This window comes from Oceanobacter sp. 1_MG-2023 (assembly GCF_030689025.1).
Lineage (GTDB): Bacteria > Pseudomonadota > Gammaproteobacteria > Pseudomonadales > Oceanobacteraceae > Oceanobacter.
In genome coordinates this window covers 1-57,401 of sequence record NZ_JAUYWA010000024.1, presented here as the reverse complement: position 1 = coordinate 57,401, position 57,401 = coordinate 1, and the positions used below count along the sequence as shown (strand labels likewise).

Below are 57,401 nucleotides of genomic sequence, written 5' to 3'. Positions count from 1 at the left end.
CTTCGACTTGCAGACCGTTTGGGCAATAATCCCGAATGTGGCGGTTTTGCAACAATTGGTTCAGATACGTCAGCAGTTGCTGGCGTTCAATTGCGCCATCGAACATGATGCACCTCTCTTATTTCTGTTAAATTTGTTAGCCAGCAATAATAGCGCTGATTGTTTGAACCTGCGGCTTGCTCGCAACCCCGTGGAGACTTGCTTACATGCCTCGATATTCTTTTGTCCACACCATGCTGGTGCCATCACTGGTCGGCCTGTGTGTTGCCCTGATGATTCTGCTTTGGGCCCCACAATGGGTAACCAGTACAGCGCGTGAGTCAGGACAACCAGCCGCCGCCATTCAACACAGTGCCCAATCATCCACCGGCATGGTCACCAGTTATGCCGATGCCGTGGAGCGAGCAGCCCCCGCTGTCGTCAACATTTACACCAGCAAGGTAGTCAAACGCAAACAGCACCCTTTGTTTGATGATCCGCTGTTCCAGCGTTTTTTTAATACGACGCCGGAACCTGACGAACGCTTGCAGTCCAGCCTGGGTTCTGGCGTGATCATGACCACCGAGGGTCATATTCTCACCAATAATCATGTTATCAAGGACGCCGACCAGATTGTGGTCGCCCTGCACGATGGCCGCGAAGCCAGTGCCACCCTGATCGGCTCTGATCCAGAAGCCGATCTGGCGATTCTGAAAATCGACATGCCAGATTTACCGATTATCCCGGTCGCTCATGATGAACACCTGCGGGTCGGCGATGTGGTGCTCGCCATTGGTAATCCGTTTGGTGTCGGCCAGACCGTGACACTGGGCATTGTCTCGGCAACCGGTCGTAACCAGCTGGGGCTGAATACCTACGAAAACTATATCCAAACCGATGCCGCCATCAACCCGGGTAACTCCGGCGGTGCACTGATCAATGCCAAAGGTGAGCTGGTCGGTATCAATACCGCGATTTATTCCCAAAGCGGTGGCAGCGAAGGCATTGGTTTTGCAATCCCTGTTGCCGTTGCCCAGCGAGCACTGACGGATATCTCGCAGCACGGTATCGCGATTCGGGGCTGGCTCGGTATCGAAGTCCAGGAAGCAACACCGAAGCTGCTGGATGCCCTGGCATTACCGGAGGCGTTGGAAGGCTTGATAGTGACGGGGATCTATCAGGATGGCCCGGCGGATCTTTCCGGGCTGACGGTCGGCGATATCATCGTCAAGATCAACCAGATGGATACCAAGGACGCCCGCAAGGCGATGAACCAGATTGCCATTCTGCACCCTGGGGACAAAATCCTGCTGGACTTTATTCGTGATGGCAAACTGGCTCAAACCGAAGCGATTGCCGGTCAGCGCGGTACCCAGAACAGCGACGCCATACCGGCTGCTGACTGAGTACCGACCACTGCAACGGCATCAATCCTTGATGCGGTATTCCGCTGAGCGGGCATGGGCAGTAAGAAACTCCCCACGCGCCAGGGTAGAAGCCACTTGACCCAATTCTGAAGCGCCATCAGCTGAGCACATGATCAGCGAAGAGCGCTTCTGGAAGTCGTACACACCCAGTGGGGATGAAAAGCGCGCCGTGCCCGAAGTCGGCAAGACGTGGTTTGGCCCTGCGCAATAATCCCCCAACGCTTCTGCGGTGTAACGACCCATAAAGATAGCCCCCGCATGCCGAACTGACGGCAGCCAGGCTTCCGGGTCAGCCACCGACAATTCCAGATGCTCTGGTGCAATGCGGTTGATAATGGCCACGGCATCGTCTTCGGAGCTGGCATGAATCAGTGCGCCACGGTTGGTCAGAGAGGTACGGATAATATCGGCCCGCTCCATGGTCGGCAGCAACGTGTTGATGCTGGCAGTCACCTGATCAAGGAAATCGCTATCGGTAGATACCAGAATCGACTGGGCATCTTCGTCGTGCTCTGCCTGCGAGAACAGATCCATGGCAATCCAGTCCGGATTGGTTCCACCATCACAGACCACCAGGATTTCTGACGGCCCGGCAATCATGTCGATACCGACCTGACCAAACACCATACGTTTGGCGGTGGCGACATAAATATTGCCCGGCCCAACAATCTTGTCCACTCCGGGGACGGTCTCAGTGCCATAGGCCAACGCAGCGACAGCCTGGGCGCCACCAATGGTAAAGACACGGGATACACCCGCCGCCGCCGCCGCCGCCAGCACCAGCTGGTTCAGTTCACCGTCGGGAGTTGGTACCACCATGATGATTTCCTGCACTTCCGCCACGTGGGCCGGAATCGCATTCATCAACACCGAGGACGGATAGGCTGCCTTGCCGCCGGGAACGTAGATACCAACACGATCCATCGGAGTGATTTTCTGACCCAGTACCGTGCCGTCGGTTTCGCTGTAACGCCAGGAATCCTGCTTCTGGTGTTCGTGGTAAGCCCGGACACGTTCCGCGGCGGCCAACAAGGCGCTGCGCTGGTCGTCGGGCAGGCCGTCCAGAGCGGTTTGCAACTGCTCCTGGCTCAATTCCAGATCGGCCATGGCGGTAACGTCCATGCGATCAAACTTGTTGGTGTATTCAATGACGGCGGCATCACCACGACGACGCACATCGTTAACGATGTCGGTAACAGCCTGCTGGACGCCGGTATCGGATACCGATTCCCACGACAACAGCGCATCCATCTGGCTGGCAAAATCGTCCTGCGCAGAGCTGAATCGACGAATAGATAAGGTCATGCGGTTCTCCCCGGTTATTTGGCTTGCTGCTGTTGACGCTCAACCGCTGCGCCAATCAAATCGATAATGGGTTGAATCTGGGCATGTTTTACTTTCATCGCCGCACGGCTGGCAACCAGTCGTGAACTGACCGGTGCAATCAGATCACGTGCTTCCAGACCATTGGCCTTGAGGGTGTTACCCGTATCAACAATATCCACAATCAGATCGGCCAGCCCCATAATCGGAGCCAGCTCCATACCACCATACAGCTTGATAATATCGACCTGGCGCCCTTGCTCAGCAAAATAACGCTTGGTGACATTAACAAATTTGGTCGCTACCTTGAGTCGCCCTTCGGGTAGCTCGGTTCCCTTGATGGCGGCGGTCATCAAGCGACAAGTCGCAATATTCAAATCCAGCGGCTCACACAGATTGTCGCTGTTGTATTCCATCAGCACATCCTTGCCGGAGACACCCAGATCCGCGGCACCGTATTCCACATAAGTCGGCACGTCCGTCGCACGAATAACCACCAGCTTGATATGCGGATGATTGGTATCAAAGATCAGCTTGCGGCTTTTTTGAATATCTTCCGCCGGATGAATACCTGCCTCGGCCAGCAATGGCAGAGTGTCATCCAGAATGCGTCCCTTGGAGAGTGCAATGGTAAGCGGTTGGGTCATGATGTCCTCAATCTAGTGTGATGTGCCTGTCAGCCGGAAATTCGACGGATATGGGCACCCAGCTGCTGAAATTTTTCTTCGATGCATTCGTAACCACGGTCGATGTGGTAAATGCTGTTGACGTCGGTGGTGCCGTGAGCGACCAGTGCCGCCAGTACCAGCGAGGCCGACGCCCGCAAGTCGGTGGCCATCACCGGAGCACCACTCAGGGTTTCACGACCGGTAATCGTTGCGGTATTGCCTTCGACATGAATGTCCGCCCCCATGCGCACCAGCTCCTGGGCATGCATAAAGCGGTTTTCAAAGACAGTTTCAACAACAGTGCCGACCCCTTCGGCCACGGCATTCAAAACCACAAACTGGGCTTGCATATCGGTGGGGAAAGCCGGGTGTGGTGCGGTACGGATATTCACCGCCTTGGGGCGACGGCCAGTCATATCCAGTTGGATCCAGTCCTCACCCGTAGTGATCTCGGCACCGGCTTCCTGCAGTTTCAGCAGCACCGCATCCAGTAATAACGGATCGGTATGGTGAGTTCTGACACAACCACCAGTAACCGCTGCCGCGACCAGATAGGTGCCGGTTTCGATACGGTCTGGCAAGACATCGAAGCTGCAGCCATGCAAGGTTTCTACACCATCGACAATCAATGTCTCACTGCCTGCACCCTGAATCCTGGCCCCCATGGCAATCAGGCAGTTGGCCAGATCCACCACTTCCGGTTCCCGGGCCGCGTTTGTAATGACGGAGCGCCCGTCCGCCAACACTGCCGCCATCAGGATGTTTTCTGTACCGGTAACGGTCGGCATATCCAGAAAAATATTCGCTCCGTGCAAGCGGCCACAGGGCACGTGGGCCTTGATGTAACCATCCATCACGTCCACGTGGGCGCCCATTGCTTCCATACCGCGCAAATGCAGGTCGACCGGGCGGCTGCCAATCGCACAGCCTCCGGGTAATGACACCTCGGCTTCCCCATAACGGGCCAACAATGGCCCAAGTACCAGAATCGATGCTCGCATGGTACGCACCAGGTCGTAGGGAGCGACGCAGCTTTTGATATTGCGACAGTTGGTTTCTACCGACATGTCTTCGTTGATTGCGACCTCGACGCCCATGCAGCCCAATAGCTCCAGCATGGTCGTGATGTCGTGCAGATGAGGCAGGTTGCCAACCCGCATGACGCCTTCGGCTAACAGGGTAGCCGCCAGAATCGGCAGTGCGGAGTTCTTGGCTCCGGAAATCCGGACATCGCCAGACAGCCGATTACCGCCAACAATTTGCAATTTTTCCATGTATTTTCCAAAAATCAGCGCGCAGCATACTCAGCGCTGGTGAAAGTACGGATGGTCACTGCGTGCAGTGAGCCAGCGGCGATCAGAGGGTTCAACACCTGGTAAACCACTTGTTGGCGTTTGACTGCGTTAAGGCCTTCAAAATGATCACCGACTCCTTCAACCAGATATTGATAGCCATCGCCATCAACATGCCATTGAATATCGGGCAATTGGGTATTCAACAAGGTCAGAATCTCGGATATTGCAGACGGCGCCATAACACTCCACCAGTCAGGGAATTGGAAAGCGGGGAATGATAGCGGATTTAGAGGGCCAGAATAAGTGGAAGGGGGAACCTCCAGCGATATTCGGCCATAGTTAGTGTGCCGTGTTCACTATTTCTGGCGGACTTTGTAACCCAGCCCACCACTCCAGACACGTTCACCAGGATGCCGTCGTTATGCTTCGGCCACCAGAATCTCAGCAAACAGCCCTTCGAGATCACTGATTCGCAGAATCGGCAGTAAACGTTCCGGTACCGCACGGACAGTCATGCTGACATCCGCCTGCTGTGCCGTTCTCATCCAATCGAGCAATAACGCCACCGCGGCACTGGAAACCCGATCGACATCGGCCATATCCAGACACCACTCACCACCGCTACGGCGGATCATGTCACGCCCTGGCTCCATCAGCTCGACCACGGTGGAGGCTAGCAAGTCTCCACCAATACAGGCCAGGCTGGCTGATACTGCGTCAAGTCGGGTCATGATTGCGTACCATTTATCACGGCGCGTTTACGCAGCTCGCGGCCCTGTTCTTGTAAATCATCAATCCACTGTTCAATCGCGGCACCGATATTGCCGTTTTTATCGTCAACCAACTGGGTGAACTGCTCATTGAATAACTGGCCGATATTAATGCCATTCACAATCACGTTTTGCGCTTTCCAGGAGTAGGCGGAAAGGTCGTAATACATGCTTTGGGTAATCGGGAATATCCGACCACTGGGAGTGATTACTTCAAGATCGACCAGGGTGTTGGAAGAAGTATGTTCAAAATCCTTGCGCGGAGGCAACATACGCACTTCATAATCGGTAAATTCAATCAGCCCCGTCGCATAAGAACTCAGCAAACTGCGCTTGAAGGCACGGGCAAAACGCTGACGCTGCGCCTTGCTGGCATCGAAGTAATGCCGTCCCATAATCTTGCGAGTCAACCGACGAAAATCCACCATTGGACCCAGTACGTCTTCCAATTCCCAGTAGAACCTGGCGTTGTCACTTTCGTACAAGTCGCGATTGGTGTTGATATTTTCCATAACCCGGGTTGTTACTCTGCGTACCACTTCATGCGCGTGTTCACCCAGTGCTTCCGATTCCAGAGCCTGTACTCCAGACACAGGGGACAGCAAAACCATAGCCATTAATAGCCACCGAATCATGATATTTCCCTCTCTTCATGTAGTGCCAGTTTATTGTTATGTCATGACCTGAAAATGACAGCGACCATCAGATCAAAGCATTTGTCAGCCTTCTTCCGCCTTGCTGAACAGGAAACGTCCGATCAGCTCTTCAAGTACCAGAGCTGACTGGGTATCTTCTATCCAATCGTTTTCTTGCAGATAATCGTCTTCAGCCCCAACAGTCAGGCCAATATACTTCTCGCCCAGCAAACCCGCGGTCAAAATGGCTGCGGAGGTGTCGCTGGTCAGGGTACTCATATCCTTGGTGATTTCCATTTCAACCACTGCAGAGTACCATTCCTTATCCAGATAAACCCGGGTAACCCGGCCAATGGTCACACCGGCCATGGATACCTTGGCTCGCTCATTCAGCCCGCCCAGATTTTCAAAACGGGCCTTGATGGTATAGGTATCTCCGGCATCGCTCATCGACAAGCCACTGACGCGGAGAGCCATCAGTACCAGCGCCAGAATACCAATCACCACAAAAGCCCCAACGGTGAGTTCTATAGAACGCTTTTGCATAATTAAACGCCTCCAAACATGACTGCTGTCAGTACAAAATCCAGTCCCAATACCGCCAGCGAGGAAATCACCACCGTCTGGGTTGTTGCCTTACCAATACCTTCAGACGTCGGCATTGATGCGTAGCCTTGATAGACTGCAATCCAGGTCACCACCCAGCCAAACGCAATTGACTTGATCACTCCCTTGATCACATCGTTATAAAATTCAACCGATGCCTGCATATTGCCCCAATAGGCACCTTCATCAATGCCCAGCATATCGATTGCGACAAACGCCCCGCCCCAGATGCCGACGGTGCTGAAAATCACCGCCAACAATGGCATAGAGATAATACCGGCCCACAAACGCGGTGTGATCACGCGTTTCAGCGGGTCAACCCCCATCATTTCCATCGCCGACAGCTGCTCGGTGGCTTTCATCAAGCCGATTTCCGCCGTCAGGGCAGAACCTGCTCGCCCGGCAAACAACAGAGCGGTCACTACCGGTCCCAGCTCGCGCAACAGGGTCAGCGATACCATCGTCCCCAGTGCGGCTTCGGAGCCGAAATCAACCAGAATGGTGTAACCCTGTAGCCCCAGCACCATGCCGACAAAAAAACCGGCCACGGCGATAATGCTCAGCGAGCGTACACCAACAGCAAAAAGCTGACGTATAAGATCGGAAAAATTAGCACTGCCCGGCCCACCCCAGGACAGGGAGTGCCATAACAGCAGCGAAGCGGAACCGAGGGCTTCAATTGAAGACAAGCCTTTGCGGCCCAGCAACTGCAATCGCTCAAGCATGCTCAGTTACCTCCTGCCAAAATATCCTCACGATAATCATTTGCCGGATAATGAAACGGCACAGGCCCATCCGGGTCGCCGCTGAGAAACTGCCGAACTTCATCGGAGCCTTCATGTAACAGCTCATTTGGTGAACCGAAGCCAATTACTTTGCCTCCGGATACCAGGCAGAGGTAATCGGCAATGCCACAGCATTCCTCTACATCGTGGGAGACCAGCAAGCTGGTCAAGCCAAGGGCTTTGTTCAGTCCCCTGATCAATTTGACAATCATACCCATCGAAATAGGATCGAGCCCGGTAAAAGGCTCATCGTACATGATCAGTTCCGGATCCATGGCGATGGAACGGGCCAATGCCACACGACGCGCCATACCACCGGACAATTCAGCAGGATTCAAATTACGGGCACCGCGTAAACCAACAGCTTCCAATTTCATCAGTACCAGATCCCGAATCATGGATTCCGGCAAATCAGTGTGAACACGCAAAGGAAATGCGACGTTGTCGAAAACGTTCAGGTCGGTAAACAGGGCACCGGTCTGGAACAACATCCCCATCTTCTGTTTGCGTAATTCGAACAATTGCGGGCGCTTGAGCGTGGTGATTTCCTCCCCCGCCAGCACGATCGAGCCCTGGTCTGGGGTCAATTGTCCACCGATCAAACGTAACAGGGTTGTTTTCCCGGTACCGCTCGGGCCCATAATAGCCGTCACCTTGCCACGGGGGAAATCAACAGACAGGCCGTCATAGATCAGCCGGTCGCCGCGTGTAAAGACCAGATCACGCACCGAAATGTAGGGTTGCTCAACCACCATGAAAGCGTCCTTTCCCGGGCCGGAAATACGGGATTTAAAGTGAGCGCTAGCATAGCGGATTGATCCTTCAGAACCAACGCCGCTTTTGTGATGTCCTTCACCTGCAACAAAACGCATTGTTCCAATTGCGCCTCTGCGCCCCTCCGGTACAATGCGGCCTCTTCTATCATCAAGTACGTCTGAGCAGAGTCTGTCTGCAGGAGCATCATGATCACAGCACTGGTTGCCGTCTTAATCGGCTTGGTTGTCCTGGTATGGAGTGCCGACAAATTTGTCCTTGGAGCTGCAGCAACAGCTCGCCGCCTTGGCATGTCACCGCTAATGGTGGGGTTGACGATTGTTTCCATTGGCACATCCGCTCCTGAATTGTTTGTCTCTGCCGTCGCAACCCTGGATGGTGTTGGCAACCTGGCTGTGGGTAATGCCCTCGGCTCCAACATCACCAACATTGGCCTGGTACTGGGGATTACGGCGCTGGTCAGCCCGATTCCGCTGAAAAAGAAATTACTGCGCAAAGAACTGCCACTGTTGTTGCTGGTCAGCATTCTGGCGGGCTTGACACTGGCCGACCTGGAATTGAGTTATGTTGATTCCCTCCTTCTGCTGGCCGGTCTGGTCGCCACCATGTACATCCTGTTCCAGGAGTCCGATGAGAGTGGTGAACCCATTGTCGACGAAGATGAAGCCGCAGAAATTGAATCGCTGCCCACCAAAATGGCTGTTTTCTGGCTCGTCTCCGGACTGGTCTGCCTGATGGCCAGCTCCAAGGCTCTGGTCTGGGGCGCAACCATCATTGCTCATAACTTTGGGGTCAGTGACCTGGTGATTGGTCTGACCATCGTCGCCATTGGCACCAGCCTGCCAGAACTGGCGGCCTCTGTTGCCAGCGCATTGAAAGGACATCACGACATTGCCATCGGTAACGTGATTGGCTCCAACATTTTCAACCTGCTCGCGGTAATGCCAGTGCCTGGCCTGATCGCTACCGTAGCGGTCGAGCCGATGGCTCTGCATCGCGATCTGCCTGTTATGCTGTCATTGACGCTGGCATTGCTGGTGCTGTTTGTACTCAATCGCCGCAGTGGCGTGATGGGACGATTCAGTGGCAGCCTGTTAGGACTGAGTTACCTTGGCTACCTGGCCACTCTGTTTGTAATGACAAGTAATGGATAACAATGAACACTGAATTTGATTTCCTGTCGTCGGCGCTACGTACCATAGAACTGGAACAACGTGCGATTCACAACCTGTCCGCCATGCTGGACAACAATTTCAAAACTGCTTGTCAGCTAATGCTGTCCTGCAAAGGCCGGGTTGTTGTGTCAGGCATGGGCAAATCCGGCCATATTGGTCGCAAAATTGCGGCTACACTGGCCAGTACAGGAACCCCGGCATTTTTTGTCCACCCTGGCGAAGCCAGCCATGGGGATATGGGGATGATCACATCCGTCGATGTGGTGATTGCCCTGAGTAACTCCGGCGAAACCGCCGAAGTAACCAGCTTGTTGCCTCTGTTGAAACGTCTGGCAGTGCCCCTGATCAGTATCACCGGTAACCCGCAATCCACCCTGGGCCTTGCCTCGGCTGCTCACCTGAACGCCAGTGTGGATTCTGAAGCCTGCCCGCTGGGCCTGGCGCCTACCTCATCAACCACCAGTGCTCTGGTATTGGGAGACGCCCTGGCAATTGCGTTACTGGAAGCCCGTGGGTTCACGGCAGAAGACTTCGCCTTTTCCCACCCCGGTGGCAGTCTGGGTCGACGCTTGTTATTAAAAGTCGAAGACATCATGCATAGCGGCCGGGAAATCCCGGTCGTCAGACCCGAATCCAGCCTGTCACGCTCCCTGTTGGAAATGACCACCAAGGGTCTCGGTATGACCACCGTACAAACGGCAGCGGGTGAATTGGTGGGTATTTTCACCGATGGCGACCTGCGCCGTACCATTGATCATGGTGTCGATATCCACTCCGCCCTGATTTCAGACCTGATGACCCGCCAGGCCAAAACCATCATCCCGGGTATGCTGGCTGCCGAAGCGTTAAAAATCATGGAAGACGGCAAGATCAATGCCCTGGTCGTTACCGACGGTCAGAATATTTGTGGTGTTGTCACCATGCACGACTTGCTGCGTGCTGGAGTTATCTGATGCGCAAGCGCTATGTGCTGCTGGTCTTGGCAGTGGCCGTTGGCCTCGCCTTGCTGGCGGTAGAGCGCTATACCACTGAGCTGGTCACGGCAGCAACGCCGGTGACCAGTCTTGAACCGGATTATTACGGCAAACAATTACAACACCGTCGTTACGATGCGGATGGCCAGCTACAACAGATGTTATCGGCCGATGGCTCTCGCCATATTCCGTCATTATCGGAAACCCGGCTGGAAAACCCGGTGATTACGACACAAACAGACCCGCAGCAACACTGGCAAGTCAGCGCTCAATCAGGCCGCATTATGGATACCGACAGCCAGGTTGAACTCAGCCAGCAGGTGGAAGTACGCTCTCTGGCCACGGCAGCAGAAAACGCTGATACATTCAGCATCACCACCAGCCTGTTGCTTTACCAGCCCGCATCAGCCACCGCTTCAACCTCTGAACCTGTCATCATTCGTCATGGCAATAACATCACCCATGCAACTGGTATGACGCTGGATATCAAGCGCCAACATCTCGACCTTCAAGCACACGTGAGTACCCGGTATGTACAATAAACTGACCGCCCTGCTGTTCTTTGGCAGTGTCTTGGCGACCACGGTCGAGGCTTTGCCTGAAGACTGGCAACAAGAAATGATCATCGAATCCGACCGCGCCGAACTCGATCGCAAGACTGGTATGGTCGTCTACGAAGGCGATGTCGTACTAAAGCAAGGCACACTGACCATCGAGTCCGATCGTCTGACACTGATACTGGATGGCAAGGCGCTCAAACAAGCGATTGCCGAAGGTCAACCGGCTCGCTACCAGCAACAGGTCAGCAGCGACAAACCGATCACCAGAGCGACGGCCAAACGTATTGATTTTTACGCCGACCGCAAGGAAATTGCCTTCAAGGGAGACGCCGCCTTGCGTCAGGAAAACAACCTCTTCAGTGGCGAATTGATCCGTTATGACATTGAACAGGAAACCGTCTCAGCCAGTGGCTCAGAAACATCCGGCAGTGGCACTGGCGGTGCTGACGACAACCAGCGTATTCAAGTGATTATCCAACCCCAGCCCAACACGGACGTACAACCATGAAAACGCTCAAGGCTGAACATCTGGCCAAAAGCTATAACGGCCGCGAAGTCGTCAAGGACGTTTCCCTGGCGGTCAGCAGCGGACAGATTGTTGGCTTGCTGGGCCCTAACGGCGCAGGTAAAACCACTTGTTTCTATATGATTGTCAACTTGGTACAAGCCGACAAAGGGCGTGTCAGTATCGATGATGACGATATCAGCCATCTGCCCATGCACGGCCGCGCCCAGAAAGGCATTGGCTACTTGCCACAAGAAGCGTCGATCTTCCGCAAACTCAGCGTCGAAGACAATATCATGGCCATCATGGAAACCCGGTCAGACCTGAACAAAACCCAACGTCAGCAACAGCTGGAACAGCTACTGGATGAATTTCACATTCAGCACATTCGCACCAGCCTCGGCATGGCCCTGTCTGGTGGCGAACGACGACGGGTCGAAATAGCTCGCGCCCTGGCCGCCGAACCCTCCTTTATTTTGCTGGATGAACCCTTTGCCGGTGTTGATCCGATCTCGGTCGCTGACATTATGGATATCATTCGTCAACTCAAGGCACGTGGCATCGGCGTACTGATTACTGACCACAACGTCCGCGAAACTCTCGCAATTTGTGAAAAAGCCTATATCGTAGGCGGTGGACACATAATTGCCGAAGGCAGCGCTGATGATGTACTCGCCAACGAACAGGTTCGGGCTATCTACCTTGGTCATGACTTCCATCTTTGAATCTTATCGGCTTGCAGGGCTATGATGCCCAGCGCTGTTTCATTCGCCACCATGAAAAGCATTCCCTGTCTCACAGGCTGGCGTATAATGCACAGACCATGCCGACAACCGATGAATAATAACGCTGTATGAAAGCATCGCTTCAGTTAAAAATGGGTCAGCAGCTGACCATGACCCCTCAGCTGCAACAGGCAATTCGACTGCTGCAATTGTCTACCCTCGATCTGCAACAGGAAATCCAGGAAGCCCTGGACTCCAACCCCATGCTGGAATTCGAAGAGTCCGAGCACGACGACTTTCCGGATGCACAGCAAACCAATGCAGATCAGGAAAGGGAAGTCACCGCAACAGCGGCCACGACCGATGCCGACACCCAGGAACTGGGTGAGCAATGGTCTGATGATAAGATGCCAGATGATCTGCCGGTCGATAGCAACTGGGATGATACGTTCCAGACCACGGCCGGGGTTTCCTCAGGCTCTGGCCCGATTGGCGATGACGACTTTGATTATGACTCCCGTCATGCCACCACAGACGACCTGCAAGATCATCTTGAATGGCAGCTGAACCTGACTCCCATGAGTGACACCGATCGCGAGATCGCCACCATGCTGATCGACGGGGTTGATGACGATGGCTATCTGCACACCACCATCGACGACATACTCGGTTCAATTGACCCGGAACTGGGTATTGAAGAAGATGAAATCCAGGCCGTCCTCAAACGCTTGCAACAGTTTGACCCCGCCGGTGTTTTTGCCCGCGACCTGCGTGAATGCCTGATTCTTCAGCTCAACCAGCTACCTGCCGAAACACCCTGGCTGGCAGAAGCCAAATTGGTGATCGGCGACTACATCGCCCTGCTGGGCAGTAAAGATTACCCCACCCTGATGCGCAAAACCCGGCTCAAGGAAGAAGACCTCAAAGCCGTCCTGCGTCTGGTTAAAGAACTCAACCCCAAGCCGGGCGCTGATATCAGCTCCGAGCAGTCGGAATACGTGGTACCGGACGTGATTGTTCGTAATATCCGTGATGAATGGCGTGTTGAGCTTAACCCGGATATCGCCCCCAAGCTGCGTGTCAACTCCGACTACGCCTCACTGGTGCGACGTTCCGACAGCAGTGCCGACAACGCCTTCCTCAAAGACCATTTGCAAGAAGCGCGCTGGTTTATCAAAAGCCTGCAAAGCCGCAACGAAACCCTGCTGAAAGTCGCCACCAAAATTGTCGAGTACCAAATCGACTTCTTTGAACAGGGCGAAGAAGCCATGAAACCTCTGGTATTGCATGATATTGCCGATGCCGTTGGTATGCATGAATCAACCATTTCACGGGTCACTACGCAAAAATTCATGCACACACCTCGTGGTATTTTCGAGCTGAAGTATTTCTTCTCCAGCCACGTCAGTACTGACGCCGGTGGCGAATGTTCATCCACCGCCATTCGCGCCATGATCAAAAAACTGATCAGCGAAGAAAATCCGCGTAAACCCCTGAGTGATAACAAAATTGCCATTGTGCTGGGCGACAAGGGCATTCAGGTTGCACGCCGCACGGTGGCCAAATACCGTGAAGCCATGATGATTCCGCCTTCCAATGAGCGGAAACAATTGATCTGACCGATAGCGTCGATCTCTGTTCGATACAAGCGAGCGATAAGGAGCCGTTTATGAGCATCAATATCAGTGGACACCATGTTGAAGTGACCGAAGCCATGGAAGCATACGTCAAGGAAAAACTGGTTCGTCTTGAGCGTCATGTCGACCCGATTACTTCTGGCCAGATCACACTGACCCTGGAAAAAGGCCGACAACAGGCAGAAGCCACCCTGCATGCCAGTGGTGCTGACTTTCACGCCACCTCAACTCACGACGATATGTATGCCGCCATTGATCTGCTGGCCGACAAACTGGACCGTCAACTCCTGAAACACAAAGAAAAACTGATTGCCCGACAGCACGGGCAAGGTTGACCTATGAGCATTGCGATTGCCGATATTCTACTGCCAGAATGCACCCGTACCGACGTCGCCATTACCAGCAAAAAAAAATTGCTGGAGTTTCTTGCCGGACTGATTGCCGAAAAAGTTGACGGCAGCAGTTCGGACGAAGTGTTTGAACGCCTGCTTGGACGTGAACGTCTGGGTAGTACTGGCATTGGTGAAGGCATCGCAATCCCCCATTGTCGTTTACGGCAATGCGAACAAGCCGTCGGCGTGTTACTTCACTTGCAAGAGGCCATCGATTTTGATGCCATTGACCATCAACCGGTTGACCTCGTATTTGCTTTATTAGTCCCTGAAGAAGCAACGGACGATCATCTGCAAATTCTCGCCACACTGGCGCAAAATTTCAGTCAGAATGATTACCGTCAGCAATTGCGTAGTGCCAGCAGCGATCAGGAACTGTACCAACGAGCGTTGGCCAACCACTAACCAGACCAATACGGAGACCGCATCATGCGCCTGGTTGTGATCAGTGGCCGCTCTGGCTCAGGCAAGTCCAGCGCTTTGGCCGTGCTCGAAGATCTCGGTTTTTATTGCATCGACAACCTGCCGGTTGATCTGTTGCCCGCACTGGCGGATTTACCCTACAGCGCCGAAAAACGCGCCAATGTCGCGGTCAGTGTCGATGTGCGTAATTTGCCCGACGCCATGGAACAGCTGACCCAGGTACTGACCTGCTTACCCGGACAGTATCGCCAGGTCGATATTGTATTTCTGGATGCCACCGAAGAAGTCCTGCTACAACGCTTCAGCTCCACCCGTCGCAAACACCCCCTCACCAATGACAATATCTCATTGGCAGAAGCCATCGAGCGCGAAACCGAATTGCTCGAACCTGTTGCCAACCTGGCTGACTTGACGCTGGATACCACCCGCATGTCAGTCCATGAGCTGCGCAGCCTGATCAAAATGCGAGTAGCCGAGAAAGTCACCCCGGATATGGCCATTCTGTTCCAGTCCTTTGGCTTCAAGCAGGGGATTCCTCTGGATGCCGATTTTGTATTTGATGTCCGCAACCTGCCCAACCCCTACTGGCAACATGAATTACGTCCTCTGACCGGACAGGATCAGGCGATTATCGATTTTTTATCCAGCCAGCCGGAAGTCACCGAACTGTTTGATGACATCCGTACTTACCTGTTGCGCTGGTTACCCCGTTTTGCCGAAAATAACCGCAGCTACCTGACCATTGCCATTGGCTGCACTGGCGGTCAACATCGCTCAGTGTATTTATCAGAACGCCTGACTGCAGCCTTCAAACAAGAATTTGGCAATGTACAGGTACGTCACCGCGAGCTCAGGTCTGCTGCCCATCACAGCCACTGATGCTTATTACCCACAATCCAATCGTTTCGGGAGCCTGGATGGTTAACACGCAAATCACCATCATCAACAAGCTGGGTTTACACGCACGGGCAGCCGCCAAACTGGTATCAACCGCGGCCAGCTACGGCGCAACCATCAAGGTGGGTTATCCAAACCGCATGGTCGATGCCAAAAGTATCATGGCCGTGATGATGCTCGCCGCCAGCAAGGGTACCGATCTTTATATCGAAGCAGAGGGCCAGGATGCCCAGGCAGCACTGGACGCACTCTGCGACCTGATCAATCGTCGCTTTGATGAGGGTGAATAAAAACACCTGACAGCCGTTCGATAGCTGACCTGTTCTTGTCTCCAACAACGGCGGTCAACGACCGCCATATTTCCCAGAACACTTCCTCCAACAATCAAAGTTTCCTATAAAATCAAATCACTAGCGATATCAATGCGAGTAGTTTCAGTATTCCCCGGATAGCCACACTCGGTGATTCAGGCTAGAATCAGTCATTCACTCCGTACCGGGGCTTCCATGGCAGAACTCAGCGAAAAGGCCAGATCCAAACTCAACAGCCTGAACGAAGCGCTCGAGTCCGGTGCCATGGCACGCGTACGCCGGATCATCAACTCCGGCCTGGCCCCTGTTGATGTCGCCCACCTGATCGAATCCTCCCCGCCCAAAGCCCGGAAAGTCATCTGGGAGCTGGTCGACAAAGGCATCGAAGGTGAGGTACTGCAATACCTGTCGATCGATATCCAGAGTCAGTTCCTCAGCGACATGAGCGCAGAGCAGGTGGTCGATGCCACCGCTGACCTCGATTCCGATGACATCGCCGATATGCTCCAGCAACTTCCTGAGCAAGTGACCCAGGAAATTCTGAGCTCGATGGACCACCAGGATCGCGCCCGGGTTGAAGCCATTCTGGGCTACCCGGAAGACAGCGCCGGTGGTCTGATGAACACCGACACCATCACGATTCGTCCGGATATTACTCTGGATGTTGTGCTGCGCTATCTGCGTCGTCACCAGTCGCTGCCAGACATGACCGACAACCTTCTGGTGGTGAACCGGCAAAACGAATTTATCGGTGCCTTGCCTATCCGCAAACTGTTGGTGAGTGACCCCCAACAAACCGTGCGCGAAGTAATGTCTACCGGCAGGATCATGGTGATCCAGGCAACCCAGCATGAAACGGAAGTCGCCAAGCTCTTTGAACGCCATGATCTGGTATCGGCCCCGGTGGTGGATGCCAATGGCATGCTGCTTGGCCGTATCACCATTGATGACGTGGTGGATGTGATCCGGGAAACCGCCGACCACTCATTAATGAGCATGGCCGGTCTCGACGATGATGAAGACACCTTCGCCCCGGTGCTCAAAACCGCCCGCCGGCGCGCGGTCTGGCTGGGCATCAATCTGATTACCGCCTTTATTGCTTCTGCGGTTATCGGTCTGTTTGACAAAGCCATTGAAGCCGTTGTTGCTTTGGCGGTACTGATGCCGATTGTCGCCAGCATGGGCGGTATTGCCGGCAGCCAGGTACTGACACTGGTGATTCGCGGCCAGGCACTCGGGCATCTCAGTGGTGCCAACTTCCGCTGGCTTTTTCATCGTGAATTATTGGTCGCAGCCCTCAACGGCGGGTTGTGGGCCATCATTATTGCGATTATGGCCTGGGTATGGTTCAACGACATCAAGCTGTCACTGATCATGTCCGCCGCGATTATTATCAATCTGATGGCTGCTGCTGTGGTGGGTGCCGCATTGCCGCAAATTCTCAAGGCCCGTGGTATTGATCCCGCCTTGGCCGGTGGTGTTATCCTGACGACGGTCACCGATGTGGTTGGCTTTATGTCATTCCTCGGACTGGCTACCCTGATTTATATCTAGATGTGCCGGGTATCCTTATGGATCATCCCTTGCACACCATTTTAGCGACTACGGTCGGAACCATAATGAGCAACCTTGTATGAGCGACTTTGACTCCCAGCCAGATGAAGAATACGAGCTGGTCAGCAAATCTGAAATGAAACGGGAAGCCGAGCGCTGGCAAGCACTCGGAGAACGACTGACCGAACTGAACCCATCACTATGGAACGATATGCCCATCAGTGATGTGCTGCATGCCGCTCTGGAAGAAAGCCGCCGCATCAAACAACATGGTGCCAAACGCCGTCACTTGCAGTACATCGGCCGCGTGATGCGAGATGAAGACATCGTCGGCATCCAGGAAAAAATCGACCTGATGGACCCATCCAGCGATGCCTACGGCCGACGCCAGCGCCAGTATGAAATGTGGCGTACCCGGCTACTGCAAGACAACAGCGGCCTGAATGACTTTATCGATCAGTACCCGCAGATTGATCGCCAGCAACTGCGTAACCTGGTGCGTAATGCCCAAAAGGAGATGGCTGGAGACAATGCCCAGCCCGGCAAGGCCTATAAAAGCCTGTTCCAATTTATCAAAACCGAAACGGAATAGCCCTCTCTGATCAGAACCGCCGGTGCTCTGCCACTGGCATGTTCTGACGCAAGCGCCGCAATTCCTCCAGATCAATCGTCTGACAGACAACGCCCGGCTCTTCCTCAAGCACCGCTAACGGCGTACCCCACGGATCAACAATCTGACTGTGCCCCCAGGTCTGGCGCTTGCGATCGTGCCAGCCACACTGATTGGCGGCAATCAGATAACATTGCTGCTCAATAGCACGAGCGCGTAGCAAGACATCCCAATGAGCCGCTCCGGTTTTCCATGTAAAGGCTGCTGGTACTGCCAGCAACTCTGCCCCTTGTTCCCGTAACAGCCGGTATAACTCGGCAAACCGCAGGTCATAGCAGATACTCAGCCCCAAACGGCCTGCTGGTGTATCCACCACCACCACCGCGTCGCCGGGGCAAAAGCGTTCAGATTCTCGATACTGGCCCTGAGAGTCACCCACCGCCACATCAAACAAATGTACTTTGTCGTAACGAGCGACCAGCTCTCCCTGATCGTCAAATACCAGACAGGCAGAGCGGAGCCGAGGCTCCGCAGGATCAGGTGCCGGTTGCGGGATGGCACCAGCCACCAGCCACAGCCCTAGATCACGCGCCACGTCACCCAGCCGATCCACCCAGCTCAGCTCCCGGGCCAGATCCTGATAACATTTACCGTCCATACTGAGAAACATTTCTGGCAGTAATGCCAGCACTGCTCCTTCTTCTTTGGCTTGCCTCAACAGAGTCACGGCTTGTTGAAAATTATCTTCTGGTGCTGCCAGACTGTTCATCTGGATTGCTGCCACTTTCGTCATCGGGATTCCTCCAGTCCAAAAATACTCAGGAAACGCTGTTTGAAACTGCGACTTTTTTTGCCGTCCACATCATTGTCAAAGGCCTGACGGATTTTCATTTTCGGGGTGCTCCAGCGCCCGGTAATGTCGTAGCTGGCACTGGTGAATTTTTCCAATTCGTCACCAATCAGTTTTTCCGTGACATAAATCGCTCCGGCAATTTGAGGCGCAAACCCAGCCAACACCGCCACCAGCGGCAAGGAGCCGGTCACCGGGAAGGTGACGGCCAATTTCATATCCAGAGTCTCTGTCACCAGATTGGTATTGCCCGATACAAGAAATTTGGCTCCAGGGCCATCCACCACCAATGGCTCAGAGAAGGTCAAGGTGCCATCCACGATATCAGCCTTGGCTTTCATCACATCAAACGCCATACCGGACTGATACAAATCGGAAAAATCCAGTTGCAAGCGGCGGGAAATGGAATTGAAGTTCAGAATACCAAATGCTTTTAATGCGCCGGTTCCTTCGGTTTTCCAGACGCCATCATTAATACGCAAGCTCACCAACCCCTGCAGACTCACCGGGTTAAACGCCAGTGGCGATCCTCGCCATTCCAGGCTGGCTGAGGCCGTCAACTCCTTGCCATCAATGATGGGCTCTTGCCGGAAGGCTTGCTGCACCTTGCCAATATCCTTGCCGCGCACTTTAAGCATATCGACATAAGTACGGTGGCCATCCTTTTCCTGCAGCCAACGAATATCTCCATTGAATTTCAGACCTTTCATATCGCTATCATTGATCGTCAATGCCAGCCCTTTTTCAATGGGACGACTGCTCAGAGACCAGCGGCCCAAATTACGGCTCCCGATAATCATCTCGGCAATCTGGATATCCATTGGTAACAAGTCTGCCGGTACCATATCCAGCAAGGTATCGTCGGCCAATACCGCTGTCAGCTGCTGATCAAGCGGTACTTCACCCAGCAGTGAACCCCGCTGGCCAGGCTCTTTCACCACGTCATCCGTTTGTGGCATATGCAGATATTCCAGTGTCATCTGCACAGGATCACTCCCGGCACTCAGCACCACATCACCGGCCATCAGTTCACTATCGATACGGGTTTGCCATTCCCCCCAGTTCTGCTGGGCAATAACATGAGTTGGGCCGGGTGCCATATCCCAGACATCCAACCGGGTAAAGATCAAATCCACCAGCCGTAACGGATTCTCCGAGGTGCTGCTGCGTGTACCGGCGTTGGTATCACTGTCTGGTTGCTCTGCTGCCGGGCCAGAACCCGCGGCCGCTGTACTGCTTGCTGCCTCTTCGGCCAGTGCCAATGGCTCCAGCCGCAGCCACATATCCCACCACTCTTCGGCATTGACCGGCGTATCCAGCTGTCCACGAATTTCAACCCCGCTATCACTGGGCAAAAACGGTTCGCTCTTGCCCAGATACACCTGCCCCCGATTAAGCCCCTGATCGTCGAGTGCAAACACCCCCCGGATACGATCATCGTAATTCATACTGATACGGGTTTCGCGACCGGGTCGAACGGTAACATGCAAGGGATGCGAGGCATCGGCAGCCGCTTTGCCCAGTGGCGCCGGATAGTCGATGAGAGTGCCATCCAGATTGGTATCCAGGGCAAAACGTACATCACCAGAAGTGGTATTCAGATCCAGCGTGGCCTGATAGCCCAGATCCCCCGTTACCGGGTCCAGTAAAAACATTGGCAGCCACTGCTTAAAGGCCGCCATGGTCGCTCGACCATCGGCGCGAAGCTGGGTGGAAAATCCATTGGGCAGCGGTTTGGAGGTCATTTTCGCCACCATATCTCCCCCCATTACATGCCCTTCCATACGAGGCGAAGACAGGCCGGCAATCGAATCATAAACCAGCGCACCGGTCAGGCCGGTAATCTCCAGATTCAGATCATCCAGACGCAGTTGGTTATCGTCGAGTTGAGCCTCGATACGCATTTCCGGATCGCCGCTATCGTCCCCCAGAGCCATATCCATCGCCATGACCGCCTGCAGGCTCCCTTGTCCTTGCCAGTGATCAAAGGCGTGTCCCACCACCTCTTGTAGTGGTGTGTCGGTAAAATAGCGCAGTGCGGCACCGCTATCCCCGTTCAGGCGACCATTGAGCAACAGCCGGGTTGAATGATCGGCACCACTGCGCAAACGGATATGCGCACCTTTCTCGATATGCCCTCCCAGCGTATCGGCACCATCAACCCAGGCATCCACTGACGGTGTATCCAGCAAGACCCGCCCGGTCACGTTACCAACCACCGGCCAGCCTTCGAGATATTTCAGCTCGCCGCGCTGGACGTCCATATAGAGCTGGGTTGTCAGGCTGTTATCCGGACGCTCTTCGTCCAGTACGCCATCCAGCAAAAAAGCCCCGTTGGAAAGCTTGCCACTCAGGAGCGCGGTATCCAGCCAGTGTCGCACTTCAGGGTCAAGCAAGTCGGGTAACAGGCGGCTGCGGTCTGTCATGGTGGCTCGGGGCATTCCCAACAGCAGACTGAAACGACTGTCGCGCCCGGAAGCACGGGATGGCAGGGTCATCGACAACTCACTGCGGAGTTGCAAATGTTGCCAGCGAGCCTGTAACCCTGTCAGCCAGATACGGGACTCCTCTGGCTGGATACGCCAGTGAAACGCACCGGAAAGTCCACTCAGAGACCATGGTTCATCGTATACGCCTTGCAAATCAATCGTGGCGGTCTGGTCCTTGAAGTCGATACGGCCAACCGTGGGCTGTAAATGCACATGGCCGTTCAGCCCTTTCATGCCTGGAATACCCTGATAGGCGCTGCCGTGGATATTCTGCAACTGCGCCCGGACATCGATAGCGTCATTGGTCTCGGCCTCCGGCAAAAAGGAAATCCGCACATCCTGCGCCTGGCCACCAGGCTGGATATTACCCAGATAACGATCGAAAGGATCTGGCAGCAGACCATGCTCCAGCAAATAGCCTATCGCCTGACTGATTTCCAGCTGCGCCAGCCCCAGCTGCCAGCCCCGCGACTGTTCCGGCAAGCTGATCGCACTGATGGTGAAATCATGCACCGGCACGGCATCGCCCAGGTCGGGCATGATGCGCATATGCCAGTCATCGCCATGATGCTCCCCACCCAGCTGAATCCGGCCTTCACTCAGGCTCAGTGGCTGTTCACGGGTGGTCAGCTCCAGTTGCTCAATATTGAGATCAGCATAGACCTGGGACAATTCGCCATTATGGATTTTTAACCAGACATCCGCTCCGGCGTCCAGCTGGTTGAACACCAGCTCCATCGGCAGGTCATTCGGAATCCAGCGCGTCCAGCTTTGGGGTTCAACATAGGCGAACACTTCGCCGTTCTGTTCACGCCAAGGCCAGACCTGGCCATCCAGCACCGCATTCAGGGTAATATCAGCCAGCTGCTCTCGTCCCCAGGACAACTTGCCCAGTATCGACTGGCTGCCGCCCTGGTGACGCCACAACAGCTGTTCGATCTGTAGCTGATCGACTTTGCCATTGGCATTCTGGAGCTGGATATGGGAGTCAGTAATTTCCATCCGCTGCTGTAATTCCAGCAACCGCGCCCACAAAGGACGCTGTTCTGACTGGCGAGGACCAAGCGATTGGGAAGTTCCGGAAGCGGCTGGAGAAGCTGCCGTAGAGTCGGTGCCGGTGTTACTGGGCTGCTGCCACGACAACGCCCAGTTCTGACCAATAAACCATTGTTGCGGAGCGCGTCGCAGCGGCAGCTCCAGCCCTTCGACTTCGATCCTCTTGAACACCGGCAGCTGGTAAAATGCGCTGGCACTGACGTCCAGTTCCAGCTCCACGCGCCGCAGTGAAACCTGATCCGGTGCGACGCCGACAACAATGTCACGCAGCCGGACAATCGGTGACAAATAACGCCAGTCACCTTCTACCTTGCCTATCACAACCGGCTGCCCCAGTTGCTGCGTCAGTTGCTGCTCGATATCCGGATGCCAGCTTTCTACCAGCGGGATCAACTGACGCCCGGCACTGGTATACAGTGCCGTCATCACCAGTCCAACCACCAGTGTTATCCATAGTTGCGTCCAGCAGGCACCGAGAAACCTCATGCCGATTCCTATTGCAAGATGATGTCGTAATAATCCTGTGCGTACAGGGATTCAACTTGCAGTTTAATGGTTTTGCCAATAAATGCTTCCAAATCTGCCAGGCCGTCACTATCTTCGTCTTGCAAACGGTCCAACACCGGTTGGCTGGCCAGCACCAGATAGGTATCAGCGCCATAGGCGCGATCTTCGCGCAGGATTTCCCGGAAAATTTCGTAGCAGACGGTCTCGGGGGTTTTCACAGAACCCCGGCCATCACAGGCCTTGCACGGCTCCATCAGCATCTGTTCGAGACTTTCCCGGGTACGCTTGCGAGTCATTTCCACCAGCCCCAGCTCTGAGACACCACTGATTTTGGTTTTGGCGTGGTCTTTTTCCAGCACTTTTTCCAGCATCCGTAACACCTGACGCTGATGCTCCGGTTCGGTCATATCGATAAAGTCGAGGATGATAATACCGCCGAGATTACGCAGCCGCAGCTGGCGGCCGATTGCATTGGCGGCTTCCAGATTGGTTTTGTAGATGGTTTCTTCAAGATTGCGGCGACCAACAAAACCACCGGTATTAACATCAATAGTGGTCATGGCTTCGGTCTGGTCAATGACCAGATAACCGCCACTTTTCAGTGGTACTTTACGTTCCAGCGCTCGCTGGATCTCGTCTTCCACGCTATACAGCTCAAACACCGGCCGCGGGCCATGGTAATAATTCAGGTGGTCTTCTATTTCTGGAACGTACTGCTGGGAGAATTGCAGGATTTTTTCAAAAGTCTCACGGGAGTCCACCAGAATCTTGTCGACTTCCGGGCGGGCGTAATCCCGCAGGGTACGTAAATACAGGGGCAGCTCATCATATACCACCGCAGGGGATGAGAATTCATTGATCCGCTCTTCCAGCTTGCGCCACAAACGTCGCAAATAACGGGTATCGGCGAGGATTTCTTCTTCTCCGACGCCTTCTGCCGCCGTGCGTAGAATAAATCCGGCTTCTCCGGTGAGGCCTTCGGCGTCCATGCAGTCCTGCACCATATGCTTGAGACGGTCACGCTCACCTCCGTCATCAATACGCTGGGAAACCCCCACGTGATCTGCACCCGGCATATACACCAGATAGCGGGAAGGAATCGTCAACTGGGTCGTCAATCGTGCACCCTTGGTACCGATCGGATCCTTGGTCACTTGCACCACCAGCGACTGGCCTTCATGCAACAGCTGGTTAATCGGCGTCTGGCTATCAGGGTGGCCCAATTCAGCGGCATGAATAAAAGCCGCTCGTTCCAGGCCGATATTCACAAAAGCGGCCTGCATGCCGGGTAATACCCGCACCACCTTGCCTTTATATATATTGCCAACCAGGCCACGATGATTGGTGCGCTCAATGACTATTTCTTGCAATACACCGTTTTCTACCACGGCAACCCGCGTCTCGGTTGGTGTAATATTCATCAAGATTTCTGCGTTCATTACCAGATCCTTTTATTGTTTTGACGGGTCAATAATGGCGCAGCAAAACCAGAAACTATCTGGATGCAGGACAGTCACTCCAGGGGACAGGACGCCCCCATCATGTCTGCCAATATGAAATGCCATGTTGTTCGAGCAAGACGGCTGTTTCTGCCAGCGGCAAGCCAACCACATTACTGTAGCTGCCATGAATATCTGCAACCAAGACAGCCCCTTTCCCCTGAATACCGTAGCCGCCCGCCTTGTCTTTCCCTTCACCACATTCAAGATAGCGCTTGATCAGTACCTCATCCAGCTGGCGAAAGGTCACATGGGTGGTCACCAGCCGGGTATCACAGCGATCCCCGGTCACAACAGCGATGGCCGACAGCACTTGCTGGGTATTGCCCGACAGTTGTTCCAGCATTGCTCGGTGGTGCTCAGGCGACTCTGGTTTGCCCAGAATCTGCCCGTTCAGAATCACACTGGTATCTGCGGCCAGCACCGTGGCCGGTATCGTCAGTGATGACGCCACCACCAGCCCCTTGCTCCGTGCCATTCTGACGACATAATCCTCAGGATGTTCATTCGCAGCGGGGGTTTCATCAATATCAGCCGGCTGAACGGTATGCGTCACCCCGATCTGGCTTAACAATTCGCGGCGACGTGGTGACGCCGAAGCCAGAATAATCATACCGACATCCGCCGCAGGGTCAGACGCGTCAGGGCAAACACCCACGGCCAGACAAACATCGAGCTGAACGCCGGCCCCCACATTTCAACCGGATGCGGAAGGTCCAGCATTACTTGCGCCAGCCAGAAACTCAGCAACTGATGCAGCAAGGCCAGCACCAGCACCAGCGCCATTTGCTGGAACAGGTTAAAGACTTCAATACGCCGGAAAAAATACTGCACCAGAAAGATATGCACCGACAGCGTGAAAACATGGGTTCCCAACAATGTCCCTTGTTCCGCATCCATCATCAAACCGGCAGGAATCGCCAGCCACAACCCGAACGTTTGTGGCGACTGGAATACCAACAAGGTAATCACCACCAAAATCCATAACGGCTGGAACCAGATCAATAACTCTGGCAGCGGCAAGTGTTCAAAGACAAACCCAACAAACAGCGACAGCATACCGATAACAAACGACTGTACAGAGGTCATCGATTTTTCCTCCACAGTTCATCCGATGGTACTTTGCCGGCCCCCTGGCTGAATACCAGCAGCAATAACCGACTGCGGTCCATCAGGGCACTGGGGCGCGCCGTCACACTGGCAAACAATTCACCGGCCTGATGTTCAACCTTTTCGACCGTCGCCACGGGATAACCACGGGGATAACGGCCCCCAAGCCCGGAGCTGACCAGCAAGTCGCCCTCCTGAATATCTGCCGTGTTCGGCACATAAATCAGCTCCAGCCGATCCAGCGCCCCGGTGCCGGTGGCAATCGCCCGGACACCGTTACGATTGATCTGTACCGGAATGGCATGATTGGAATCAGCAATCATCATGACATGGGAAATATGCGGCAAAACATCCACCACCTGGCCCAGCAAACCATGGGCATCCAGCACTGGCTGACCGACAAACACACCGTCATCGCCGCCTTTGTTGATAAGGATCTGCTTGGTATAAGGATCGGGATCAACCGCAATCACCGTCGTTACCAGCACCTTGTCGTCGACCTGCTCAGAAGCACTGAGCAGCTCACGCAGCTCAATATTTTCCGCTTCCAGTGAAGCCAGCCGCTGGGCTTTTAACTCCAGGACCAGATTACGGGCCGACAACTGCTTGTTCTGATCAAGCAGATCCCGCCGAGAGGTAGTGGATTCATCCATCCAGTTAGCTAAAGAAGAAGGCAAGACAGCCAGTTGCTGTGCCGGATACAAAACGTATCCGGCAATATTGCGCAACGACTGAAACGCCGGGTAGCGTTGATCCGCCCACATCAGCGCAAGCGCTATCAGGCAGACCAGCAGAGTACGCTGGCCCTGATACGGGGGGATCTGAAATTGCAGTCTGATAACCCGACTCCCGAACGACTAGGCAAGCTGCCAAAGTAATAAAAAGGACAAACGACACCGCCGCCCAAACAGGCGGCAATGTCATCCATTAACCTGAATTATTCCTGAGACAGTATATCCAGCGCTTGTTCCGATGCGGTTTCAAGGAAACGACCGCCCCCTCGCGCCACACAGGTCAGCGGATCATCGGCAACCAGCACCGGCAGGCCGGTTTCTTCGCTCAGCAGTTTATCCAGATCGCGCAACAGGGCACCACCACCGGTCAGCACCATGCCGCGTTCGGCCACGTCAGAAGCCAGCTCAGGAGGAGCCTGTTCCAATGCACTTTTGACCGCCTGGACAATCGCGGCCAGTGATTCTTGCAGGGCTTCCAGAATCTCGTTGGAATTCAGCGTAAAGCTGCGTGGAATCCCTTCGGCCAGGTTTCGGCCCCGCACATCAATTTCGCGAATTTCAGCGCCGGGGTAAGCCGTGCCGATTTCTTCCTTGATTCGTTCGGCGGTTGCTTCACCGATCAGGCTGCCATAGTGACGACGCACGTAAGCCACGATCGATTCATCAAAGCGGTCGCCGCCTATTTTCACGGATTCAGCGTAGACCACGCCACTCAGTGAAATAATAGCAATTTCAGTTGTACCACCACCGACATCAACCACCATCGAACCACGAGCCTCATCGACGGGCAAACCGGCACCGATCGCAGCGGCCATCGGCTCATGTATCAGATAAGCCTTGCTGGCACCGGCATTCAGTACCGATTCGCGAATCGCCCGACGTTCAACCTTGGTGGCCTGATACGGCACACACACCACAACCCGTGGGCTGGGCGGCATAAAACTGGACTCATGCACCCGTTTGATAAAATACTGCAGCATTTTTTCAGTAACTTCGAAGTCGGCAATCACACCGTCCTTCATCGGCCGAATGGCCTGAATATTGGCCGGAGTACGCCCAAGCATTTGCTTGGCTTCCATCCCAACCGCAGCGACACTTTTCTGGTGTCCCTGAAGACGAATGGCAACGACTGATGGTTCGTTAAGAACAATACCCTTGTCGCGCATGTAAATTAGGGTATTTGCGGTTCCCAGGTCGATCGACAGATCGCTGGAGAACATGCCTCTAAGAGCTTTGAACATCCCGCCGTTTCCTGTTTGCATCTGGCATAAAAAAGTGCGCTAACTCTAGCAATGGCAGGGATTTAGAGCAAGGCGCATTTGTGCTAGTCTCGAGCGCTTTCACAGACAGAGATACTGGAGAAGCTGTATGGCTCTGGAACAAGATCAGGTGCGCAATATTGCCGAATTGTGCCGTCTGCAAATCGATGACGCCCAAATTGCCGCATACCAGAACAACCTCAGCAACATACTGGAGCTGGTGGATCAGCTATCCGCGGTCGACACCAGCGATGTTGCGCCCATGGCTCACCCTCTCGATGCCGTGCAGCGTTTACGTGCTGATCAGGTCACCGAAAGCAACCAGCGGGAGCACTTCCAGCAAATTGCTCCGGCAACGGAACGCGGACACTACCTCGTCCCTCGCGTCGTAGAATAAACCGTGGTCGCATAAACACAGCAGATCATCCCGTCCGGCCGTTTCAGCTTGCCGGATTATTTCAGGCACCTTCCGAATTCGGGATCAGCTTCACAGGACAGAGACCCCATGCACAACAAAACCATCGCCCAGATAGCCCGCGACCTGGCCGCGGGCGAATATTCCAGCGTTGAAGTGACCCAGTCGTACCTGGATCGCATCCAACAACTGGATCATAACTACAACAGCTTTATTACCGTGACGGCCGAACAAGCACTGGCACAGGCCGCCGCCGCCGATGCCATGCGGGCAGCGGGCAACGCTACCCCCTGGACAGGCGTTCCCATGGCCCACAAGGATATTTTTTGTACCAACGGCGTACTGACCAGCTGCGGCTCCAGAATGCTCAGCAACTTTGTCGCTCCTTACGATGCCACCGTGGTCGCCAACTTCAACAACGCCGGTGCCGTCAGCCTGGGCAAACTCAATATGGATGAGTTTGCCATGGGGTCATCCAACGAAAGCTCCTTCTACGGCGCAGTGCACAACCCCTGGCAGCTGGATCACGTTCCCGGTGGTTCTTCCGGTGGTTCTGCAGCCGCGGTTGCGGCGCGTCTGGTGCCCGGTGCCACGGCCACCGATACCGGCGGTTCGATTCGCCAACCTGCTGCGTTTTGTGGCGTCACCGGGATCAAGCCAACCTATGGCCGGGTTTCCCGCTGGGGCATGATTGCCTTTGCCTCCAGCCTCGACCAGGGCGGCACCATTACCCGCACCGCAGAAGATTCCGCCATGATGCTCAACGTAATGGCCGGATTCGACCCCAAAGATTCCACCTCGATGCAGCAGGATGTACCGGACTACACCGCCAACCTGAACGACAGCATTGCCGGTCTGACCATTGGTTTACCCAAAGAATATTTCCGCGATGACCTCAGCAGCAACATGCAACAGCAAGTCCGTAACGCCATTGCCGAATACGAAAAACTGGGTGCTACGGTCAAAGAAATCAGCCTCCCCAACACACATTTGGCGATTCCGGTGTACTACGTGATTGCACCCTCTGAGTGCTCCGCCAACCTGTCTCGCATGGACGGTGTACGCTTTGGCCATCGCTGTGATGACCCACAGGACGTCAATGATCTGTTCAAGCGGTCTCGGGGCGAAGGCTTTGGTGAAGAAGTCAAACGCCGCATCATGGTGGGTACCTACGCACTGTCGGCCGGTTTCTACGATGCTTATTACAAAAAAGCCCAGCAGGTACGCCGCCTGATCAAAAATGACTTTGTCGAAGCCTTCAAACAGGTCGATGTCATCATGAGCCCGACCACCCCCAGCCCGGCGTTCAAGGCCGGTGAAAAAACCAGCGACCCGGTGGCCATGTACCTGGAAGATATTTTCACCATTGCCATCAACCTGGCCGGTTTGCCAGCCATGTCGATTCCTTGTGGCCAGGTCGACAACCTGCCCGTCGGCCTGCAGCTGATTGGCAACTACTTTGATGAAAGCCGCCTGCTCAACCTTGGCCATCAATTCCAACAAGTCACCGACTGGCATCAGCAAACGCCAGCGGATCTGGTATAAGGAGCCTGATTATGGAATGGGAAGTTGTTATCGGCCTTGAGATTCACGCTCAGCTGGCCACCAAATCAAAGATTTTCTCCGGTGCCTCCACCGCTTACGGTGCCGACGCCAATACCCAGGCTTGCGCAGTTGACCTCGGATTACCCGGTGTTTTGCCCGTATTCAACGAAGAAGCCCTGCGCATGGCGGTGAAGTTTGGCCTTGCCATCGACGCCGAAATTGGCAAACGCTCGGTCTTCGACCGCAAGAACTACTTTTACCCGGATTCACCCAAGGGGTATCAGACTACCCAGCTGCACCACCCCATCGTCGGCATGGGTCATATTGATATCGAACTCGACAACGGCAGCAGCAAACGCATTAACGTCACCCGCGCCCATCTCGAAGAAGACGCCGGTAAATCCGTGCACGAAGGTTTTGGCGGCATGTCCGGCATCGACCTCAACCGGGCCGGAACACCACTGGTCGAAATCGTCTCCGAACCGGAATTACGCAGCGCCAAAGAAGCATCGGCCTACTTCCGCAAAATGCACAGCATCGTCACATATCTGGGCATTTGCGATGGCGATTTGTCCCAGGGCTCCATGCGCTGCGACTGTAACGTTTCCTTGCGCCCCAAGGGCCAACAGGAATTTGGCACCCGTACCGAAATCAAAAACGTCAACTCCTTCCGTAACGTCGAACGGGCGATCGATGTCGAAATCGAACGTCAGATGGACGTATTGGAAGACGGCGGTACCATCACTCAGGAAACCCGCCTCTACGACGCCGACAAAAACGAAACCCGCTCCATGCGCTCCAAGGAAGTGGAAAATGACTACCGCTACTTCCCTTGCCCCGATCTGTTACCCATCATTATTGATGATAACTACATCGAAGCCGTACGCAGCACTCTGCCCGAACTGCCCGACGCCAAGCGCAAGCGTTTTATCGAAAGCCACCAGCTGTCAGCCAACGACGCAGCGGTTCTGGCTTCCAGTCGTACACTGGCCGATTATTTTGAAATCGCAGCACAAGCAGCCAACGACTACCAACTCGCCGCCAACTGGGTGCAAGGTGATGTCTCCGCCACCCTCAACCGGCTGGAAATAGACATCAGCGAACTGCCTGTCAACGCCGAGCAACTGGGCCGTATCCTGCAACTGATCAAGGACAACACCCTCAACAACGGCGGCGCCAAGGAAGTATTCAACGCACTGGTGGCACTCGGAGAAGCAGGCAAAGCCGACAGCACAGTGGAAAAAGTCGACGCGCTGGTTGACTCCATGGGCCTGAAACAGGTGTCCGATACCGGTGCCATTGAAGCCATCGTTGCCGATGTACTGGCCAACAACCCGAAACTGGTGGAAGGCTACCTCAATACCCCGGTGGAAAAACGTGGCAAGGCCATGGGACCCTTTATTGGCCTGACCCGTAAAGCTGCCAAGGGGGTCAACCCGCAAGTGGTGATGGAAGTACTGAAGAAAAAGCTGGAAGAGTTGGGGTAACGTTTTGGTGCACCAGACGTTCGGATACGGACGTCTGGGCTGTTTGAATAACAGAGCAACCTTAGATATCAGAAAGAATATCAACAAATTAAGTGAATCAATTCAGACCCCATCTGGCAGTGCTCATTAAAAAGGAGCGAGTTGCCGGTTGAGATTAAAGGCGACCAAACCTTTGATCGACACCAACAAGGTAACTCGCATGATCCATCGTAACGAACGAATCATTCGACACAAAGTCGGCTTGCTTACCCTGGCCACAGAACTCGGCAACGTCACCGAAGCTTACCAAACAACCATGGACGTATCCCGGGATTACGGCACTGGAAGGGCTACCGACGGGTCTGGACGAATGATGGTATCAGCCCTCTCGCAGCAGAAGAAAAACTTAAAACCGTGTCCGGAATCAGTTGGCCACTACACGGCCTCAACCTTCAAACCATCGCAGCCACCAGAGTATTTCACGTTACATGGTCCCGGTTTCGGCTTCACCCACAACACACTGTCTTTCAAATCCGAACAATCCAGACCATCCAATTGATATACAATTCGTATATGTTTTGTAGTGTCAGAGGCTGATCTCAATTTTCGGCCAGGAGGATGTCAACGTTATGGGTATCGTTAAAATATCGGAAGAACTGCACGAGGAAGTCCGTGAGACCAGTGCTGTGATGGCGCGGTCGATCAATTCGCAGGCGGAGTACTGGATCAAGATAGGGATGCTGGCGGAATTTTACCCCGATCTCACTTACGCCCAGTTAACCCGCAAGTTATTGACCACAAATGAGTTGCCGCTGGCGACTCTGAAATCTGAATGCAAGGCCGACATCCAGCGTCAGCAAGAGGCCTGCTAATGAACGCCATGGTAAAAACCCCGGCAGAAATCGGGCTGATGCGTGAATCCGGCCACTTGCTGGCACAGGTGTTTGCGATGCTGGATACCTTTGTGGTGGCTGGCATCAGCACCATGGATATCAACCTGAAGGTCGAATCCTTTATTGAGAACGAGTTGAACGCTCGTCCAGCCAGCCGGGGGCAATATGATTTCCCCTACTGCCTGAATACGTCGATCAATCATGTGGTGTGCCACGGGGTACCGAAGGCCAGCCAGATTTTACGTAACGGCGATATCATCAACTGCGATATTACACTGGAGAAAAATGGCTTTATCGCTGACTCCAGCAAGATGTATTGCATTGGCAAGATTACGCCAATGGCGCGTCGTCTGGTTGAGACAACTTACGAAGCGATGTGGGCCGGTATCCGGACCGTAAAACCCGGAGTGACGCTAGGCGATATTGGCCATGCGGTTCAGCAAGTGGCTGAAAAAGCCGGTTACAGTGTGGTGCGGGAATATTGTGGTCACGGCATTGGCCGCGAGATGCACGAAGAGCCTCAGGTCACACATTATGGCAAGCCCGGCATAGGGATGGCGCTGGCCGCCGGGATGACCTTCACCATTGAGCCGATGATCAATCAGGGTAGTCATAAACTGAAGCATATGAAAGACGGCTGGACGGTAATTACCCGCGACAAGAAGCTGTCGGCCCAGTGGGAGCATACCATTGCCGTGACTGCCAATGGTTACGAAGTACTGACGCTGAGGGAAGAAGAAAAAACACTTCATACCACAGAATAGCTGGAATACCCTGCTGGCCCTATCATCAGCCACCTATAAAAAAACCGCCCGAAGGCGGTTTTTTTATGCATCCGATGTTTCACTTCAAACATCTCGAACACGCGTCAGATCACTTCACTACTTTTAGCGAAGGACGGCCAGCACCGGCTTTTTTCTCTGGCTCGACTTGCTTCGGTTTGGGCGGCTCTGGTGGGGTATTTGGATCAGGAGCACCCGCTTCTGAACCAAATACCATACCTTGACCGTTTTCCTTGGCGTATATCGCCAGAATGGCCACGGTGGGCACGTATACCGACATGGGTACACCGCCAAAGCGGGCATTAAAGGACAATCCCTGATCATCGATCAACAGGTTCTGAACTGCCGTCATACTGATGTTCAGTACGATTTGGCCTTTATTCACATAATCCTGAGGCACCTGAACCCCAGCCAGTGAGGCATCTACCAATACATAGGGTGTGCACTGATTATCGAGGATCCACTCGTTCAGGGCGCGTACCAGGTAAGGTCGGCTTGGGGTCATTGTTTCCATTATTCGTGCATTTCCCGTTCGGCTTCGGTCAGGCTGGCCTGGAACGATTCACGATCGAACAGGCGTTCCATGTATTGCAGCAGTGGCTTGCACTGACGCTCTGGCAGTTCTATGCCCAACACCGGCAAACGCCACAGGATAGGGGCAACGCAGCAATCCACAATGGAGAAGTCGTCACTCATGAAATATGACATTTCGGCAAAAATGGGGGCCGTGCTGACCAGGCTTTCGGTCAATGCCTTGCGCGCTTCTTCAACGCCATCGCCTCCAGCCAGGATCGTGCCGACCAGGCCACACCAATCTTTCTCGATGCGTTTGATCCACAACCGGCTTTCTGCACGTGCGACGGGGTAAACAGGCAACAGTGGAGGATGAGGAAAACGCTCGTCGAGGTATTCCATCATGATGTTCGGGTCTTCGTAGAGAGTCAGCTCCCGATCCACCAGAGTTGGCAGGGTGTTGTAAGGATTCAGGGATGTCAGATCTTCGGGCAGGTTGTCCGGGTCCACATCCATAATTTCGACGGCGACACCTTTTTCAGCCAGTACGATACGTACACGATGGCTGAAATGATCCTTGGCATCGGAATAAAACGTCATGGTAGAGCGTTTCGCTACAACCCCCATAATTTCCTCACTCGCTAAAAAATTCAATTACCTAAAAACAAAGATAGCCCGGCCGCATAAACGGCCAGGCTAGCGTCAAAATACCGGGCGATTAATGCACGTCGCGCCAGTATTCCTTGTTCAACATGTACACAGGTACAAAGAAGATTGCCAGGAACAACAGTACCCACCAACCCAGTCTTTCACGCTCAACCGCAATCGGCTCAGCGGAGTAAGTCATGAAGTTCACCAGATCAAAGATCAGATCATCATACTCAGCAACACTCAGAGTGCCTGGCTCTGCCAGATATAACACATCTTCGTGCTCTTCGGTGATTTCCTGACCCGTCAATGTGTCATAACCCACAGCAACCGGAGCAGTACCTTTGTGCTGGAGACCTTGCAGATCAGCCAGCACATGAGGCATACCCACATCTTTGAAGACCGTGTTATTCACACCCCATGGACGGCTTGGGTCGACATAAAAGCTGCGTAAGTAGGTATACAGCCAATCTGGACGACGTACCCGAGCGACCAGAGTCAGATCCGGTGGCGCTGCACCAAACCAGACTTTGGAATCTTCCGTACGCATGGCGATAGTCGCCAGCGCACCGAATTTCTTGTCGGTATCAAATACCAGGTTTTCCATCATCAGCTCTTCTGGAATATCCAGGTCACTGGCTATGCGGTTAAACCGGGCATGTTCCATCGAGTGACAACCCATGCAGTAGTTCATGAAGGTCTGGGCACCACGTTGAAGTGATGCCTTGTCCGTCAGATCGGTCAGGTGCTTGTCCAGATGCACACCTTCACTGGACGCCATTGCAACTGCAGGAAGCAGTGCAGCAATTAATGCAAATAACGTTTTCATTAGTGGCCTCCTGTTACGCGTTCTGGCACTGGTTTGGTTTTTTCCATACGAGTATAGAAAGGCATCAACAAGAAGAAACCGAAGTAGATAAACGATGAAGCACGAGCCAGGAAGGTATTCAGTTCATTGGTTGGTTGAGTACCCAGCCAGGTCAACAGAATAAAGGCGACGGCAAACACCAGAATAAAGGTTCTGCTCATCCAGCCTTTATAGCGCCAGCTGCGCACAGGACTGCGATCCAGCCACGGCAGTACAAACAGTACTGCAATGGCAGCACCCATCGCGGCAACACCCAGCAGCTTGTCGGGTACAGCACGCAAAATCGCGTAGAAGGCACCAAAGTACCAGACAGGGGCAATATGCTCCGGTGTTTTCAGACCGTTAGCCGGTTCAAAGTTGGCATACTCCAACATGAAACCGCCGCCTTCCGGGAAGAAGAACATGACCGTACAGAACACCATCAGGAAGACCACAATACCGACCAGGTCGTGTACTGAGTAATAAGGGTGGAATGGCACGCCATCCAGAGGAACCCCGTTTTCGTCTTTCAGTTTTTTGATATCGATGCCGTCAGGGTTGTTGGAACCCACTTCGTGCAGGGCCAGCAAGTGCATCACCACCAGACCAACAATCACCAGTGGCACAGCCACTACGTGCAAGGCAAAGAAACGGTTCAGCGTTGCACCGGAGATCAGGAAGTCACCACGAATCCATTCAGTCAGTTCGTTACCGTAAGGCAGAACAGAGAAAAGCGAGATAATGACCTGAGCACCCCAGTAAGACATTTGTCCCCATGGCAGTACATAACCCATAAAGGCTTCTGCCATCAGAGCCAGATAGATGGCCATACCGAAGATCCAGATCAATTCACGTGGTTTCTGGTAGGAACCATACAGAATCGCCCGCATCATATGCAGATACACCGCGATAAAGAAGAAAGTTGCACCGGTCGAATGCATATAACGAATCAGCCAACCCCACTCGACATCACGCATGATGTATTCAACCGAGGCGAATGCGGCATCGGCACTTGGGGTGAAGTTCATGGTCAGCCAGACACCGGTCAGAATCTGGTTAACCAGCATCAGCATCGACAGTACGCCGAAGAAATACCAGAAGTTGAAGTTCTTCGGAGCATAGTACTTCGACATATGCTTTTCATAGGTGCTGGTAACCGGCAAGCGGTCATCAACCCAACCCATCAGGGTGTTTTGCTTGTTACTCATCAGGCGTTCTCCTCATCCACACCGACTACAACCACATTGGCACTTTCATAGCTGTGCGGTGGAATTTCCAGGTTGGACGCAGCCGGAGATCCCTGAAAAACACGACCAGACAGATCAAAACGAGAACCGTGACATGGGCAGAACCAACCGCCAGGCCAGTTTGCATCAAACTGTTGGGGTTGAACTTCGCCAAAGTACTTGGGAGCACACCCCAAGTGGGTACAAACACCCAGCACAACCAGTACTTCCGGTTTGCGTGAGCGATTGATGTTATCAGCGTAGGCTGGTTGCTGAGCCTTGTTGCTGTTATCCGGATCTTTCAGTCGGTCATTGTGCTCTGGAAGATTTTCCAGCATGTCGTCTGTACGACGCACAACGTATACCGGCTTACCACGCCATTCGGCTGTCAGCATCGAACCTGGTTCGATCTTGCTGACATCGATCTTGGCCGGAGCGCCTGCCGCTTTCGCCTTTTCACTTGGAACCCAAGATTTGACGAAGGGTACAGCGACGAAGCCAGCACCAACCGCGCCGACAGCAGAAGTCACGCCCACCAGCAGGGTGCGCCGACCTTTATTAACGCCGTCTTGACTCATTACCATCTTCTCCCATCATTAAAATTCTTTTCTGCCGCGAGGTCGTTTGCCTGAGAGGGACTACGGTCGGCAGACCCGGCGTAGAATGCAGAGCGGCGCACATAGTAAAGAAATTGAGGATTTGAAACAACCGGGAAGACATACCCACTGTAGGGATATAAAAACAAAAAAAGCGTCCATTGACATAAGCCAAGGGACGCTTTTTTTTGTAAGCAATAAATCGCTTAACGTTTGGAGAACTGCGGCTTCTTACGTGCTTTACGCAGGCCGACTTTCTTACGTTCAACCTCACGAGCATCACGAGTAACGTAACCCGCGGCACGAAGTGATGGACGTAGCGTTTCGTCGTATTGCATCAGGGCACGAGTAATGCCGTGACGGATAGCACCCGCCTGACCATTACCACCACCGCCGTTAACATTCACGACAATGTCAAACTTCTCCAGACTTTCAGTCAATTCCAGAGGCTGACGGACAACCATACGAGCAGTTTCACGACCGAAGTACTCTTCCAGTGTGCGCTTGTTGATTACGATAGAGCCAGTACCTGGACGCAAGAAAACGCGAGCAGTAGACGTCTTGCGACGACCGGTACCGTAGTATTGAGTTACGGCCATATTATTCTCCCAGCTTCAGTTCTTGAGGCTGCTGAGCGGTGTGTGGATGCTCGCTACCTGCGTAAACTTTCATTTTCTTGAACATGGCGCGTCCAAGAGGATTCTTGGGCAGCATGCCTTTAACTGCCAGTTCGATTACGTCCTGAGGCTTGTAGTCGATCAGCTTTTCAAAAGAGATCGATTTCAGACCACCAGGATAACCGGTGTGGCGGTAATACATTTTATCGCTGGTTTTTTTACCAGTGACTTTTACTTTTTCAGCATTGATCACGACGATATAATCGCCGGTATCAACGTGTGGTGTGTATTCTGGCTTGTGCTTGCCTCTCAAACGGCGAGCAACCTCGGTGGCCAGGCGACCCAGCGTCTGATCAGCTGCATCAACAACAAACCATTCACGTTTTACGGCTTCGGGTTTTGCGCTGTAAGTTTTCATCAAATTCTCGCCTTCAAGGGCATGTTGATCAGAAAAGAGGGCGGCATTCTACAGGACGGTTATTACCCACGCAACCACCTGTGTATTTTTAACACAGTCAATCGCGGATCAGCCGTCACGACACGAGTGCCAGAATGAGCCGTCTTTTCATAAAGGGGCGCGGATTGTATCTTTAGTGCAGAAAACAGTCCACTTAAAAATGGATTATCTACGGATTTTTATTGTCCACAGATTGGCTTCGTCCATACAAAACCGGCATGGCCTTGTCTATCCATCCCCCAAGAACCGACTCCGTGCCGTTATGAGCGGCGACGGAGAACATGGGCGGTTACAGAGGGCATCCCTGCGCACAATGAATTAATGCTCACGGGTTGAGCGGAATTCAACATCGGGCCAGCGATCCTGAATAAGACTTAGGTTCACCCGTGTCGGGGCGATATACGTCAGATAGCCGCCGCCATCAATAGCCAGATTATCGACGGCCTTGCGTTTAAAGTCTTCCAGCATTTTACTGTCGTTGCAGTACACCCAGCGGGCGGTATTCACACTGACCGGCTCGTAAATACATTCAACCTTGTATTCGTCCCGCAAGCGCTGCTGTACAACATCAAACTGCAGTACCCCGACAGCCCCCAGAATCAGGTCATTGTTGTTGATTGGCATAAACAGCTGGGTCGCCCCTTCTTCCGATAACTGCTGCAGGCCTTTTTGCAGCTGCTTCATCTTCAGAGGGTCTTTCAGTCGTACGCGCTTGAACAACTCCGGAGCAAAATGCGGGATACCGGTAAACCGCATGTCATGGCCTTGCGTAAAGGTATCACCAATCTGGATGGTGCCATGATTGTGCAGACCGATAATATCGCCAGAAATAGCCTCTTCGACCTGACTACGGTCCCCGGCCAGGAAGGTGACCGCATCCGCGACCTTGATGTCCTTGCCGATGCGGGTATGGCGCATCTTCATGCCTTTGCTGTAAGTCCCGGAGCACACTCGCATAAAAGCAATGCGGTCACGGTGTTTCGGGTCCATATTCGCCTGGATTTTGAAAATAAAGCCGGAAAAGGCTTCTTCTGTTGGCTCGACAGTGCGCTCGTTGGTTTCCCGTGCAATCGGGGCCGGTGCCCACTCAACAAAATAGTTGAGCATTTCCCGCACACCGAAGTTTGACAGCGCCGTACCAAAAAACACCGGTGTCATTTTGCCTTCGCGGTATTCATCCAGATCAAATTCATAACTGGCACCCCGCACCAGCTCGATTTCATCAATCAGCTCCGTTACCAGTTCTTCACCCAACAAGGCCAGCGCTTCAGCCGACTCAATCCCCTGAATCCGGGTATCATCCGGGACAATGCTCGCTTGCCCTGGCTGGAACACATGAATGGTGTCGGTGACCAGGTTGTACACCCCCTTGAACGCCTTACCCATGCCGATTGGCCAGGTAACGGGGGCACACTTGATCTTCAGAATGGTTTCGATTTCGTCCAGCACTTCAATGTGATCGCGAACTTCGCGATCCATTTTGTTGATAAAGGTAAAAATCGGGGTATCCCGCAAACGGCATACTTCCATCAGCTTGATGGTCCGATCCTCAACACCTTTCGCGCCGTCGATCACCATTAAGACTGAATCCACGGCGGTCAGGGTACGGTAGGTATCTTCCGAGAAATCTTCGTGCCCTGGAGTATCCAGCAGGTTGACCATGCAGTCCCGATAAGGAAACTGCATCACCGACGTGGTGATCGAGATGCCCCGGTCTTGCTCCATCTGCATCCAGTCCGATGTGGCCATACGGCCCGTCTTTTTGCCTTTTACAGTACCGGCCAACTGAATGGCGTTTCCGAACAGCAACAGCTTTTCAGTAATCGTGGTTTTACCCGCATCCGGGTGGGAGATGATGGCGAAAGTACGACGTGTCGAGACTTCCTGAGAGATACTAGACATAGACATCCGGTTATTGTGGCTACAGCCCTGGCACAGCACGCCACAGCGACTTGAAAATAGAACAGGCGCTATTTTCGCCAATCAATGGAAAATCCACAACCGAAAGCTATTAACCTGGACAAGATTCCTGGAACGCCGACCGGCGACACGGATGCCCTCCCCTCTCCACGACCCCACCCGCGATACAGAATAATGAGGTAATACTTCAAAGTGGATTACCGGGATTGCTGTCAGCATCACTCAACCCCTTGGCCGATCTTGGGCCAGGTTGGTGCTGTGGCCGGATAATGGAATTCTTTATCTTAACCCACGCTTCAAACCAAGCGACACGTATCAAGAAACACTCAGCAAGAAACCCCAACCTTACAATAATTCCAAAGCACAAAATAACTTCAAATTATAAAACGGATATTATTCTGAAAATAACACCCATTAAACGTCAACCAACGTTCTAATTTGGATATAAAAAACAACTAACATCATCTTATGTAAGAAAGTGCAAATATATGAAAACAAGTTTATCAAAAATCTGACACTTTAAACTTGTGTATAAAATCCGTTTTCAAAAATCCAGAGCCGCCTCTTCTCCAAAAAACAAACCGATCAAAAAACAATTAACGATACGACTTATAAATACTTATAAAAATATCTGACCAACCGAACAGGTAATTACATTGCCAGCAACATGCAAGATTTAAAAATATAAATTTCAAGACGACTCAACTGCGAGGAAAATTCACTGACAGAATAAAATAAAAAACACCTGAATACAGTCGAAGGGAAATTCAGGACTTATAATGCAAGCGAACTTGCATCAGTCCAGGATATTCACTTCTTCCATATTCAGACGTTCTTTTCAAGCGGACTCTATGAGTTATTATTATTGAATCAGTCTATTCTTATTGCTCAGTCGTCAGCTCTGGCGTATTAACAGGAGCCTGGCGAGGGTTAACCTGTTCCTGATAGCTGTATGCCAGTTTAATCAGAGTGGCCTCATCAAATTCCCGACCCAACATTTCCATACCAATAGGCATTGCAGGATCATCATCCGTCATACCAGCAGGCATGCTCAACGCAGGGAACAAAGAGAACGGGCTCAGACGGTTATTTCGTCCAGCACTCGGTGAACCACCCAAGTCTCCGGCTTCACCGGTCAAGCTTGGGTACAGTAATACGTCATACGCTTCGCCCAGGCTGTTACCTTCGTCATCCACATTGTTCAATGCTTTTAACAAGCTGGTACGGACAACAACAGGCCGCTCAACTGTGTTCAGGGTATACACTTCTTGCTGTTCGTCTGTCAGGTTATCCAGATCAATCGTGCCACGATATTCCAGTGAGGACTTGTAGTTCTCAAGGTAGCCATTGCTGTCGATCAGTCCTTGATAGGTTGTAATGTGCCCATCAACCGACGTGGTCCAGCTGTTCAGGTAGCTGACCAGGTCGTGCTGGAACTCATAGCTGGACATGGAGGCGTAGTCATAAAGAATCGACTCCAGGTTATCAATGGTCACTTCTTCAACCGTGGCTCCAGCCGCTTCCATCGCTGCAATCGCACTGTCCATCAGAGCGTTGACGTTTTCGTTATCGCCGAACAAGTCACGATCGATGGCAATACGAGCGCCATTCAGACCATCAGCATCCAGGTAGTCGGTATAGGTTTCCGGCACACCCGTCACTGACAGGTATTCTTCTTCACTGCTAATGGCAGCCGCATCAATTTCAAAGCTGACGCGCTGATTGGCATATTCAGAATCATCAAACCCAACCATGACATCCATCATCAAGGCACAATCTTCAACAGTACGGCAGATCGGGCCACCGGTATCCTGCCAGGAAGCCAATGGCATGATGCCGTCCTGGCTGACCAAGCGCATGGATGGGCGAATACCGACCAGGCCACCCAGGCTGGCAGGTACCCGGATAGACCCTCCCGTATCACTGCCTGTCCCTACCATTGCCAAGCTGGATGCAATGGCAGCACCGGTACCACTGGATGAGCCACCCGCACCTTTGGTTTGGTCATACGCGTTTTTAACCAGGCCTCGGACCGAGCTTTCGCCCGTATATCCAAAGGCAAACTCATCCATATTGGCCTTGCCCAGAACAATAGCACCGGCGTCACGCATCTTGCCAATGGTGTAAGCATCACTGACGGGACGGTTATACTGGAATGCCAATGCGCCACCAGTGGTTGGCATTTCAGCAGTATTAAAGTTGTCTTTTGGCAAAACAGGAACACAATAAAGGGAGCCATCAATACCATCGTCTTCAAATGCCAGATCTTTTGCACGAGCTTCATCAAGAGCAGATGAGTTAATCGCAATGACACTGTTCAATTCAACATCGGTACCTTCATCGTCATAGGTATTAATACGTTCAATATACCCTTCAACGACTTCTTCACAGGTAATACCGCCAGTAGCAAGAGAAGTATGCAAACTTTCGATGGTCGCTTCAGTAAATGAAAAAGCAACCGGAACCACCTCATCATCATGGCTGTCAGATCCATCACAGCCGCTAAGAATTACTGAAAAGGTAAGTACCGCACCAGCCAATTTTTTCATTTGGAACATAAATATCTCCGCAATTGTTTTTGTATTCCCTTCTGTATTGGCACTCGCCAATAATATCCTTCTGGCCGATCTATAATCATTTATCGTGCCACACCGATCATCTCTAAAAAAAATGTCGATTTTGTCGAAAATAAAATGGCGAACGTAATTTGAATAACAAAAAAAACACAGAAAAAACTATTTTCACAAATAAAAACATGGCCCCGCATTTGAAATCATGATGCTTATACGTTATCAGGGCCGTCGTTTACTATAATGCTTGACTCAATATACCCATACTTTATTTGATGACTTTATTTTGGTGCGATAAAAATTCTATCGCACATTATTATGGCACCTCCCAGCACCTGTTTTTGGAAAGTTGAAATCACTACCATCACCTCGAGTCATGACCCCAACAGCCAAGCAGTCACAGAAACCAAAGTGAATATGTAACCGAGCATCCGATTCAGTTGTCAGGAATAAATAGAGGGAGGAGGGGAAGAAAAGAGAAAAGGTGAGAAAGGGGAAAAGGTAAGAAAGGGAGAACTCGATGAATCTTGAGGCGCCGCTGGCGGCGCCCTTTCACTGAGCACTATAAAAAGAGGGAGTCTCATCCAATGAGACAGCGCCCTCCAGGGCCGGGGCAACACCAAAGGCAACATACAGCTCGACCAAGGCCTGGATATGTTTCTGGCGCTGCACCACCAAGCTGTCTCTGGCGTTGAAGAAAGTGCGCTGGGCATTAAGCAAATCGGAAAAGTCCGTATCGCCATATTGGTAACGAATGTCAGCCAGTGCCAGCAACTCCTGATTATTTTCCAGGGTATCAACCGCAAGTTCAGTCTGCTGACGCTCATAATCAACCGCTTCCATGGCATCCAGTGTTTCTTGCATGGCATCGATAACAATACGGCGGTATTCCAACCGGGCAACGGCTTCTTCTACTTCGGCCTCAGCTACCGCCGCAGCCTTGCTGCCTGCATCAAACAGCGTGACCGACAAGGCTTCTGTCAGACTCAAGGTCCAGTTCCCGGCCAAGGACATTAAATCCGCTGGTGACAACCCGGCACTGAGGCTAAGACTGGGCCAGCGATCACTTTCGGCCAGATAAATATCTTGATGACGTTGGCGCAATGCCAACTCCGACGCGACGATATCCGGCCTTTGGGTTAACAGCTCAGCGGGCTGCACACTCGCCACCCGTGGAATCTGCAATTGGTCAAAATGTTCGTCACCCAGATGAATTTGCAGATTGGATCGGCCCAGCAAAGCTGCCAACGCTCGTTGATTGGCCGCCAGCTGTTGCTGTAACGACACCGCACTACCCAGTAATGACAAGGTGGTATTACGTTGTTGCGCCATTTCGATGCCACTGGCATCACCGGCATCAAAACGGATCTGTACCAGTGACTCCATTTCCCGGCTGGCTTGCAGATTCTGCTGCGCCAGCTGTAAGCGAGCCTTGGTTGATAGCCAGTCCAGGTATTGCGTTACCAGATTACTCTGTAGCGTGATGCGGGCACTGGCCAGGTCCACTTCTGCGGCCACTACGTCCAGCTCTGCCTGTTCGATCAATGTCCCCCGCCGCTGCCATAAGTCAACGGTGTAGCTGGCTGACAGATTCAATCCCGTACTGTTACTGCGTCCACTGGCATCATTCAATGCCTGCTTCTGACTGGCAGAGGCGCTGGCAGACAGTGTCGGCCAGCGATCGGCATTTTCGCCATCCAGTGCAGCGCTGGCTTTGCTTATACGCAGCAAGGCCTGACGCACATCGATATTATCCAGTTGCGCTTCAGCCATCAGCCGGTTCAGCTGCGGTGAACCTAACTGTGCCCACCACTGATGTTGTAATTGCCCGACGTGCAAGGCCTGCTTGGTCTGTTGTGCATTGGCTGCCATATCAGGTAATGCCACGACTTCCGGCTCAAACCGCTGTGGCCCGGCGCAACCACCAGCCGCCAGCATCGCAGCCAGAGCGGTAATTTTCATGGCCATCATGTATGACCCCGAATGCAATCTACTCACTTAATCCTCCGCCAATGCGTCAATCGGGTTCAAACGGGAAGCCTTGCGTGCCGGAGCATGACCAAACACCAGCCCGACCAGCAGCGCCGACGCAAATGCCATCAATGGCGGTGCCCAGGAAAAGGCCACGGCAACATTCATTTGTCCCATGATCAAAGCGATAGAGCCGCCCAGCATCAACCCCACAACCCCGCCCAGACAGCAGACCACCAATGCTTCAATATTGAACTGTTGCAGAATGTCACTGGGTTTGGCCCCGGTAGCGATCCGCAAGCCGATTTCCCGTCGACGTTCCGACACACTGACCAGCATGATATTCATCACCCCGATACCACCAACAAATAACGAAATAGCCGCAACAGAGCCTAACAACCAGGTCAGGGTATCCTGGGTTTCTGAAATGGCTTCAATCAGGGAGGCGGTGTTACGTACGGTGAAATCTTCACTGCCATGCCGGGCAGTCAGGAGTTGGGTGACTTCGGCTTCGACCTGATCAATGCTGTCGGTGTCCTCAACCTTGACGGTAATGGAGCTCAGGTATTCACGGCCAAAAATCCGCACCATACCGGTCGAGAGCGGCACCAGCACCTCTTCATCCATGTCATTACCTCCGGCCGTAGCCCCTTTGGCCTCCAGCACGCCGACAATCAGATACATGCCATTTTTCATAAACACGTATTGGCCAATCGGGTTTTCGCCATTCACAAACAGTTGATCCACAATGGTTTGCCCAACCACCAGCAGTGGAGCCAGTGAATCCATATCCGCACTGGTAAAGAAGGTGCCTTGCGATAACTGCCAATCTTTCACCCGCAGGTAGTCTTCCGTGGTTGCCCGGATACGCCCGGAATAATCACGATTGCCAAAACGGATGGTGGCATTGGAATTACGCTCTGGAGAGACCACTTCGACACCGGGCAATTCAGCCAATAGCGCAGCATCCTCACGGCTCAGCGTGGCAGTAGCACCCGAGTTGCGATTATTGGCACCGCCGGGGCGAATCAGTAACAGATTGGTGCCCATCGATTCAATACGATCCAGCACTTGCTGTTTGCCCCCTTCACCAATGGCCATCATGGCCACTACGGCAGCGACGCCAATCACAATGCCCAACAAGGTCAGCAGCGTACGAAACCAGTTGTTTTTTAATGATTGTAACGCCGTCATCACCGATACCAGTGCACTGACCGAAGGGTATGACTGCAGAGGTGGTGGATTGACGGTCTCAGGGACTGGTGTTGGTGAATGATTCTCTTCATCACTGTCTGACAGAATGCGGCCATCGTGGATCTGGATCTGACGTCTGGCCGCTGCGGCAACCTCGGCATCATGGGTAATCAGAATCACTGTCACCCCTTCAGCATTCAGCTGACGGAGCATGTCCAGCACCTGGACACCGGTTGCACTATCCAGAGCACCGGTGGGTTCATCTGCCAGAATCACATCTGCGCCGTTGATCATCGCCCGGGCGATGGAAACTCGCTGTTGCTGTCCGCCCGATAGCTCCGCCGGGGTGTGCTGCATACGCTCGGCCACGCCAAGCTTATCGAGTAATGCTGCCGCGCGCTGGTGACGGGCCTCTTTCGGGGTGTGGGCATACACGGACGGCAAGGCGACGTTTTCCTGGGCAGTCAGGTTGGCCAACAACTGATAACGCTGAAAAACAAAGCCAAAGGTTTTGAGTCGCAATGCAGCCAGTTGATCGGGAGACAGACTGTTTACATCATGTCCATTAACCCGATATTCACCCGAGGTTGGATGATCAAGGCAGCCGAGAATATTCATCAGTGTTGATTTGCCCGATCCGGATTGCCCCATCACCGCAACAAATTCACCACGCCGAATGGTCAGGCTGACGTTATCCAATGCTTTGACGACAACATCTCCAGCCTGGTAATAGCGGCATACGCCACGCAATGAGATCAATTCATGCTGTGGTCTGGTATTGGGTTCAGCCACCACGTCGGCCTCCCATGCCGCCACCCATACCACCACCGGGAGGGCCTGGACGGTCATTACCAGTCATGCTTCTCGCCTCTGTGGTGGTCTGTTTTTGTTGGCTGCCGGTAATTAACAGCGCGCCTTCGTCCAGACCAGAACGAATTTCGGCATGAGTACGGCTCTGAACCCCTAATTCAACCGGCACACGTTCGACACCATTGGCACCGGCAACCCGGGCAAATGCGCCATTACGGCCGTTACGAATGGCCGCTACAGGCGCAACCAGCACATGACTGGCCGCCCCTTCAACAAAAAACACCTTGGTGGTCATCGAGTCCATCAAATGGCCATTATCATTAGCCACATCCACCAGCACCTGATACAACACAACATCATTCACTTCTTCCGGTGTTGGCAAGATCTGCCGGACGGTCGACCAGCGGTAGCGATTGGGATTCCCCAGGGTAGCGAATTTGACGTCCATACCACGGCGAAGCTTGGGAACGTCTGCTTCCGATACTTCAGCGCGTAGTGTCATCACTGACAGATCCGATATTTGCAGTACGGTCGGGGCACTGTTCGTGGCATTCAAGGTCTGGCCTTCGCGCACATCAATACTGGCGATGGTGCCATCGATCGGGGCATAGATCCGGGTGTAACCCAGCGAAACCTTATCGGCTTCCAGTGCCGCGGCATTTGCTTTGATTTCGGCTTTCTGGGCGGTTATTTTGGCTTTGAGTATTTTCACATTGGTGCGGCTTTCAAACAGCGCGTCTTCGCTGATCGCCTTGCGGGCGTACAGCCCTTCGTTACGCTTCAGCCGTAACATTTCCAATTCCAGCTCGGCTTCCTGTTGCGTCAACTGGGCTTTCAGGTTTTCCAGCCCGGCTTCCGCCGTTTGTACATTCAGTTCAAATACCGAGGCGTCAATTTCTGCCAATAACTGGCCTTTCTTGACCACTTCACCTTCTTCAACCATCAAGTGTTTGATCTGGCCGGATACCTGGGCACCAACTTCAACGTAATTTTTGGGTTCCAGCGTGCCGGTAGCTGCGACACTCTGCTCAATATCACCATAACGCAGCGGTTCAACCAACCAGTCTTGTGATTCATCGTTTTCGACCAGTAGCCACCAGTAGGCAGCAGCCCCTAGCAAACAGCCCAGAACAACGACCCACAGCAACAGAGAGAGCCAACGCCGGGGGCGTGAGGTGGTGGTGAATTGCGTCATCCGTTGCGATTTCCTTAACTGTTTATGTATTCATAAGTCCGACAATCTTGCACCTGATACCGGGCTACGCGATTAAACACAAAATAATAATTAAATTGATTGTTATTTGCATTAATTTGCACTTCATTATTTTACCGAACATTCGGAAAAACAATGCACTGCACCGGCCCTCCGTAGTGACTCACTGGTCTTGCCAGTCAGGCAAAGGTATAGTCTGGATTCTTCGCCGATGTCGTAAAATAACAACCGATCCATACCATTGCGCGTCCCTGTGTCCTTGCTACGAGGTTGGCTATGAGTCTTCTTGATCAAATCGGTGAGCAGTTGGAAAGCCTGAACAAGTCCGAACGCAAGGTCGCTGAAGTCATTCTTCAGGACCCCAAAAGCGCGACTCGCATGAGCATTTCAACACTGGCCAATGCATCGCTGGTCAGTGAACCTACCGTGAACCGCTTTTGCCGTAATTTCGAAACGTCCGGTTTCCCGGATTTCAAAATCCAGCTGGCTCAAAGCCTGGCAACCGGTACACCGTACGTCAGTCGCGATGTCGAGCAAGACGACAATACCGAGGAATACACCGACAAAATATTCACCTCGACCATTGCTGCGATGGAAAATGCGCGCAAGCATGTGAATTTGATGGCGATCGAAAAAGCCGTGGACATACTGATCCAGGCCAAGCAGATTGCATTTTTTGGTCTCGGTGCCTCAGGCCCGGTCGCGATGGATGCACAGCACAAGTTTTTCCGCTTCAATTTACCGGTGATGGCTTACGATGATGTGATGATGATGCGTATGGTCGCCGCAGCGGCTCATACTGGTGATGTGATTGTGGCGATTTCCTATACCGGCCGTACCCGTGACATGGTGGATATCGCCCGCATTGCCCGCAGCAATGGTGCCAGCGTGATTGGTCTCACTGCCGACCAGTCGCCACTGGCGGCTTCCAGTAGTGTGCACCTGTCCTTCCCGACCCCGGAAGACACGGATAAATACATGCCCATGACGTCACGGATTGTACAGCTGGTGTTACTGGATGTGCTGGCTACTGGCGTTACCTTGCGCCGGGGCGTCGACTTCCATGCGCACTTGAAGAAGATCAAGGATAGCCTGAAAGCAACCCGCTACCCCGACCTGCCCACTCAACCCTGACACCTGTCCAGCGAATAATCCCCTTGCCGTATCCTTTAACTAACGCAGTACCGGTTTGATAAATTTCAGTGTCATGCGGTCGCTTTCCCCTATCTCCTGATAACGGTCGCGATCCTGATCACCCAGCCGGTATGACGGTGGCAAGGTCCAGACACCTCTGGGGTGACGGGTCGTATCGGCCGGATTGGCGTTGACTTCGCTGCTGGCAGCCAGTGTAAAGCCAACCTGTTGCGCCATACGAATTACATACGCCTGGTTCATATAGCCGCTGCTCTGCTGATCAGCCAGTGGCCGGTCGGCAGCCAATCGATGCTCGACAACTCCCAGAATACCACCGGGTTTCAGCGCCCGATAAAACGTCTCGAAAGCCGCCACTACCTGTTTATCACCACCCCGCATATACCAGTTGTGTACATTCCGGAAACTCAGCACCCGATCAGCGCTGCCATCGGGTGCAATGGCGTGGTCACTGCCCGGGGCAAAGACCGTCAGGGTTGTGCTGCCAAATGCCCCCGGCTGGCTGGCCATTTTGGCCTCAAATCGCTCCCGGCTGTTGCGAAAATAGCCCACCGGGGAATCCGGATCAAAATGCGCCGCATAATACTGTCCTTGCTGAGCCAGAAATGGCCCCAGAATATCGGCATACCAGCCACCACCGGGCCATATTTCCACAACCGTCATATCGGCTTGTAGATCAAAAAAAGCCAGCGTCTCGGCAGGATGACGAAAGGCATCCCGCGGGCGATCATGCTGACGCACATCACTGGCCAGCACGGTGGCAAAATCCGCAGCGGACGCTGCTTTTACATCAGCCTGACTGACGGACACAACACTCGCCAGACTCACAACGATCAAACCATCCAGGCACCGGCGGCCCAACCTGAAAAACTGCTTTGCGTGATCCCGGACGGTATTGGCTTCTGACTGCATCGGTCGACATCCCTTGCTATCTATTCTCTGTTGTTGGCCAATCGAGGTTATCCTGGCACAACGGTGCGAATGCCACGGCGTCATGGCGACAGTATGATATCAGGGAGTTTACGGTTGGTTCACCCACACCCTGCCAGATCGCCCGCCGTCACCCGCTGAAATCATGCCTGGAGCACAGAGTCGGTCACTCACAACCCGCTCTGACAGGTACCAGCTTTTTGGCCATCTGGATAAGGTAACGCCACCGACTCACCAGCAAGGCCGTGAAAATCAGCCCGCAGCCCAACATTTGTATCGGCGACATACGTTCGGCAAACCAGAAAGCCGCCAGAAATGCTGTCCAGACCGGCTCCAGTACCATAATCAGGGCTGCGGAGCTGGATGCGGTCTTACCCTGCGCCCAGGTCTGCAGAAAAAATCGCACACATGTCGCAATCAATGTACTGGCTAACACCCATAGCCAGATATCAACGGTCTGCGGCAGTTGCCATTCTTCCAGGATCAGCGACAACGGCAGCGCAACCAATCCCACCATGGTCAACTGCACCGATGTCAGGGCAATCGCAGGAATTGTGGCCGCCGCCCGACTGGTCAGGACAAATGTCAGAGAAAACATGCAGGCCGCCGCCAGATAACAAAATTCACCAAGGCCAAACACAAAGTTTCCATCCAGTGACAAACACCCCAGCCCGGTTGCCGCCAGCGGCAACGATACCCAGGTAGTCGACGGCGGGCGATCGCCAAACAGCAACACCACCAGCGGCACCATCACCACCCCGAGACAGGTCAGAAAGGCCCCGACTCCCATGTGCTGACCATTCTGTAATCCCATGATCCAGAAAGCGATCGCCATGCCAAAGCAGGCCCCAGAGCGTAAAGCCCGCAGCCAGTCTGATGAACTCATGGCACGAATATCCTGGCTGCCCACCAGTCCCACGATCATCCCGGCACTGACAAAACGGATAAAAATAAACGCCAGTGGAGCCATGCCCGCCAAGGCTTCCTTGGAAAAAATCCAGCCAGCGGCAGCCAGCAAAGTCACCAACACCAAGGCCAGATCAGCCTTGACGGATCCCACTTTATTCATCACAAAAACTCCAAATACCACACTCTGTTGTACACAAATCTAAAATAGAGACGCACTGTACTCGCAAACGAAGGCAGATGATTGTGCCAATTGCGGGATAATGATGGGTGCAGACACCTCGATAGGCGCATGGCCATTCATATACACTGCGACCAAATAACGCAGGGCAGATCATCCCGGGTAGAATCAAGCCAGACAGAATCCCTTATACTGACGGCCGATAACCCTTGGACACCGCTTTATTCATGCGCTCGCTGGCTTCTCCCTCTTCCGGACTTAATCAGGTACTGCAGCGACTGGCCCTGCTGCAGCTGGCCATCGCAACGGTATGGCTGTTATTTCTGAGTTATCTGCACTCTCAAGGTGTCGCCAATCTGGAGGCTGCCTGGGTACTGCTGGCGCTGTATTTACCGCTGCAGGTCTTCAGTCAGTGGCAAGTCACTCAAGGGGCCATCCAGGACTGGCAACTGTTTTTACACCTGTCACTGGAGTGTCAGTTATTTACCGGACTGCTGTTTTTTACCGGTGGCGCCACCAATCCGCTCATTTCTTACTTTCTGGTACTGCTGGTGCTCGCCAGTTATGGCTTACCCTGGATACTGGCCATTTGGATGACAGCATTATGTGTCGCCGACTACAGTTTGCTCAGTATCTGGTATCAGCCGTTGTTATTGCACCATGGTCACGCGATGAGCAGCGTATCGCTGGTCGACTGGCACTTGTCGGGGATGTGGCTCACCTTTGTGCTCAGTGCGCTGATTCTGGTGACGCTGATTCCACAACTGATCCGAACCCGCCAGCGCCAGCAGCAGGAAATCCAGCAACTGCGGGAGCAACAGCTCAAAAACGAACAGCTGGTGGGGATCGGTACACTGGCTGCCGGTACTGCTCACGAAATGGGCACGCCATTGATGACCATGGGAATGCTGCTCGACGACCTGATCGATAGCCAGACCGCAGCAGAAATCGAACCGGATCTGTCCTTGCTGCGGGAGCAGGTGAATCGTTGCCAGCATTCGTTACAGGAACTGGCTCGACAGGGACGTGAAGCCCGTGATGCACGACAACAACTCGCCAGCGACTGGCTCGAAAGCCAGCTACAGCGCTGGCAACTAAGCCAGCCCAACGCGGTATGGCAGCCATTTGAACACCATGGCTCGGCGCTGATTCATACCTCCCCACTGCTGGACCAGGCGTTATTAAACCTGCTGAACAATGCTGCCGAAGCAGGCCAACAACCCATCGAACTCCAGGCCAGGGAACAACAAGGTTATTGGATGCTAGATATTATCCAGCCTGATCCCCATGCCGCCGCTTCCCTGAGCCGTTACTCACCATACAACAGCAGCAAGCAGACCGGGCTGGGGATTGGCCTGTACCTCAGTAACGCCAGCGTTGAGCAATTTGGCGGCAATATTGAACTACAAGCCCTGCCTGACGGTGGCAGCCGTTGCACGCTCAGCTTGCCGATTTCCTTTTTACCGGAGCCACAATCATGACCTCGACCCAGTCTCTTCCTCGCATACTGGTGATTGACGATGATCTGCATTTCAGCCAGGTCTTGTGCCGCAGTCTGGAGCGACAGGGATTCAGCGCCCGACCGGCACACAACAGCAATGAAGCACTGGCCGCTCAAACCAGTTTCCAGCCACAATGGGCGACTCTGGATTTACGGATGGAGCAAGAATCCGGCCTGACCCTGATTCCCCGATTACTGCAACAACAGCCAGAGCTGACCATCGTTATGCTCACCGGTTATGCCAGTATCGCGACAGCGGTAGAAGCCATCAAATTGGGTGCACACAATTACCTGCACAAGCCCGTTACCCTGCAAGAGCTGGTCGCTGCCTTCAAAGACAACAACAGCTCCCATCCAGTCGATAGCTGCAGCGAACCGGCACAGGTGATGTCAGTGGATCAATTAGAGTGGGAGCACATCCAGCGAGTGCTGAATGAACATGACGGCAATGTATCCGCAACCGCCAGGGCATTGAATATGCACCGCCGCACACTACAGCGAAAATTACAGAAGTACGCCCCCAGGTAATCCTGGGGAGATGGTCAATTTCAGAGGCCGTACTGATGTTCCAGTGCGGTAATGGTGCCGTCTTCCTTTAAGCTGCCAAGGGCATTTTGCAGGCTCTGGAGAATCTCGTCGTCTGTCTCGGTATTAAACGCCAAGTACACAGGGGACGATTTTAATTCCAGCGCTATCTTTAATTCATCCAGATCCCCAGCTTCGGAAGCCTTGTAGGGACCAGCCAACACATCGGTTACCCACAAATCAATCGAGCCATTCTGCAAGCGCAACGGATTGGCCATGTCATCGCTGGCAATGGATACATTCATGCCTTCAGAAACCATTTGGCCGGTAAACGCATCTCCCTTATAACCGCCAATCGTATATCGTCGGGCATCCGACAGCCGATTCAGCTTGATGCCCGAATCCCCTTTCGCCATCAATGCGACCTTCATGGTCGTAATCGGGCCGACCCACTTGAATACCGACTCCCGCTCTTCGGTACGTACCGTACAGAACAAACCGTGGTTAACGCGACGCTGGACACGATCCATACCATAGCTCCAGTTACGCAGCTTCATGCGGTATTCAATACCCGCCTTGGCAAAAGTGGCTCGTATGATGTCGGTGCATAAACCACCAATGTCTTCGGATTTATGGGCATACCCCTGCATCGTCATGCTCATGTTATAGGGCGGATACTGTTCTGTAAGTAAGGTGATTTTTTCAGCGGCTGGCGCTACACAAGAAAATACCGAGAGTATGATCCCTGCGACTATCCCCATCCGGTTTTGTCCAATCATAGATGTGCCTCTAATATCGGTTGTTTGATGCGATAATCTTTCTGAAACCAGGCCAGCTGATTCACTCTGAACCTTCTGAGTATGCCGAATACCAGTAGCCTGCTGATTTTTCTTCGCCTTGGCCCAAGACTGGTCAAGATCAAGGGGCAACCAGACGGTGCAAGGCAGCGACAAAGCGAGAAACAGAACAAGGGGAAATCAGCATTAACATTCGGCCGCAGCAACACAGCTGCCTAATTTCTGGCCAAACCCTGGCGTCATCTACTCTGTTACAACGCTTGGGATCCTGGTCGAGCCATTGGATATGGAAAATTACCGTACACCATAACGGTTCAATATTGCGGCGCGAGTCATACTTTTTTATTACAAATAGAACAATTTTCAGACCAAGTGTTTAGTAATTAATTGGTCATTATTTCATCAAAAATTGTAATGATTCTGGCTCGGCGAGCCATCAGGTGCGGGAATGAGGACGGTTGCCTACACAGCGGGGTGAACGGTTCGGGATGACTGTGCATCAACCATCTATTTGAAATAAGACTCTTCGTTAAAGGTACTTAGCCATTCGGTATGGAAAGCGACCATGCCAGAAATAAACATGCCATTCACCACTCCTTCCGGAAACATCATCAATGGCAAATAGCGCAAGTAGTCATGCCAGATCTTATCCGCCGTATAAGTACCACTGAGTGCATAAATGGCGCTTTGCAGAAGATCCAGAAAAGCATGGGTCACTCCGGCATTGAGAAAACCCGCGACAAGAATATAAATAAATGGATTATGGGGCAGGCGCAGGTACACCAGAGAATAAAAACCATAGGTAAAACCAATGGGCAGAGCCGTCTGAATCAGATAATGGTAGCCCAGTGTCTGCCATTCAAATTGCCCAGACAAGGCCAGCACCAGTTGCATCATGGCCGTTGCGACCAAGGCCAGACGCCAGCCCATCATCAGGGTTACAGACGTCAGTGCCAGTATATGAAAACCCAACCCTGGCAAAATACCGGCTTTCGCCTGCCAGAAAAGAACCATCACCAGTACGCTGCCAAAAAACAGGTGCTGGGCTGGACGATGCTCAATCAGTGCTGACCAACGATAACTATAAATACTCCAGCCCAACAGTCCAAGGCTGACCAATGACATCAACCCCAGTAGCCAGTCTGGTAGAGTCGGGCTCATGGTAATAGCTCCTGCTATCGATTATTGGAACAATTCCTGGCAATACATCAGAGCATCTTCCCGCCCGATCTTGGCTGGATAATAATTGCGCCGAACACCAATCTGGCAGAACCCCAGTTTTTCATAAACAGCAATTGCTGGCATATTGCTGGCACGTACTTCCAGAAACATGCGCTCATTCCCCTTGCTGCCAACGTCATCCAGCAACTGTTGTAATAATTGTTGGCCAAAGCCTCGCCCTTGATAGTCAGGATCAATTGCGATATCCAGCAACTCCGCCTCTCCCGCTATCTGAGTAACAACGGCAAAACCAATCAGGGTGCCATCCAGCTCCAGTCGCCACACCACATGCTCTTTACTCAGGTAGCGTAACATCACCTCACGACTCCAGGGATGAGACTGGCAACGCTGCTCAATGGCCATAACCGCTTCCAGATCATCCGGGCCAGCTGAGACAAGACAGGCACCATGACTATTCATTGTTGCTCCATGGGCAGATTTAATAATGCCAACCACAATTGTTTTTTCCGTTCGGCACAACTCATCACGGTAACGACGTCATCGTCCTGATAACAGCCAGGCACCTGAATTCGCGTCAGCCACTGCCGGGTATTACTGCCAAAACCAATAACATGGCGGCCGCCATGATGTACAAAAAATTGCCATTGCGCCCGTAATGCCTGTTCAGCTACCGCACTGCTCTGGTCTTCCTGGCCATGTTCGATAAAGGGCCAGCGAAAAGAAAGCGGACTGCCTTGCTCAGGTGACCACTTCATGCCAATCCCTACTTGCCAGGCAAACGCTTGCAGCGCCGGAAGCTGTTCCTGACGGTCACAGACCCAGATTGTGCCATTACCCGTCGCGATAAAATGTAACTCAAAACGAGGCGGTGTCAGATCAGCGACTACCAGTGGTTCAGCTACCGCTGTTTCTGGTTTAACCAGTGAATCAGGAGGAGAGGTTGGCAAGTCAGTCAAAGCGGTGGCTGCTGGCGCAACAGAGTCACGATTACTGACGACCGCAGCATCCACCGCCACACGTGTCGAGGTGTTGCCGCGATGATCCAGCAGTTCGGCAGCAAAGTGCCCACCTTCCGGGTGATCTTCCGCATTCCGGTAATTGGGCAAGTGGTCCACTGGCAGTTCACTACCATGTGGGCCATGTTGCTCACCAAGCCAGGGCAATAACTGACTTGGAGCGGCATGGGGAAGTTCATCTCTGGGTACCCAGACCGGAATCCCCATCGCTTTCAAATACTGACAGCGTACCGCTTCACGCATGAGAATCAGACACCGTCAGTTTGCGGATGTTGACGATCCAGTCCAGAGAAGAGCAAATTCAGTGCGTGAATATAGGCCTTGGCCGAAGCGACAACGATATCGGTATCGGCACCGCTACCATTAACAATACGGCCACCTTTTTCCAGGCGAACGGTGACTTCACCCTGGGAATCTGTGCCCTTGGTAATATTATTCACAGAGTACAACAGCAAATTGGCCCCGGACTCCACCACTTGTTCAATGGCTTTCAAGGCAGCATCCACTGGACCAGAACCTTCACTGGTACTGGAGTGTTCAATACCCTCCCGACTGACGACCAGAGACGTAACCGGCGTAGTACCTGTCGCGGAGCGGCTTTCCAGAGTTACCAGTTTGTAGATATCCGGTGCAGCATCCGCTGCCGCTTCGCTTACCAGTGCTTGTAAATCTTCGTCGAAAATTTCGTGTTTTTTATCCGCCAGATCTTTAAAACGGACAAAGGCCTCATTAAACGCCACATCCGAATCAAAGTTGATCCCCAGTTCTTCAAGACGACTGCGGAAAGCGGCACGGCCAGAATGTTTGCCCATAACCATTTTATTGGCACCCCAACCGACGTCTTCTGCTTTCATGATTTCATAGGTTTCACGATGCTTGAGAACGCCATCCTGGTGAATGCCCGACTCATGCGCAAATGCGTTGGCGCCCACAATGGCTTTGTTCGGCTGTACCGGGAAACCCGTGATAGATGAGACCAAACGGGAAGTCGGTACAATATGGCTGGTATCCAGACCGGTAGTGATATTAAACAGGTCCTGACGGGTACGGGTCGCCATAACGATTTCTTCCAGAGCCGCGTTACCTGCACGCTCACCCAGACCATTGATTGTGCACTCTACCTGGCGAGCACCATTGGCAACTGCAGCCAACGAGTTGGCAACCGCCAAACCCAGGTCGTTGTGACAATGCACGGAAAAGATCGCCTTGTCGGCGTTGGGAATACGCTGCAGCAAGGTCTTGATGGTAGCGCCGAATTCTTCAGGAATTGCATAACCAACCGTGTCTGGAATATTGATTGTACGTGCACCAGCATTAATGGCGGCCTCAATAATCCGGCAGAGAAAGTCGATCTCGGAACGCCCGGCATCTTCACAGGAGAACTCAACATCAGCTACCAGATTACGGGCTTTTTTCACCGCATATACGGCCTGCTCTACCACCTGGTCAGGCTGCATACGCAGCTTGTACTGCATATGAATGGGGGATGTTGCAATAAACGTGTGGATACGGGCACGCTCTGCTTTTTGTAGCGAAGCCGCAGCCCGTTCAATATCGTTATCTATCGCGCGGGCCAGGCTGCAAACAGTGCTTTCACGCACGGCCTGGGCAACCGCTTCAATTGAGGCAAAGTCTCCTGGGCTGGCGGCCGCAAAACCTGCTTCGATGACATCCACTCGCATTTTTTCCAGCGCTTTGCCGATGCGGACCTTTTCTTCTTTGGTCATGGACGCGCCGGGGCTCTGCTCGCCATCGCGCATAGTAGTATCAAATATGACCAAACGATCTGGCTGACTCATGGAAATCTCCCGAATAGGTACAACGTAACGGATCATTATACGATGCTATCGTACCTTCCGCACAGCCCAACCGTCGGTATCCGTTACCGGCTCAGTCCCCGGTTATTTATTCTCAGCGTCCGTCCTTGCTTTCTCACAGGCATAAAAAAACCCCGCCCTGCATAACAGGACGGGGTATTTCGTTTAAGAGCTTGACGATG

At 53.0% G+C, this 57,401-nt stretch carries 58 protein-coding genes (1 of these 58 running past the window's edge); 22 read left to right on the top strand and 36 right to left on the bottom strand.

Going from position 1 to position 57,401, the window contains the following annotated elements; translation table 11 throughout:
* Nucleotides 1-106: the 5' portion of a Nif3-like dinuclear metal center hexameric protein gene (locus Q8W22_RS14065; RefSeq protein WP_305452755.1), read on the bottom strand. Its footprint begins 665 nt before the window's first position; the window shows 106 of its 771 coding nt (coding positions 1-106); the start codon lies at nt 104-106; its stop codon lies beyond the left edge, outside the window.
* Nucleotides 107-206: 100 nt separating this feature from the next.
* On the opposite strand from Q8W22_RS14065, the gene Q8W22_RS14060 reads away from it, so the two are divergent.
* Nucleotides 207-1,385 (top strand): trypsin-like peptidase domain-containing protein, encoded by a 1,179-nt coding sequence (locus Q8W22_RS14060; protein WP_303432673.1) that lies wholly within the window; start codon nt 207-209, stop codon nt 1,383-1,385.
* 21 nt (nt 1,386-1,406) lie between these two features.
* On the opposite strand, the gene hisD is transcribed toward Q8W22_RS14060, so the two are convergent.
* The 9 genes from hisD to Q8W22_RS14015 all read right to left on the bottom strand — a co-directional run bounded on the left by hisD (nt 1,407) and on the right by Q8W22_RS14015 (nt 8,243).
* Nucleotides 1,407-2,711, bottom strand: a complete 1,305-nt coding sequence (hisD, locus tag Q8W22_RS14055; protein WP_303432674.1) for a histidinol dehydrogenase — start codon at nt 2,709-2,711, stop codon at nt 1,407-1,409.
* 14 nt (nt 2,712-2,725) lie between these two features.
* Nucleotides 2,726-3,376 carry an ATP phosphoribosyltransferase gene (gene hisG, locus Q8W22_RS14050; protein WP_303432675.1) on the bottom strand — a complete coding sequence of 217 codons (651 nt, stop codon included), beginning with the start codon at nt 3,374-3,376 and terminating at the stop codon, nt 2,726-2,728.
* 29 nt (nt 3,377-3,405) lie between these two features.
* On the bottom strand, nt 3,406-4,671 hold the full coding sequence (gene murA / locus Q8W22_RS14045; RefSeq protein WP_305452754.1) for a UDP-N-acetylglucosamine 1-carboxyvinyltransferase: 1,266 nt from the start codon (nt 4,669-4,671) through the stop codon (nt 3,406-3,408).
* A gap of 14 nt (nt 4,672-4,685) precedes the next feature.
* Nucleotides 4,686-4,931 carry a BolA family protein gene (locus Q8W22_RS14040; RefSeq protein ID WP_303432678.1) on the bottom strand — a complete coding sequence of 82 codons (246 nt, stop codon included), beginning with the start codon at nt 4,929-4,931 and terminating at the stop codon, nt 4,686-4,688.
* Between the two features lie 180 nt (nt 4,932-5,111).
* Nucleotides 5,112-5,423, bottom strand: coding sequence for a lipid asymmetry maintenance protein MlaB (locus Q8W22_RS14035; RefSeq protein WP_303432679.1), 312 nt, complete (start codon nt 5,421-5,423; stop codon nt 5,112-5,114).
* Nucleotides 5,420-6,079, bottom strand: a complete 660-nt coding sequence (locus Q8W22_RS14030) for a phospholipid-binding protein MlaC (protein ID WP_303432680.1) — start codon at nt 6,077-6,079, stop codon at nt 5,420-5,422. The genes Q8W22_RS14035 and Q8W22_RS14030 overlap by 4 nt, the downstream gene beginning before the upstream one ends.
* 102 nt (nt 6,080-6,181) lie before the next feature.
* Complete coding sequence (gene mlaD, locus Q8W22_RS14025) at nt 6,182-6,643, bottom strand: outer membrane lipid asymmetry maintenance protein MlaD (RefSeq protein WP_303432681.1); 462 nt, start codon at nt 6,641-6,643, stop codon at nt 6,182-6,184.
* 2 nt (nt 6,644-6,645) lie between these two features.
* Nucleotides 6,646-7,428 (bottom strand): lipid asymmetry maintenance ABC transporter permease subunit MlaE, encoded by a 783-nt coding sequence (gene mlaE, locus Q8W22_RS14020; RefSeq protein ID WP_305414198.1) that lies wholly within the window; start codon nt 7,426-7,428, stop codon nt 6,646-6,648.
* 2 nt (nt 7,429-7,430) lie between these two features.
* Nucleotides 7,431-8,243, bottom strand: coding sequence for an ATP-binding cassette domain-containing protein (locus Q8W22_RS14015; protein WP_303432683.1), 813 nt, complete (start codon nt 8,241-8,243; stop codon nt 7,431-7,433).
* 207 nt (nt 8,244-8,450) lie between these two features.
* Between Q8W22_RS14015 and Q8W22_RS14010 the strand changes: the two genes are divergently transcribed.
* From Q8W22_RS14010 to yjgA, 12 genes are all read left to right on the top strand, one after another.
* Nucleotides 8,451-9,416 carry a calcium/sodium antiporter gene (locus Q8W22_RS14010; protein ID WP_303432684.1) on the top strand — a complete coding sequence of 322 codons (966 nt, stop codon included), beginning with the start codon at nt 8,451-8,453 and terminating at the stop codon, nt 9,414-9,416.
* A 2-nt stretch (nt 9,417-9,418) separates the two neighbouring features.
* Nucleotides 9,419-10,390 (top strand): KpsF/GutQ family sugar-phosphate isomerase, encoded by a 972-nt coding sequence (locus Q8W22_RS14005; protein ID WP_303432685.1) that lies wholly within the window; start codon nt 9,419-9,421, stop codon nt 10,388-10,390.
* Nucleotides 10,390-10,953, top strand: coding sequence for an LPS export ABC transporter periplasmic protein LptC (lptC, locus tag Q8W22_RS14000; RefSeq protein WP_305414199.1), 564 nt, complete (start codon nt 10,390-10,392; stop codon nt 10,951-10,953). Before Q8W22_RS14005 ends, lptC begins: the two co-directional genes overlap by 1 nt.
* Nucleotides 10,943-11,479 carry a lipopolysaccharide transport periplasmic protein LptA gene (gene lptA, locus Q8W22_RS13995; protein ID WP_305452753.1) on the top strand — a complete coding sequence of 179 codons (537 nt, stop codon included), beginning with the start codon at nt 10,943-10,945 and terminating at the stop codon, nt 11,477-11,479. Before lptC ends, lptA begins: the two co-directional genes overlap by 11 nt.
* Complete coding sequence (gene lptB / locus Q8W22_RS13990; RefSeq protein WP_305452751.1) at nt 11,476-12,201, top strand: LPS export ABC transporter ATP-binding protein; 726 nt, start codon at nt 11,476-11,478, stop codon at nt 12,199-12,201. The genes lptA and lptB overlap by 4 nt, the downstream gene beginning before the upstream one ends.
* 128 nt (nt 12,202-12,329) lie before the next feature.
* Nucleotides 12,330-13,820, top strand: a complete 1,491-nt coding sequence (locus tag Q8W22_RS13985) for an RNA polymerase factor sigma-54 (protein WP_305452750.1) — start codon at nt 12,330-12,332, stop codon at nt 13,818-13,820.
* Between the two features lie 50 nt (nt 13,821-13,870).
* The gene (hpf, locus tag Q8W22_RS13980) at nt 13,871-14,173 is read left to right on the top strand and encodes a ribosome hibernation-promoting factor, HPF/YfiA family (RefSeq protein WP_303432694.1); all 303 of its coding nucleotides are present in this window, start codon (nt 13,871-13,873) and stop codon (nt 14,171-14,173) included.
* Between the two features lie 3 nt (nt 14,174-14,176).
* On the top strand, nt 14,177-14,635 hold the full coding sequence (ptsN, locus tag Q8W22_RS13975) for a PTS IIA-like nitrogen regulatory protein PtsN (RefSeq protein WP_303432695.1): 459 nt from the start codon (nt 14,177-14,179) through the stop codon (nt 14,633-14,635).
* 24 nt (nt 14,636-14,659) lie between these two features.
* Nucleotides 14,660-15,532: an RNase adapter RapZ gene (gene rapZ / locus Q8W22_RS13970; RefSeq protein ID WP_303432696.1), complete on the top strand. Its 873-nt coding sequence runs from the start codon at nt 14,660-14,662 to the stop codon at nt 15,530-15,532.
* A gap of 38 nt (nt 15,533-15,570) precedes the next feature.
* Nucleotides 15,571-15,840: an HPr family phosphocarrier protein gene (locus Q8W22_RS13965; protein ID WP_303432697.1), complete on the top strand. Its 270-nt coding sequence runs from the start codon at nt 15,571-15,573 to the stop codon at nt 15,838-15,840.
* 216 nt (nt 15,841-16,056) lie between these two features.
* Complete coding sequence (gene mgtE / locus Q8W22_RS13960) at nt 16,057-17,415, top strand: magnesium transporter (RefSeq protein WP_303432698.1); 1,359 nt, start codon at nt 16,057-16,059, stop codon at nt 17,413-17,415.
* A 79-nt stretch (nt 17,416-17,494) separates the two neighbouring features.
* Complete coding sequence (gene yjgA, locus Q8W22_RS13955) at nt 17,495-18,007, top strand: ribosome biogenesis factor YjgA (protein WP_305452749.1); 513 nt, start codon at nt 17,495-17,497, stop codon at nt 18,005-18,007.
* 10 nt (nt 18,008-18,017) lie between these two features.
* Here the strand turns inward: yjgA and Q8W22_RS13950 are convergent, their stop codons facing one another.
* From Q8W22_RS13950 to Q8W22_RS13920, 7 genes are all read right to left on the bottom strand, one after another.
* On the bottom strand, nt 18,018-18,818 hold the full coding sequence (locus tag Q8W22_RS13950; protein WP_305452748.1) for a carbon-nitrogen hydrolase family protein: 801 nt from the start codon (nt 18,816-18,818) through the stop codon (nt 18,018-18,020).
* Entirely contained in the window at nt 18,815-22,906 is a 4,092-nt protein-coding gene (locus Q8W22_RS13945) for a YhdP family protein (RefSeq protein ID WP_305452747.1), read from the bottom strand. The genes Q8W22_RS13950 and Q8W22_RS13945 overlap by 4 nt, the downstream gene beginning before the upstream one ends.
* Before the next feature lie 8 nt (nt 22,907-22,914).
* A complete protein-coding gene (gene rng, locus Q8W22_RS13940; RefSeq protein WP_303432702.1) occupies nt 22,915-24,366 on the bottom strand; it encodes a ribonuclease G in 1,452 nt (483 codons plus the stop codon).
* Nucleotides 24,367-24,466: 100 nt separating this feature from the next.
* Nucleotides 24,467-25,039: a nucleoside triphosphate pyrophosphatase gene (locus tag Q8W22_RS13935; protein WP_303432703.1), complete on the bottom strand. Its 573-nt coding sequence runs from the start codon at nt 25,037-25,039 to the stop codon at nt 24,467-24,469.
* Entirely contained in the window at nt 25,036-25,515 is a 480-nt protein-coding gene (mreD, locus tag Q8W22_RS13930) for a rod shape-determining protein MreD (protein WP_303432704.1), read from the bottom strand. The genes Q8W22_RS13935 and mreD overlap by 4 nt, the downstream gene beginning before the upstream one ends.
* Complete coding sequence (gene mreC / locus Q8W22_RS13925) at nt 25,512-26,357, bottom strand: rod shape-determining protein MreC (RefSeq protein WP_303432738.1); 846 nt, start codon at nt 26,355-26,357, stop codon at nt 25,512-25,514. Before mreC ends, mreD begins: the two co-directional genes overlap by 4 nt.
* 116 nt (nt 26,358-26,473) lie before the next feature.
* On the bottom strand, nt 26,474-27,511 hold the full coding sequence (locus Q8W22_RS13920) for a rod shape-determining protein (RefSeq protein WP_303432705.1): 1,038 nt from the start codon (nt 27,509-27,511) through the stop codon (nt 26,474-26,476).
* Nucleotides 27,512-27,638: 127 nt separating this feature from the next.
* Between Q8W22_RS13920 and gatC the strand changes: the two genes are divergently transcribed.
* The 6 genes from gatC (at nt 27,639) to map (ending at nt 32,612) form a co-directional block, all read left to right on the top strand.
* A complete protein-coding gene (gene gatC / locus Q8W22_RS13915) occupies nt 27,639-27,926 on the top strand; it encodes an Asp-tRNA(Asn)/Glu-tRNA(Gln) amidotransferase subunit GatC (protein ID WP_303432706.1) in 288 nt (95 codons plus the stop codon).
* Nucleotides 27,927-28,034: 108 nt separating this feature from the next.
* Nucleotides 28,035-29,489: an Asp-tRNA(Asn)/Glu-tRNA(Gln) amidotransferase subunit GatA gene (gene gatA / locus Q8W22_RS13910; RefSeq protein ID WP_305452744.1), complete on the top strand. Its 1,455-nt coding sequence runs from the start codon at nt 28,035-28,037 to the stop codon at nt 29,487-29,489.
* An 11-nt stretch (nt 29,490-29,500) separates the two neighbouring features.
* Nucleotides 29,501-30,976 carry an Asp-tRNA(Asn)/Glu-tRNA(Gln) amidotransferase subunit GatB gene (gene gatB / locus Q8W22_RS13905; protein ID WP_305452743.1) on the top strand — a complete coding sequence of 492 codons (1,476 nt, stop codon included), beginning with the start codon at nt 29,501-29,503 and terminating at the stop codon, nt 30,974-30,976.
* Between the two features lie 172 nt (nt 30,977-31,148).
* The gene (locus Q8W22_RS16725) at nt 31,149-31,514 is read left to right on the top strand and encodes a hypothetical protein (RefSeq protein WP_370694180.1); all 366 of its coding nucleotides are present in this window, start codon (nt 31,149-31,151) and stop codon (nt 31,512-31,514) included.
* A 70-nt stretch (nt 31,515-31,584) separates the two neighbouring features.
* Nucleotides 31,585-31,827 (top strand): ParD-like family protein, encoded by a 243-nt coding sequence (locus Q8W22_RS13895; RefSeq protein WP_305452742.1) that lies wholly within the window; start codon nt 31,585-31,587, stop codon nt 31,825-31,827.
* 8 nt (nt 31,828-31,835) lie between these two features.
* On the top strand, nt 31,836-32,612 hold the full coding sequence (gene map, locus Q8W22_RS13890; RefSeq protein WP_305452757.1) for a type I methionyl aminopeptidase: 777 nt from the start codon (nt 31,836-31,838) through the stop codon (nt 32,610-32,612).
* Nucleotides 32,613-32,721: 109 nt separating this feature from the next.
* Here map and Q8W22_RS13885 read toward each other — a convergent pair whose 3' ends face one another.
* The 12 genes from Q8W22_RS13885 to Q8W22_RS13830 all read right to left on the bottom strand — a co-directional run bounded on the left by Q8W22_RS13885 (nt 32,722) and on the right by Q8W22_RS13830 (nt 47,194).
* Complete coding sequence (locus Q8W22_RS13885) at nt 32,722-33,135, bottom strand: ClpXP protease specificity-enhancing factor (protein WP_305452756.1); 414 nt, start codon at nt 33,133-33,135, stop codon at nt 32,722-32,724.
* Nucleotides 33,136-33,143: 8 nt separating this feature from the next.
* Complete coding sequence (gene sspA / locus Q8W22_RS13880) at nt 33,144-33,770, bottom strand: stringent starvation protein SspA (protein ID WP_303432711.1); 627 nt, start codon at nt 33,768-33,770, stop codon at nt 33,144-33,146.
* Between the two features lie 91 nt (nt 33,771-33,861).
* Nucleotides 33,862-34,620, bottom strand: coding sequence for a cytochrome c1 (locus tag Q8W22_RS13875; RefSeq protein WP_303432712.1), 759 nt, complete (start codon nt 34,618-34,620; stop codon nt 33,862-33,864).
* Entirely contained in the window at nt 34,620-35,846 is a 1,227-nt protein-coding gene (locus Q8W22_RS13870) for a cytochrome b N-terminal domain-containing protein (RefSeq protein WP_303432713.1), read from the bottom strand. The genes Q8W22_RS13875 and Q8W22_RS13870 overlap by 1 nt, the downstream gene beginning before the upstream one ends.
* Nucleotides 35,846-36,442: a ubiquinol-cytochrome c reductase iron-sulfur subunit gene (gene petA, locus Q8W22_RS13865; RefSeq protein WP_303432714.1), complete on the bottom strand. Its 597-nt coding sequence runs from the start codon at nt 36,440-36,442 to the stop codon at nt 35,846-35,848. The genes Q8W22_RS13870 and petA overlap by 1 nt, the downstream gene beginning before the upstream one ends.
* A 224-nt stretch (nt 36,443-36,666) precedes the next feature.
* Nucleotides 36,667-37,059, bottom strand: coding sequence for a 30S ribosomal protein S9 (gene rpsI, locus Q8W22_RS13860; protein ID WP_303432715.1), 393 nt, complete (start codon nt 37,057-37,059; stop codon nt 36,667-36,669).
* Nucleotide 37,060: 1 nt separating this feature from the next.
* Nucleotides 37,061-37,495 (bottom strand): 50S ribosomal protein L13, encoded by a 435-nt coding sequence (gene rplM / locus Q8W22_RS13855; RefSeq protein ID WP_303432716.1) that lies wholly within the window; start codon nt 37,493-37,495, stop codon nt 37,061-37,063.
* Between the two features lie 357 nt (nt 37,496-37,852).
* Nucleotides 37,853-39,442: a peptide chain release factor 3 gene (locus tag Q8W22_RS13850; RefSeq protein ID WP_303432717.1), complete on the bottom strand. Its 1,590-nt coding sequence runs from the start codon at nt 39,440-39,442 to the stop codon at nt 37,853-37,855.
* A gap of 893 nt (nt 39,443-40,335) precedes the next feature.
* Nucleotides 40,336-42,012: an amidase gene (locus Q8W22_RS13845; RefSeq protein ID WP_305452741.1), complete on the bottom strand. Its 1,677-nt coding sequence runs from the start codon at nt 42,010-42,012 to the stop codon at nt 40,336-40,338.
* Between the two features lie 564 nt (nt 42,013-42,576).
* Nucleotides 42,577-43,995 (bottom strand): efflux transporter outer membrane subunit, encoded by a 1,419-nt coding sequence (locus tag Q8W22_RS13840; RefSeq protein ID WP_305452740.1) that lies wholly within the window; start codon nt 43,993-43,995, stop codon nt 42,577-42,579.
* 27 nt (nt 43,996-44,022) lie between these two features.
* Entirely contained in the window at nt 44,023-46,038 is a 2,016-nt protein-coding gene (locus Q8W22_RS13835; protein ID WP_303432722.1) for a MacB family efflux pump subunit, read from the bottom strand.
* Nucleotides 45,974-47,194 carry an efflux RND transporter periplasmic adaptor subunit gene (locus tag Q8W22_RS13830; RefSeq protein ID WP_305452739.1) on the bottom strand — a complete coding sequence of 407 codons (1,221 nt, stop codon included), beginning with the start codon at nt 47,192-47,194 and terminating at the stop codon, nt 45,974-45,976. The genes Q8W22_RS13835 and Q8W22_RS13830 overlap by 65 nt, the downstream gene beginning before the upstream one ends.
* 288 nt (nt 47,195-47,482) lie before the next feature.
* Between Q8W22_RS13830 and hexR the strand changes: the two genes are divergently transcribed.
* Entirely contained in the window at nt 47,483-48,346 is an 864-nt protein-coding gene (hexR, locus tag Q8W22_RS13825; RefSeq protein ID WP_303432725.1) for a transcriptional regulator HexR, read from the top strand.
* Between the two features lie 39 nt (nt 48,347-48,385).
* Here hexR and Q8W22_RS13820 read toward each other — a convergent pair whose 3' ends face one another.
* Entirely contained in the window at nt 48,386-49,192 is an 807-nt protein-coding gene (locus Q8W22_RS13820; RefSeq protein WP_305452738.1) for a class I SAM-dependent methyltransferase, read from the bottom strand.
* 268 nt (nt 49,193-49,460) lie between these two features.
* Nucleotides 49,461-50,363, bottom strand: coding sequence for a DMT family transporter (locus Q8W22_RS13815; protein ID WP_303432727.1), 903 nt, complete (start codon nt 50,361-50,363; stop codon nt 49,461-49,463).
* 227 nt (nt 50,364-50,590) lie between these two features.
* Here Q8W22_RS13815 and Q8W22_RS13810 point away from each other — a divergent pair, with 227 nt between their 5' ends.
* Nucleotides 50,591-51,862, top strand: a complete 1,272-nt coding sequence (locus Q8W22_RS13810; RefSeq protein ID WP_305414295.1) for an ATP-binding protein — start codon at nt 50,591-50,593, stop codon at nt 51,860-51,862.
* Nucleotides 51,859-52,410, top strand: coding sequence for a response regulator transcription factor (locus tag Q8W22_RS13805; RefSeq protein ID WP_303432730.1), 552 nt, complete (start codon nt 51,859-51,861; stop codon nt 52,408-52,410). The genes Q8W22_RS13810 and Q8W22_RS13805 overlap by 4 nt, the downstream gene beginning before the upstream one ends.
* A 20-nt stretch (nt 52,411-52,430) precedes the next feature.
* Here Q8W22_RS13805 and Q8W22_RS13800 read toward each other — a convergent pair whose 3' ends face one another.
* The 5 genes from Q8W22_RS13800 to Q8W22_RS13780 all read right to left on the bottom strand — a co-directional run bounded on the left by Q8W22_RS13800 (nt 52,431) and on the right by Q8W22_RS13780 (nt 57,201).
* Nucleotides 52,431-53,186 (bottom strand): ABC transporter substrate-binding protein, encoded by a 756-nt coding sequence (locus tag Q8W22_RS13800; RefSeq protein ID WP_305452734.1) that lies wholly within the window; start codon nt 53,184-53,186, stop codon nt 52,431-52,433.
* A gap of 525 nt (nt 53,187-53,711) precedes the next feature.
* Complete coding sequence (locus tag Q8W22_RS13795; RefSeq protein WP_303432733.1) at nt 53,712-54,365, bottom strand: energy-coupling factor ABC transporter permease; 654 nt, start codon at nt 54,363-54,365, stop codon at nt 53,712-53,714.
* A gap of 21 nt (nt 54,366-54,386) precedes the next feature.
* On the bottom strand, nt 54,387-54,845 hold the full coding sequence (rimI, locus tag Q8W22_RS13790; RefSeq protein ID WP_305452733.1) for a ribosomal protein S18-alanine N-acetyltransferase: 459 nt from the start codon (nt 54,843-54,845) through the stop codon (nt 54,387-54,389).
* Entirely contained in the window at nt 54,842-55,645 is an 804-nt protein-coding gene (locus Q8W22_RS13785) for a hypothetical protein (RefSeq protein WP_305452732.1), read from the bottom strand. Before Q8W22_RS13785 ends, rimI begins: the two co-directional genes overlap by 4 nt.
* A gap of 5 nt (nt 55,646-55,650) precedes the next feature.
* Entirely contained in the window at nt 55,651-57,201 is a 1,551-nt protein-coding gene (locus Q8W22_RS13780; protein ID WP_303432737.1) for a 2-isopropylmalate synthase, read from the bottom strand.
* Between the last annotated feature and the right edge of the window lie 200 nt (nt 57,202-57,401).

What these genes read in the sequence shown, in the direction of transcription:
- Q8W22_RS14005 (WP_303432685.1), top strand. Translation starts at nt 9,419, where the DNA reads ATGAACACTGAATTTGATTTCCTGTCGTCGGCGCTACGTACCATAGAA.
- lptA (WP_305452753.1), top strand. Translation starts at nt 10,943, where the DNA reads ATGTACAATAAACTGACCGCCCTGCTGTTCTTTGGCAGTGTCTTGGCG.
- Q8W22_RS13895 (WP_305452742.1), top strand. Translation starts at nt 31,585, where the DNA reads ATGGGTATCGTTAAAATATCGGAAGAACTGCACGAGGAAGTCCGTGAG.
- gatB (WP_305452743.1), top strand. Translation starts at nt 29,501, where the DNA reads ATGGAATGGGAAGTTGTTATCGGCCTTGAGATTCACGCTCAGCTGGCC.
- map (WP_305452757.1), top strand. Translation starts at nt 31,836, where the DNA reads ATGGTAAAAACCCCGGCAGAAATCGGGCTGATGCGTGAATCCGGCCAC.
- hpf (WP_303432694.1), top strand. Translation starts at nt 13,871, where the DNA reads ATGAGCATCAATATCAGTGGACACCATGTTGAAGTGACCGAAGCCATG.
- Q8W22_RS13795 (WP_303432733.1), bottom strand. Translation starts at nt 54,365, where the DNA reads ATGAGCCCGACTCTACCAGACTGGCTACTGGGGTTGATGTCATTGGTC.
- Q8W22_RS13965 (WP_303432697.1), top strand. Translation starts at nt 15,571, where the DNA reads ATGGTTAACACGCAAATCACCATCATCAACAAGCTGGGTTTACACGCA.
- Q8W22_RS13875 (WP_303432712.1), bottom strand. Translation starts at nt 34,620, where the DNA reads ATGAAAACGTTATTTGCATTAATTGCTGCACTGCTTCCTGCAGTTGCA.
- Q8W22_RS14030 (WP_303432680.1), bottom strand. Translation starts at nt 6,079, where the DNA reads ATGGCTATGGTTTTGCTGTCCCCTGTGTCTGGAGTACAGGCTCTGGAA.
- Q8W22_RS14015 (WP_303432683.1), bottom strand. Translation starts at nt 8,243, where the DNA reads ATGGTGGTTGAGCAACCCTACATTTCGGTGCGTGATCTGGTCTTTACA.
- Q8W22_RS13780 (WP_303432737.1), bottom strand. Translation starts at nt 57,201, where the DNA reads ATGAGTCAGCCAGATCGTTTGGTCATATTTGATACTACTATGCGCGAT.
- rimI (WP_305452733.1), bottom strand. Translation starts at nt 54,845, where the DNA reads ATGAATAGTCATGGTGCCTGTCTTGTCTCAGCTGGCCCGGATGATCTG.
- lptC (WP_305414199.1), top strand. Translation starts at nt 10,390, where the DNA reads ATGCGCAAGCGCTATGTGCTGCTGGTCTTGGCAGTGGCCGTTGGCCTC.
- mreD (WP_303432704.1), bottom strand. Translation starts at nt 25,515, where the DNA reads ATGACCTCTGTACAGTCGTTTGTTATCGGTATGCTGTCGCTGTTTGTT.
- rapZ (WP_303432696.1), top strand. Translation starts at nt 14,660, where the DNA reads ATGCGCCTGGTTGTGATCAGTGGCCGCTCTGGCTCAGGCAAGTCCAGC.
- Q8W22_RS13950 (WP_305452748.1), bottom strand. Translation starts at nt 18,818, where the DNA reads ATGACGAAAGTGGCAGCAATCCAGATGAACAGTCTGGCAGCACCAGAA.
- gatA (WP_305452744.1), top strand. Translation starts at nt 28,035, where the DNA reads ATGCACAACAAAACCATCGCCCAGATAGCCCGCGACCTGGCCGCGGGC.
- Q8W22_RS14035 (WP_303432679.1), bottom strand. Translation starts at nt 5,423, where the DNA reads ATGACCCGACTTGACGCAGTATCAGCCAGCCTGGCCTGTATTGGTGGA.
- murA (WP_305452754.1), bottom strand. Translation starts at nt 4,671, where the DNA reads ATGGAAAAATTGCAAATTGTTGGCGGTAATCGGCTGTCTGGCGATGTC.
- sspA (WP_303432711.1), bottom strand. Translation starts at nt 33,770, where the DNA reads ATGGGGGTTGTAGCGAAACGCTCTACCATGACGTTTTATTCCGATGCC.
- Q8W22_RS13885 (WP_305452756.1), bottom strand. Translation starts at nt 33,135, where the DNA reads ATGACCCCAAGCCGACCTTACCTGGTACGCGCCCTGAACGAGTGGATC.
- rng (WP_303432702.1), bottom strand. Translation starts at nt 24,366, where the DNA reads ATGAACGCAGAAATCTTGATGAATATTACACCAACCGAGACGCGGGTT.
- yjgA (WP_305452749.1), top strand. Translation starts at nt 17,495, where the DNA reads ATGAGCGACTTTGACTCCCAGCCAGATGAAGAATACGAGCTGGTCAGC.
- Q8W22_RS14060 (WP_303432673.1), top strand. Translation starts at nt 207, where the DNA reads ATGCCTCGATATTCTTTTGTCCACACCATGCTGGTGCCATCACTGGTC.
- Q8W22_RS13985 (WP_305452750.1), top strand. Translation starts at nt 12,330, where the DNA reads ATGAAAGCATCGCTTCAGTTAAAAATGGGTCAGCAGCTGACCATGACC.
- Q8W22_RS13945 (WP_305452747.1), bottom strand. Translation starts at nt 22,906, where the DNA reads ATGAGGTTTCTCGGTGCCTGCTGGACGCAACTATGGATAACACTGGTG.
- Q8W22_RS13815 (WP_303432727.1), bottom strand. Translation starts at nt 50,363, where the DNA reads ATGAATAAAGTGGGATCCGTCAAGGCTGATCTGGCCTTGGTGTTGGTG.
- gatC (WP_303432706.1), top strand. Translation starts at nt 27,639, where the DNA reads ATGGCTCTGGAACAAGATCAGGTGCGCAATATTGCCGAATTGTGCCGT.
- Q8W22_RS14010 (WP_303432684.1), top strand. Translation starts at nt 8,451, where the DNA reads ATGATCACAGCACTGGTTGCCGTCTTAATCGGCTTGGTTGTCCTGGTA.
- Q8W22_RS13840 (WP_305452740.1), bottom strand. Translation starts at nt 43,995, where the DNA reads ATGATGGCCATGAAAATTACCGCTCTGGCTGCGATGCTGGCGGCTGGT.
- Q8W22_RS13785 (WP_305452732.1), bottom strand. Translation starts at nt 55,645, where the DNA reads ATGCGTGAAGCGGTACGCTGTCAGTATTTGAAAGCGATGGGGATTCCG.
- Q8W22_RS13800 (WP_305452734.1), bottom strand. Translation starts at nt 53,186, where the DNA reads ATGATTGGACAAAACCGGATGGGGATAGTCGCAGGGATCATACTCTCG.
- ptsN (WP_303432695.1), top strand. Translation starts at nt 14,177, where the DNA reads ATGAGCATTGCGATTGCCGATATTCTACTGCCAGAATGCACCCGTACC.
- hisD (WP_303432674.1), bottom strand. Translation starts at nt 2,711, where the DNA reads ATGACCTTATCTATTCGTCGATTCAGCTCTGCGCAGGACGATTTTGCC.
- Q8W22_RS13845 (WP_305452741.1), bottom strand. Translation starts at nt 42,012, where the DNA reads ATGTTCCAAATGAAAAAATTGGCTGGTGCGGTACTTACCTTTTCAGTA.
- Q8W22_RS13870 (WP_303432713.1), bottom strand. Translation starts at nt 35,846, where the DNA reads ATGAGTAACAAGCAAAACACCCTGATGGGTTGGGTTGATGACCGCTTG.
- Q8W22_RS13920 (WP_303432705.1), bottom strand. Translation starts at nt 27,511, where the DNA reads ATGTTCAAAGCTCTTAGAGGCATGTTCTCCAGCGATCTGTCGATCGAC.
- Q8W22_RS13835 (WP_303432722.1), bottom strand. Translation starts at nt 46,038, where the DNA reads ATGACCGTCCAGGCCCTCCCGGTGGTGGTATGGGTGGCGGCATGGGAG.
- hisG (WP_303432675.1), bottom strand. Translation starts at nt 3,376, where the DNA reads ATGACCCAACCGCTTACCATTGCACTCTCCAAGGGACGCATTCTGGAT.
- Q8W22_RS13935 (WP_303432703.1), bottom strand. Translation starts at nt 25,039, where the DNA reads ATGATTATTCTGGCTTCGGCGTCACCACGTCGCCGCGAATTGTTAAGC.
- rpsI (WP_303432715.1), bottom strand. Translation starts at nt 37,059, where the DNA reads ATGGCCGTAACTCAATACTACGGTACCGGTCGTCGCAAGACGTCTACT.
- lptB (WP_305452751.1), top strand. Translation starts at nt 11,476, where the DNA reads ATGAAAACGCTCAAGGCTGAACATCTGGCCAAAAGCTATAACGGCCGC.
- mlaE (WP_305414198.1), bottom strand. Translation starts at nt 7,428, where the DNA reads ATGCTTGAGCGATTGCAGTTGCTGGGCCGCAAAGGCTTGTCTTCAATT.
- Q8W22_RS13850 (WP_303432717.1), bottom strand. Translation starts at nt 39,442, where the DNA reads ATGTCTATGTCTAGTATCTCTCAGGAAGTCTCGACACGTCGTACTTTC.
- Q8W22_RS13805 (WP_303432730.1), top strand. Translation starts at nt 51,859, where the DNA reads ATGACCTCGACCCAGTCTCTTCCTCGCATACTGGTGATTGACGATGAT.
- rplM (WP_303432716.1), bottom strand. Translation starts at nt 37,495, where the DNA reads ATGAAAACTTACAGCGCAAAACCCGAAGCCGTAAAACGTGAATGGTTT.
- Q8W22_RS14040 (WP_303432678.1), bottom strand. Translation starts at nt 4,931, where the DNA reads ATGGCGCCGTCTGCAATATCCGAGATTCTGACCTTGTTGAATACCCAA.
- petA (WP_303432714.1), bottom strand. Translation starts at nt 36,442, where the DNA reads ATGAGTCAAGACGGCGTTAATAAAGGTCGGCGCACCCTGCTGGTGGGC.
- Q8W22_RS13830 (WP_305452739.1), bottom strand. Translation starts at nt 47,194, where the DNA reads ATGACGCAATTCACCACCACCTCACGCCCCCGGCGTTGGCTCTCTCTG.
- mlaD (WP_303432681.1), bottom strand. Translation starts at nt 6,643, where the DNA reads ATGCAAAAGCGTTCTATAGAACTCACCGTTGGGGCTTTTGTGGTGATT.
- mgtE (WP_303432698.1), top strand. Translation starts at nt 16,057, where the DNA reads ATGGCAGAACTCAGCGAAAAGGCCAGATCCAAACTCAACAGCCTGAAC.